A 55,912-nucleotide genomic window follows, 5' to 3' on the forward strand; every position below is an offset into this window, starting at 1 on the left:
CGCAAAGGTGGCAATAGTGTTGTTGTAGAAGTTGGGTACTTTTTATCTAAATGCTTCAATATTTTTTGAATAACGTGGACATCTATAATGCAAGCGATGATGCTTACATTGTGGTTCTCGCATTTTTCGCATTGGGTAATGTCTATGTTGAAGACCCGTTTTAGCCTTTGTGCCCAACTCATGCTTCTAGCGTGATAAGGCTTGTCAGTTTGGCTATCTTCTTTATTTGTAAGTTTAGGGCTATTCTTGCCTCGCTGGGAAGCGGTGACTTGCGCACGAAGGTTGCTGTTAGGCGCAAAAACGCCAAAAAAACGGGTGAGATTAAGCCTTGGTGGTGGAATTAGTGCCGCTAATTTACCAATGAAATCGAGAGGGTTAAAAAATACGTGGGTTGTACCGTCACGATAGGGGGTTTTCAATTCATAGCGGACTTTTTCGTGTTGTGTCATGCTTAAGCGCTGCTCGCTAATCGCTGGGCGGCTGATGTAGCGACATAGTCTTTCTAATTTCTCTGGTTCGTCGGCATTAGCGAAAACGCCTGCGTGTAAGGAAAAACCTGAGGTATTGGCTACCTGACCATACTCGCCTTCATTGCTAGCAGGCAAGGTTTGCAGTGTAAATACTTTTTGACCTTGCTGAGGGCCCATGGCAATGCGATAGCTGACGGAAGCGCCTTGTAATTGCAGTAAACTATCTTCATCATCAATAGGTAAGTTAAGAAAACTGTTTTCCACATCACGCTCTACCAAGCCGACTTTTTCTAAATAACGCGCAGTTCGTTGGCTGATCGTGTGAACTAGCTCCACCATGTCGCTATGGGACGGTGCTTTGATGCGGTTAAAAGTCGTGCCACCCCATGGATTTTCACTGATTGCGCCTTCCAGGAACAGCATGTGGAAGTGGATGTTCAGATTAAGCGCACTACCAAAGCGTTGGATTAGCGTCACCGCCCCCGTCTTAGCTTGTTTGTTAGTCAACCCTGCTTTGTTAACAATGTGTGTGAAATGGCGCGGTGAATAATTTGCATTACCTTGCTTAATTCGCGTGGATACCTTGCTAGTAACAATCGAAGCGGGATGGGTAAACTCAGCACCCATTGGCGAACTGGGTAGCCAAGTAATACATCATCCACAAGAAGCGCTGCACTTTCTGCCATTCTTCTGGCTCCGCAGCTAGGGCAAAATCCACGTCGCTTACAGCTAAAAGCGACTAACTTTTCATGTTTACAGTCATTACACACCACGCGTAAAAAACCGTGCTCTAGTCGTCCACAACGCAAGAACTCTTCAAATTCACGCTCAACATATTTGGGTAAATACTTGCCTTGGTCGGCTAAGTTTGCGGTAAAATCTGGGTAGTAACGTTCAACCAATTGATAGAGTAGCGTTGTTTCCGGTCGATGGCGTTTATATGTTTCACTTTGTTGATTTGCCAGCACAAGCATTCTTCCTTGAATTCTTTGTGTGCTAGTGTGCGTATTAACATCAGGAAGATCGCTGAATAACATTCATGGAGATCACAATCTCTCTAATCAACAGGACCTTGGTTAATTTACTTTTATTGATCTCCATGAGTCAATGGTTTTGTTACTTTTCGCATTGACTCTCCCTCCAGTTCCATTTTAATTGAGCGATGAACTAGTCGATCAAGTATGGCATCTGCATGCGTCGATTCTCCTATCATTTCATACCATTTATCGATTGGCAGCTGGCTAATTATGAGTATTGAACGATGATCGTAGCGCCCGTCAATAAGATCGAGTAAATCGCTACGTTGATTCGCGTTTAATGGCTCTAGCCCCCAATCATCGATAATGAGCAAGTCGGCTTTGATAAGTTTGCTGATCAGCTTTTGGTAACTGCCTTCTGCTTGAGCCAGATACATTTGTTCAGCCGCTCAAAATTGTGTGAGGATTTTATGTTATAAACATAAGTTTAGGTGCGCTGTAGTGACAGACTCAGAGCGTCAAAGACGCCGTTCGGTAGCCATCTTTTATTTTCTTTAATCAAGCTATATCAAGTTTGTTCTGTTTTGTTATAAACATATCTATTAAATACTAATTTATATGATGCAGAAATAGGGCCTGTTGATTTTTGTTGTTTTCATCAACAGTCTATCACCTTCAAAAACCGAATAGATTCGGTTAATTGTGCTATTAATTTTCATTCTACTTTGTGATGTTCTCAGCATTTACATGTCGAATAAAAAACATGTATTGACACCTCCTTGTTTAACGAAGGTAAAAAACCTCGTCTATAAGTAGTAGATGCTTATCTATATCAGCACAAATATTCACCTCAAACGACGACGAACTTGTTGAAAACCGTGCTTTGAGAAATTCATACAAAAGTACCATAATAAATCTTCCCGTAACGCTATACAATAACAGCAGTTGTGTTTACTAGTGAGATAATTTTTTTATGGGTTGGGATTATGAATATTAAATATTGTGGATTGGTACTTGCTTTGGCGATGTCATGTTTGTCGGGTCAGGTCCTTGCCCATGGAAATGTAATACCTCAAGGCGCAGATAGTTCTAAAATGCCAGATATAGTCGATGGCGATGAAGATGAAGATGGTTGGGCTTTTACAAATCCTTATAGGCATTTAGAAGAAGAAACAAGGTCGAAAATAGTTAAATTTGGAGAATCTGCATACGCTAATAATTGCGCAGGTTGTCATGGGTTACATGCGCAATCAGGCGGAATTAACCCTGACTTAAGATTACTTAATCCTGAGTCTTTTGAAGATGATGAATGGTATGTAGAGCGTTTGCGTTTCGGTTCTGCGAAAGGTATGCCTGCTTTAGGTGGTATTCCAGAGGGCATGTCTGAACCTATCTTAGATCAAAAAACGCTTTGGGCAATAAAAACCTATGTTGAAGTAAGACGCGTTGTGGCTATTGCCGAAGGAGAAATAGACGCCGATTAAGCCAGTCTTTGTAGCAATTGTTGTAATAAATATTTGTACCAACTATTAATTGAAAAGCATCGAATACCAGTCGGTGCTTTTTTTATTTAATCGCCTCATCCTGAAATACGTCGATATTAAAGTGGGTTTATTATGAAATTAAAATGTCATCTCTTTTAGTTCATAAACAATACTTCCGCCATAAAACAAACCAGCTTCTTTTGGTTCTTCTCGAATAATCTTTACTAACCCTACTCCTGGGGCGTACCATTCAGTCTGTTTAATTTCTATATCGATATAGCCTAATTTAGGGTCGGCGTACAATGAAAAGCTTGCACGTCCTATCACCACTATACATCCATTGAACTTTCCTGCAGGTACATTTACACTAGCGTTAAGCGAGTCTATTTCATATTCCATATCAATATAAATGTCTTCAGTATCTGGCACCGTGTCTACAGCTGAACCGCGCAACGCATAAGTACGACTTTGAGAATACCAAGTATCTCCTGAATCATAATTGTCTGGCGACGGCAATACCATTCTTTCTGGATCATCATATCTAAGATCAGAATCTATAATGTATTGTTGTGCAATTCTAAAAATGCCATCTTCTGAATCTAGAATGTAGTATTTGGTGCCGTTTGCGTCTCGTCTTACGTGCACCGGCATATCAAAGTATTTATCTGATAACGTTTTCTTTGTTTTTCCTAAATTTTCAATAAAAAAGTCATAGGGCTCTAGTGTATCGGTATCTTGCTCAGACACAATATAATGCCACTTAACACCTTCTTGAAGGGGAAAGTAATCGTCTTTATCGATACTGGGGGTGCAAGCAGTTAACACAATCATGCCAACAATTAAACTACAAATATATCTCATTTTCACTTCTCTGGTAGTGCAAGATCGGGTAAGTCAGAAAACACGATCATTGTCTTTTCTTCATTTGCGGTACTGCCGCTTAATTCAGATTGAAATTTTCGTTTATTGTTGCCTAATGCCCCTACTTGCGCTTTACCCCCTTTTAACTTACTCAATGCTTTTTGAACTTTTGCGTGCATCGTCTTGGTATATTCTAACTTATAAACTCTTGGGGTATCCGCCATCTCTTGACCTTTAATATCACTAACCCACAAAAGGATTTGCCCGTCTCTTTCACCTTCTTGATCGGGCTCAACAATAAGTGCATGATGCAATATAAATCGGTTTGGCGGCTGTTTATTAGTCGGCCAACCTTGCGCTTCAGACCAAGCGTAATAGCTAGCATAATAGAACGCCATAACCACTAACGCTAAGACTACTTTAACCTTCCAATCAAATTCGCTATAGATCATACTCAGCACCAATAGCGCAGCAATAAAAACGTAAGCAATGATAAGCACCAACAAAATTTCATTCATTTGGTCGCGTTCCTTATGAGTTTCTTTTGGAGTTTGTTTATATCAATGACTTTGCCACTTGGAGAAATAGTAAATCTCAAAGATGTCACTTCATCACCTTCTTGTTTTAGTTCAGTTGAAGTGTAATGTAACACTCGTAATTTTGGATTCACTTCTGCTAAATACACGGTAACGGGAACAGTGGTCGCAGTTTGTGTTTTAAAATAATGTAAATTTACAATAAATTCGCCTGGTGGACGCCCTCTGATAGTCAATACTTCTTGATTTAAAGGATTAATCACTTCAACTCCATTAATGACTTGGCTATCGTTAACTAGGCCTCTATCGTCTCTGTCAAGATGCATCAACCCTTGCTCAGGATTGCGATATGAAACAAGCCACGAGTTTGGTCCTTCGGCCCAAATATCCACATCATTCGGATCGCCATCAGGCCAACTCGCCGTGATAATAAATTCTGCTTTAGGGTCAATAATGCCAGTTTTTGCTGGCGGATTGAGTAACAATAATGTAATTAAAAATAAGAATGTAAAAGTAAGTAAAGCGTTAAACAACAGGTCGGTAAATGGGTCTAATTCAGTATTGTTATTCTTTTTAAACAACGCCATTGATTAGAGACCTTCACTATTTGCATCAGCTCTAGGTTCAACCAAATAAAGCTTTTGCCCTAAGCTCACTGTAATTGAGACTAAATTATCTGTGCTTCTTTCTAACATCAAACATTGTAGACTCAACAACATACTACAAATTAAACCCGTCATTGTCGTAAACATCGCTACGCCCATCCCTTGGGTCATTTGTTGCATAAGTTGTTTCACTCCCGATATATCAAGCTGGTCTAAATCAGATACCGTATTTAACATAATGACAAAACCAATAACTGTGCCTAATAAACCTAACTTGATAAGTACGCCACTAACAAACCATCCAATTTTATGGGGGCCAGAAAGTGCTTCAGCATATAATTCACCCAATTGGGCGATATCTTTATCGGGTTTATTTTTGAGTAAATAGGTTAAATAATTAAAAGTAGCCGAGTGTTTTGTAGTGGGAACTAGCAAATGGTCGCCTGTTTTACTATCGGCTTTCGTTTTTTTACGCGCATCTATTATCCAATAACTAACTTTGAACTCTTGAGCAATAATCCAATTTCTGTAGCCTATAAAAATACTGCACAATACAAATAACACTATAATTAATTGTGATATTCGTGTGCTATCTGTCGCGACTATATATGCTATTACACCTAAGTCAAAGAGCACAAAAAGAAAAAACGCCACTAAGCCGACAATTAATAGCCAATGCAAAAAATTTCGATAGAGCTGAGGGGTAGCATGAAACAATAGGCACTCCTGTGTAAGTGCTGTTTAACGAGTGAAACGATTACTAGGGCTTGATGATTTTTACTGTATGATTATGCCGCAAAGCCCAACGACAGATTGGTTTTCACAACAAAATTCACATTGTCACCCAATTAAGAAATAACGAATTGAATTACATTTGTTTTATTTTTAAATAAGGCAACCAACGTTCATCTACTTCAAGAAGCTCCAGCTCATTGGTATTAATAGGCGGTATGGACAAATTGTCAGGTGGTGACGCTAAATCATCAAGGTCTAAACTGTAAGCTACGCCTTTAAATCCGTCGCCATCTGGTACAAGTTCAAAATACACGCCTTGTCTTAGTCGCGCACCAAACTGATTAGCCCGTTTGTACATAAATAGAAGCTCATGAGATAACCAAACCGAATTGTTTTGTTCAGTGACATCATTTTGAGGATACGGGTAATGGATATGACAAAATATTTCAGCCCCTTCCAAGCATTTCATCTCTTTCATAGACAAGAAAAAATCTTTAAATTTACTATCATCCCGCTCAAAATTATATTTATCGCCCTGTTTTTCAACAAAGCCTATATTAATTGTATTACCAGATTTGTCTTCCAAGAACACTTCGTATTTCTGACCCGCATGTATGTCTGAGTTAGACTCATTTGTGCTAGAACAAGCGCTAATACCTAGCACGACACACATTAACAGACCAACTTTTAGCCTAGTCCATAAGGATATGGTACTTAACGATAAATATTGATTTGTCATATGGCCAGCCTGCTATAAGTAAAATAAATGTATCAAACAAGGGTATACGCAACACAAAAGTGGTGCAAGTAAACATCATTGGCCAAAAGAAGGGATTTACCCCTACTTTAGTACAGGTTATCAAATTCAACACGACGACTCATTTATCTTTTTACCAAGAACAGGATAATTTGATGACACTAAAAAATGACACTCCTGATACTTTAGGATGGTTTTTTATGGGAAGCTTTTGATTTAGACTTTGTAGCAATCTTGTTAAATAAAATTAAGCTAATGATCACACCCCATACACCTTTTACTCTTTCTAAAGTCGCCATAGCCATTTCCATCAATATTGGTTTAATAGCATCAACCATCGCTCAAACAAGTGATATTGAAGTCGTCAAAGTACAAGGCGCAACCGCTCTAAATCCATCAAAGGAAGCAAAGGCATTGTTCGGTACAAAGCAATTCGTAGATGCCGAAACCATTGAAAACGCCAATGCCTTATCCTTACCCGAATTACTCAAATCTCAGTTTCAAAGTATTAACATTAACGATGTACAGAACAATCCATTTCAGCCAGACCTGCAATACAGAGGCTTTACCGCATCACCCTTATTAGGTTTGCCTCAAGGTATTTCGCTTTATCTAAACGGCTCCAGAATAAACGAAGTGTTTGGTGATACCGTCAATTGGGACTTAATCCCATTAGACGCGATTGACAGTGTGGCGCTTTACTCTGGCTCTAATCCAATTTTTGGCCAAAATACACTAGGTGGTGCTTTGGCACTCACGACTAAAAATGGTTTTACTTACGAGAAAAATGAAATCGAAATAGGAACAGGTAGTGATGGTCGTCAAGAACTTGGATTTGAATCAGGCGGTAGCAATGATAGTTTCGGCTATTATATAAACTTGAGCCAATATGAAGAAGACGGCTGGCGAGATTTCTCACCTTCTGAAGTTAACCAAGTCTTCACATCCCTCTCTTATAAAGGTGACAAGTCAAACGTTAACCTTAATTACATGTTTGCTGACAATGACCTAATAGGAAACGGCGCATCTCCAATTGAGCTTTTTGAAATAGAAGGGCGAAACGCAATTTATACCAGTCCAGACCAAACACAAAATGAATTGCATAATGTCAGTGTAGATGGCGAATATGAATTGTCTAGCAGTACGTTAATAAGCTACAACTTGTTTTACAGAGAAATTGAAACTGCTTCTATAAACGGGGACGACAGTGACTATGGCGGCTGTGCGTTTGACGATGGGCGTATTACCCTGTGTGAATTAGAAGATGACGACGATGACGATGATGATGATGATGATGATGATGATGATGATGATTTGCCAGAAGTGGGTGACGAAGCTGAAGCGGTCGAATTTGTGGGGTTTACGCCTAGCACGGCTTTTTCTGACATTTCTGATGTCGATCCAGATGAAGTCGATGGTACTTATAATACAGGCAAAGCTAAAACTGAAAATATTGGTTTATCGTTACAATTAGCCAAGCAATATTCATTCGCAGGCATAAGCAACGAACTAATAGTAGGTGCGGGTTATCAGCGCGGAGATATTAACTATCAGGCAGATACAACTTTCGGTATTTTAGCTAATGATAGTGCTGCCGACCCAAGATCAGTCACGCCATTATTCGGCATACAGGATGTTGAAGCGCAGGTAAGATTAGATGTTGATACAAAAGCCGTCTATATTTTTGCTGTAAATAGCACTGAACTAACCGACAAACTCACGCTGAATATAGCAGGTCGATTTAATGATGATCATATCATTATGGAAGACCTAATTGATGACGGTGAAGGCTCATTAGATGGTAATCACCGGTTTACCCAGTTTAACCCTGCCATTAGTTTAGATATTAAATTGGATGAAGACCAATTTGTTAATGTTGGTTTTAGTCAATCTTCAAGAACGCCTAGTCCAGCAGAGTTAAGTTGTGCTGATGAAGACGACCCTTGTCGCTTACCCAATGGTTTTGTTGCTGACCCGCCTCTTGATCAAGTAGTAACAAGAACGGTTGAAGTCAATTACAGTGCTCAGTTTGATGACGTTAATGTGTTTGCAAACGTGTATTTAAGTGAGAGCAAAGACGACATAATCTTTCAGCAAGCCGGCGCAATTGCGTCTAGAGGGTACTTCATCAACATAGATAAAACCGAGCGCCAAGGACTCGAGCTAGGATTAAACCATGCAATAGGCGATTTAAGTTATCAATTTAGCTATAACTACCTTGACGCGACTTATGGGTCTAATTTTACCTCTTTTAGCCCATTAAATCCTCAAGGCCCTAATAGACAGGTTACCTCTGGTGACACGATCCCAGGGAACGCTGAGCACGTCGTAAAAGGGAGCATCGATTATCGATTTAACGATAGCTTTTCGACTGGGCTTGAGGTGGTTTTAGCTTCAGACCAGTATTACCGAGGAGATGAGGCAAACGAAAACGAGAAAATAGACGGCTATCAAGTAGTAAGTTTTTATGCCCGTTACGACATCATGGAAAATTTAAGCTTACAGTTACGTATCAATAACTTGTTAGATGAACAATACAACACGTTTGGTACATACGGCGAGGCAGATGAAGTGCTAGAAGATATATATCCAGATGTTGAAGCGCCCAACTTTGTTGGCCCTGCTGCCCCTCGTCAATTTGCCTTAAAGTTGAAATATGCATTCTAAATATTTAAGCAATAGCGTCAGTTTATTCGCTACCATAATTATACTTGCCTTTACCAACATAAGTATGGCAAACGACTTACCTACAGTGAGAGTGGGTGTGTTAAGTTACGGCACCATTAATTGGGAAATTGACACCATTAAGCATCATGAGCTTGATAAAAAATTGGGAATAAATGTTGAAGTCGTCAAATTAACTACCAAAAATGCGGCGGCTATTGCGCTTCAAGGTAAGGCTGTCGATGTGATATTGACTGATCTTTTTTGGGTGATTAAACAGGGTGGCAAATTTAAAATGCATCCTACTCATAAGTTAAGTGGCGGCCTTTATGCTAAAGCGATTAATACTCAGGTAAACGATATTAACACGCTCGGGGTTGCAGGTGGTGCTAACGACAAAAATCTTTTGGTTTACAAAGCCTATTTAAAGAAAAAAAACCAATCCTTAACGTCAGAGCTCAAATATGGCGCGCCGCCCTTACTAAACGAAATGATGCTTACTGGAAAAATCGACGGGCTTATCAACTTTTGGCATTATAATGCAAGGCTTGATGCTTCTGGCTTTCACAATGTGTTGACCACTCAATCTATGTTAACCACCCTTAATATTAAATCAGAAGTACCGTTGCTTGGCTGGGTATTTCATCGTGATTTTGTTGACGGTGCTCACGAACAATTACAGCGTTTTATAAAAGCTAGTCAACAAGCAAAAAAGCTATTGTTAAACCAACACGCTGATGATTGGGCCAGACTTAAACCCAAAATGAAAGCTAAGTCTGAAAAAGAATATTTAGCCCTAATTCAGCACTACCCAAGTACAATTATTACAGATGAAAAAACTGAAATTGAGGCGTCTGCAAAACAGTTGTTTGATGAAATAAAAGGTTTAAAAGACCAAAATTTGTTTCTGGATAATGAGTTATTCCCACAAAATCTGTTTATTGATTGATTATGTTAAATATCTCAGTATGAACGCGAATAAGCATAGAATAAACGACAAACGAAATAATAAGACTTTTTGGCTGTTAAAGCAAAACATGACAGTAGGCATATTTTAAGTGAGACGCTTTCAAAGCTTTTTTGTACAGTGTTTAGTTGTTGGTTCATTACTGATGATATGGCAAGTAGCTGTTATTATGTTTGAACCTGAATACTTCCCTCGTTTGGATGTGATTGCTTCTTCTTGGCACTATCACTGGTTTAACGGTAACTTACAAAACGATCTTATACAAACCCTCAGGCGCGTCATAATCAGCTTTATTTTGGCCATGTTTATAGGTGTTCTCACGGGAATATTGATGGGGCGCGTGAACAGAGCCAATCAAATATTTGAGCCCCTACTGTTATTTTTCTTGAACTTACCCGCATTAGTTACAATTATTTTATGCTATATCTGGCTAGGATTAGAAGAAACCGCCGCTATCCTAGCCGTGTTTATTAACAAATTACCTACTGTGATTGTTGCCATGCGAGAAGGCGCAAGGGTGATTGACAATAAACTAATGGAAGTCGCAAAAGTGTATAAGCTTCCTGCTAGTAGAACATTCTTCAACGTTTTTCTTCCACAGTTATACCCATATATTCTTGCTGCTGCCAGAAACGGACTAGCACTTATTTGGAAAATCGTTCTTGTGGTTGAGTTGTTAGGGCGCAGCGACGGCATCGGTTTTGGTTTACACACCTTTTTCGGACATTTTGATATTGCCAGTATATTGGCGTATGCGTTTAGCTTTATGATAGTAATGTTTAGTGTAGATTGGTTTGTTTTTAAGCCACTTGAAAAGAGAATACAGCGAGGACGCCAGCAATGAGGAAAGTAGAATTTCACTTGCACGGCATAAACTTAGACAACCAACTAATTGTCGACTCTTGTTCTTTTGCAGTCAGAGAAAATCGCACGTCTGCCCTAATTGGTCCATCTGGATGCGGCAAAACAACTATGTTAAATGTGATAGCAGGTCTTATAGACGTTAAACATTATAGTCCACCAGAAGAGCTCAAGTTAGCATATATATTTCAAGAGGCACGACTTATACCTTGGCTCAGTATTGAACAAAACCTTGCATTGATAGAGCCTAATTTATCTTCTTCTGATATTAAGCAACTGTTAGTAGACGTAAAGCTACATGATGTAGCAGGCGTTTATCCCGTTCAGTTATCAGGAGGCATGCAAAGAAGAGTAAGCATTGCTAGAGCATTTGTAAATAAACCCAATTTGGTATTACTAGATGAGGCATTTAGCTCATTAGATGCACCCACAGCCCGTTACCTTATAAAGCTTGTAAGAGGTCTGTTAAACAAAAACCAAGCAAGTGCACTGCTAGTGACTCACAATCTGCAGGAGGCGCTCGCATTGGCTGATGATTTGTATTTTTTAAGCAGCAAACCCACCAAGGTAATCAAACATATTACCAATCCGATACGTCAAAACGATAGAAAACAAGACCATCTAGAAATTGACGTCATTCAGGAACAAGAGAGAGCGCTTCTTTCTGACTATCCAGAAATTTTATCTGGGATAGTATAACTAACCTGAGTCTTGTATAAGAAGCAGCAGTTAATAGCCCTATTGTCTCGAATGACTTCTTATCCAAAATTGATGTTAACTATGTTTACAGTAAGCTCAAGCCACGCCATTTCTCACTTTACCAACAACACTTCGTTTCTTCTTCCTACTAAAGGACGAGGTTTACAGGTCTAATAGTTAATAGTTTGAAATTTAAATGTAATTATTATGCTACTCACTGTCAATGAAATGTTACATCAATAGCGCGAGTATATTTATCAAGCCTTTACTATTGAAAGCATGATTGAAAATTAGCATTCACAACAATCAAACGGAACACACTATGAACAATAAAAAGTTATTTAAGACTTGTATCGCTACTGCAATTCTTGCAAGTATGTCTGCAACTGCAATGGCAGACGACGAAGCAACGTGGAAAATTTCAGGCTGGATAAATGAAGGTATCACTTATTATGATGATGGCCAAGGTTCTGACATTGCACAACTAGGTGACAATGGAACCACATTAGGCAGTCGGATAGCGCTAACAGGCGGTTATAAGCCTGAAAATACAGGTTTACAGTTTGGCTTTGAAGTGATTGTTGAGCCAACTGCTGCTGTTGATGGAAATAGCTCATCTCCACTACTGTCTAACCAAGACGGTATAAGTAATGCAAATGCGTTTGGTAGCGGCGTTAGTCTCTTATCCAACAACGTATATATGAGTGGTGATTTTGGTAAAATTACCATTGGTACGCAAAGTATGCCGACAGATAATATCGCTGTACTTGCGGATCCTTCTGTCACTATTTGGTCTGGTATTTCTCCATTGTTCAGAATGTTAGGCTTTAGTATTCGTGGCGTTGATGCTACAGCGGGTAACCAAACTTGGGGGAACTTTGCACAGTGTGCTGGCCTTAATGGTTTAGGTATAGGTATCGATTGTAACGGTATTTATCGTAACGGTATTCGATATGACCTCCCAGAGTTTGGTGGTGTTAACATTGCTGTTGGATACGCAAACGATGAAGTGTATGACGTCGCGCTAAAATATGCGGGCGAAGTAGCGGGTCTAACGACTATGTTTAACGCCGGTTATGCATATAATGCAGATGGTGGTCAAAACGTCCTGGGCAGCTCTTCAGAAACGTTACAATTCCAACTTGGTTTGATGGACGCTGAAAGCGGTATGTTCGGAACATTTGCTTATCAAATGGAAGACGTAGAAGATGCAGATGTTGGATCTGGCGATGACACAGATGTTTACCATATAAAAGTAGGTGTGAAGCGCGCATTTAACAGTTATGGCGATTCTGCGTTTTATGTTGACTATGGTAGCTACAATGACCAATATGGTATGGCACATCTAGAAGGTGTAACTGGCTCTCAATTATCAGTGTTGGGTTTTGCAGCCGAGCAATATTTCGGTGGACGATTCCTCATGTATGCAAAATATGAAATCATCAGCCTTGATGTAGATGGTACAGCGAATGCTCAAGCTTTATATGATGGCGCTCAGGACTTAAATTTATTTCAGTTAGGTGCAACATTCTTCTTCTAATGGCATCTATGCCATAATTTAGAAACATCACAGTGAGAGCTGTGATGTTTCAGACTGATGATAAACCCCCTCTTTTTTGCTGGGGGTTTATTTTTTGGAGTAGCCGAAGGCTACGATCGCGATTTTTTATGGAATTAGGTCTCGAGTGGTTTATTGGATTTTTCTAATTCAGAAGAGGTATAAGCGTGTTTCTCGCTCGAATATGGCACGTTTCAGGTATTTTTTTAAGGGTATAACTCTCCCACTAACTGTTAATCTTCGCCATCGCGATTTTCTTCATATTTTGACACGCTGCAGCTAACAAACACTGCATATTGACCTTGTCCAACCCACGATAACGCGCATAACGGTGATTATGGTGTTGTTTGGCATCTGCGAAGCTTCGTTCAACCGTTTGTGAGCGCCGTTTATATCGTTTTTTGCCCCAATCACTCAGTCGCACCTCGTTTGCTCGTTCAACACTTGCTTGCCATACGTGTCTTGTAACGACTTTCGTCATGTTTTGACTGTTTGTACATCGCTCTCTTACAGGGCAGTTTTTGCATTGTTTGGGGTCGGAGTGATAGTGTCGGTAGCCTTGTCGATTAGTCGTTTTATAAGGAAGCACTTGTCCTTGTGGACAGGTATAAGTGTCATCATTGGCGTCATAGAGATATTCACGCTTGGCAAAGTAACCTTTCTTCTTTTTTGGCCTGCGATAACCCATTACGCCAATCAGTTGTCTTTCTTCTAATTCATGGCATACCGCAGCCGTAAAGTAGCCTGCGTCTAAGCCAACAGCAACCGGCTCAATATCAAAGGTATCGAGAATACGGTCAATGCGACTGATAATGGGTTGGGAATCGTGAACATTACCTAGCGTGGCATGTGTGTCCACAATGATATTGTGCTTGCCATCGACCGTGCGGTGGTCAAGGTAGAAGAAGCCTTTAGGCTTTTCATCTCTGACCATGAAGCCTGCATCAGCATCTGTGCGACTGACTTTAGTAGGTTTAGTGCTTGGCGTTTCTTCCTTACACTTCAGGGGCTTTTTTCCAGACAATTCTCTATCAATACTAACCGCTTCGTTCAGTTGCTCTATATACACACTAGGTGAGACTTCCAAATCTTTAATATCGTAACGGCGCTTGTTGGCATTTGCTTTTAGATGCGTGCTATCAGCAAACAAGCTGTGCCCTCCAATCAGTTTGAGCTTCATCGCTTGGCGCACAATATTATCGAAAATAGTTTGGTAGATATCGCTATCTTTGAACCGCTTAATGCGATTCTGACTTAGCGTTGAATGGTTAATGACATCTTCAGTTAATCCCATTTCTAGAAACCAACGATAAGCGACATTCACCTCAATCTCTTTGACTAAGCGACGCTCGCTGGAAATACCGAATAGGTAGCCTAAAAATAGGATCTTGAAGAAGCGGACTGGATCAGTCGCTGGGCGACCATTGTTACTACAATATAGATGACTGACTTCATCTCTGATAAATTCGAAATCAATGGTAGCGTCTAGGAGTCTAACGAGGTGGCCTTGTGGAACGAGCTGGTCAATGGCGACCATTTCGAGCTGATGTTGAGTTGGACCTTTTTCTTTTAGCATAGTGAGTCCCTTAAATTTCACTATACCTATTAGATCAAAGGTCCGGACTTACGTCCAGACCTTTTTCAACAATCTGAAACATCACAGTGAGAGCTGTGATGTTTTTTGCATTTTAAGCAACTGACTTTTAGAAACGAAAAAGGAATACTTGATATATGAGACTGATAACAATAACAAAACTTTTATGTATCTGTATGAGTGTTTTTATCTCTTTTTCTAGCCTATCTGATGAAATAATTTGGCAGGAAAACAAAAATGTTTTTATAAAACTACTTGAAGTAGAGTCGAGCAACTATGAGCATTCTAAAACTATTACTAGTGATGTAAGCAACGCATTTTTAAATCAAATTTCGATTGTAAAATCTACCGAAAAAGAAGACTTACCGCTTTTCACGCGTGAACAGATAAGTTTATTGTCCAAATACTTGCCTAGTGCACTTTCCCAAGCGAATCAAAATCAGGTGGTTGTGTTTTCATTAGTAAAGAAAAAATCCTCTCTAGCTGGTTTCTTAAAACGCGATGTATTTACTGCAGGAAGCATATTTGTTAAACAAAACACACTGACACTAAAAATAGGCGATGTTGATAGAGAGCGACAACATGGCTATGAATCTGTTTACGATGCAACCAATCAAGGGTTGGTGCGTTACGATTTCGATTTTGGGTTAGATAGTTCTTCTGTAGCATCGAAGAAAAACTCATTAGGATTATTGTCTCAGTTGGATGGTTTCTCTATTTTACAGCAAAATGAAGTAAACATAGCTTTGTCAAAGCTATCTGAACTTCCTCAAATAATTCAACAGCAAGCTACCTCTACAATAGAGAATAATCATACCGGCTTAACCCGCCAAGAAGTTGAACAAATACTAAATGAGCGCGAAGCGTCATCAAGCACCCAAATAAGAAAAAGTGCCAAGAAACAACATGCTAGTCAACCACTTCATCAAAAAGCCACTGATTCTCCAAAAACCTCAATAAAAACACTGGAAGAGCGTTTTAAGATATTACAAAATTTAAAGAGCAAAGGCCTAATTTCAGAACAAGAATATCAGGCTAAGCGTGCAGAGTTATTAGCTGAGATTTAAACATTGCATTAGCTAAACGTTAACAAAAGACAGTTTGTGCAGTGTGCATTCAAAGGTTATGACGGTAAGAAAGGGAATTATGTCACTATTAAAAATAAAGTTGTCATTTATTCTTTTTACCCTCATTTCATTTCAAATGAATGTTTATTTTCATCCAATAGAACCAATACTTTGGTCTATTGTGCTATCAATGTTATAATGTAAATTGTATGTTAACAAACCGATTCAGGTTGTGTAATGCCGTTTTTTCCTCAACCATCACAATGAGATTTGTAAAATGAAGACTAAGATACTTATTATTGATGATCATCCTATTTTCCGTCATGCAATGACAACGATACTTAGACGCCGATTTCAAGACACAACTATTTGTGAAGCGGGCACCCTTGCCGCCGCTCTTGAAATATTAAAAAATGATTCAAATTACGATTTGGTTATGCTTGATCTTAACATGCCAGATTCCAATGGCTTAAGTGGGTTACTAGAGCTCCGAAATAATTACCCAAATAGTGCTGTAGTGATCATATCAGCAGAGACTGAAAAACAAAGCATTTTACAAAGCATTTCATATGGTGCAGTCGGCTTTATTTCCAAATCAAGTTCAATTGAAGAAATCGCTTCATCAATAGAGTCTATTTTTGAAGGGAATGTGTGCTTGCCATCAGATATTATGCGTAACAACAATGTTAATTCGCAAAAATCCGAGCCTAAAATATCTCCTGAAAAAATTCGGTCTTTGACGCGTAAGGAACTTACCGTTCTTAAATACTTGAATCAAGGTCTAGCTAATAAGGTGATTGCCTATGAGCTGCATATCTCAGAGACTACAGTCAAGTCACATGTATCGTCTATACTCAGAAAATTAGGTGCTACCAGCCGAGTTCAAGTGGTGGCTGGTGCGGGCAATATTAATTTGGACCAATTTTTTTTCCCAGTATAAAAGCAAATATTTATAGTGCTTTACTTGCTTGTCTGGCAATTAATTGCATATTTAGCGTTAAGCGAAGCTTCAAAGGCTCTATCGGTTTGTAGATAATTGGAATGTTCATGTCTTTTGCTTGCTTTTCTAAGCCTTTGGAATGATTCGCGGTACACAGAATAATAGGAAGTTGAGGATAGGAGTGTCTCAACTTGCTTGCTATATCTAAGCCATTTACATTTTTATCTAAGTGATAATCAAGCAATAGGGTATCACATTGGTCAAGGCAACCCTCGTTTACCGTTACACATTGTTCATAGCTTTGATAACTATCAAGCTCAACCCCCCAACTTTCAAATAGTGATTGCATAGCTAGTCTCACACCTAGATCATTATCAATATGCCAAATATTTGCCGTATTTAACTGATTAACAATAACCTCTTCTTTAGTTTGAGGCTTTTCTTCACTAACCATACTGGCCGCATTAGGCGCTTTAATAATAAAGCATGAGCCTCTGCCTTTCTGTGAACGCACTTCTATGGTGTGCCTTAATAACTTAGCCATTTTATCTACAATAGATAATCCAAGACCTAAGCTATGACTATAGTTTAAGTCATTAGGTAAACGTTCGAATTCTTTAAATATTAAACATTGTTCTTCTTCAGTCATACCTAAACCCTGATCCAACACCATGAAATGTACTTCTTTACCTATTTGACGTGCAACAAAAAGCACTTTGCTATGGGCACCATATTTGAGCGCATTGGATAATATATTCCGTAGTATTCTCGCGAGTAATACCGTATCCGTTTTACTATGCGCCTGATGAAATTTAAAGTTAAAATCAACCCCATAATCTTTACTTAGTCGCGAGAACTCCTTAGCCAACTGATTAAGCATCGGATTGCAATCTGTATTTCTAATATTGGGTTGCATCAAACCTGCATCAAGCTTAGAAATATCTATCAACGTGCGGATTAATGCTTCTAGATCAGAAAGAGAATTTTCCAGAGAATCGACTATATCGGCGTCTTTCGCATTGCAGCGAATTTTGAGCGATTCATTAAATAATATCGCTGCACTTAACGGCTGAAGTAAATCGTGGCTTAATGCAGCGATAAACTTTGTTTTATTTTCTACCGCCTCACGCAATGCAATATTGATTTCGTTTAACTTTACGGTGCGCTCCTCTACTCTATTTTCAAGGCCTTGTTTCGCCAATAGGAGTTCGTTTTCAACTTTTACTTGCTCTGTAATATCCGTTGCTAATACGAAGTGCCCTACAACTTTATCATGACTGTCGATGTGTGGTATGTAGACCTTTTTTAATATACCTTTGTTTCCGTTTGCATTGACCTCTTCACTAGAGAATTCTACCACCTCACCATCGCGTACCCGTTGCAAGTATTGACTAATACGCGGAAATATATCACTCAAATGACTTTTTTCTATAGGCAGATCTTGAAACTGGTTTTTTTCTATACCATACCAGTCTCTATAGGCTTTATTTGTATATTGGAACTCACGCTCTGAACCAATATAAGCAATAAGTGCTGGAATGTTGTCAGTAATAAGTCTTATCCAACTCTCTCTTTCTCGCAGAGTCTCTGCATACTTATATTGTGATGTAATATCTTTAAATGTGTATAGCCATGAGTCGTTGATTAATGTTACTTCTCTTTCAACAATTAAATCTTTATCAAGATATTGAACGTGACTTTCATCCCGATTTAATGCTAACCCATTTAATGAAAATACTTTTGACAACTTAGTCAACGTTTTACAGCGTAATAATTGCGTATTACTTAGCCCGGAATAACTTAAAAAAGTATCATTCCAGAACTCCAACTCTCCAGTCTTTTTAACTCTTAAAATACCCACCTTAATGTTATCAATTAAGCTCTGAAGAATTTGGTTTTTTTGACGAATAACTCTTGCGTGCTTACTAGATTCTCGCAGCTTAATATCAGTAATATCATTAAACACAATAACTGTACCAGAATCTTCAGTCGTGCTTTCAGATACTTGATACCATGTATTATTTGAGAAATGGTAAATCATGATATTTTCACCGACATTCGGCATCGCTCTGGTGATTATTCCATTTACTTTTGCTGATTGAATAATTTCATAAAAATCGACACCTATCTTGGGCTTTACGTTAGTCTCTTTCCAAATTTCAGAAAACTTAGTGTTAAAAAAAGTTATATTTTTTTCTTTGTCTGTCAAAACCATTGGCTGTTGGCTACTTTCAACCGCGTCGTGCAATCTTTGTTGCGTTTTTTTCGTTAGACTATTTGCTAAGGCTAACTCATGGTTACGTGATTCTAGGTCTTGAAGTGCTTTATTGAGTTGTTCGGTTTGTTCGTTTACTTTTTCTGATAAATTTACCGCATGCTCAAAAGCATGGTAAGCAACATTAAGGCGGTTCCCCTCTTCCATTCTATAGATCAAGGCATCATTTATTTTTTCTAGCTTTTTATTTTCTCTCCTTAGCTCAGACACCTCTTTTTGAAGAGTCCCTATATCAGAACTAATTTGATAGTTTACTAGCTCTTGCAAAATAAACTCCCGTAAATGTTTGGTTCATATGAATAGAATTCATATGCTCACCGTACGCATTAAAACCTGCAATTTTAAACTCTTGTTGCATGTTCTTGATATCTTGTTCTTTTCCACTTTGAATAATATCTAAACGACGAAGAAAACAATCACATCCATAGATCATCTCTGGTTCACCAAGCTCCAGTCTCAGTTCTTCCAATTTTGATTGTAACGTTTGTGAACATTCACCTAATTGAACAGCGGTCAAAATCATACCTAGGTCAACCGCACAGTAGAATGTCAAAGAATTAGTTATAATATCAATTTTCTGAATAGAGCGGATAAAATATTTCCCTCCCATTAGTACGGCTAGTGGAAACTTCGAAAACACTTTAGGAGACAGTTCTTTTACATCTTTACCCATTAGTTTTGCATAGTATTCAGCGGCAGGCTCTCCGTTGAGCTCGAACACTGTTCTTGTTGATGGGTCAGCATTAGTTACTACGAGTCGAGAAACTGGCGTTTCTATATGGTCGACAGAGAACACTTTAAAAGGTCCCCTAGACCCTATTAACGTTATAATAGAGGCTTTCTGTACGATGCGACCGTTGTATAATAAATACGTTGCGTTAAGCTCTAAATCGTCCCCTGCACTCCCTCCAAAATGAGGGATGTTGCCAAAAACAGGACTAAATGAATGCAAAAATACTTCTTCATTCATGCTCAGTCCGTCAAGGAAAGAAATGACCATTTGTTGCTCTGATTCAAAAGAAGCTTTTTCACGTAGGTTTTGACGTAAATCTGCCGCAATTTTATAAGCGGAATCAAAACTCACTTCATCTACTTGTTCGAGTAAATGAGTTGAACAAACAAAATCTGATTTAAGCAAAGCAACAAACACGATACTTTGAGTTTGATAACCTTGCATGTTGAATTCACCTGCACTAGAACAACCAATGACTTGCGTGGCAGAAAATTCAGCATTCAAACAGGTAAGAATTTGGTCGAAATCGAAAGCAACTGAAAAGTGGACGATTAATAATTCAATTTGTTCCACTTCTGTTTTTGCGAGAATGTCACTAATCGCTTCTTGAACCGCTCTTTGGGTATTAATCATTAAGTCAGGGCTATCGTTAACTAACCGTCGACTACTAGTTAGGATTGAAGGTTTCGACACGGGCATAAATTGGCCTCTTTTTATATTTGTCAATTTTACATAAATTTGGATTATCTAGGGTCACGACACATTCTAAACATTGAATGCATTCTGAATAATCAATACTTCCATCCCGATTGATAGCGTCAATGTCACACTTGCGCTGTTTACAAAGCTGACATGGGCTGCCACATTCATCTCGACGGCGCAAAAGTTTAAAAATTGGGAAACGCCCTAACACCGCTAAACCAGCGCCTAAAGGACAAAGATAGCGACAGTATACCTTATGTATTTTCATACTGAGTAACAATAATGCTACTGCATACAACACAAAGGGCCAATACCTAACAAAGTAAAGCGTAATAGCGGTTTTAAACGGCTCAGCTTCAGATAGAATCTCACCTAAAGTATATGAATAAAAAGCACTAGCGACTATACCTAATAAAATAAAATACTTTATCTTAATGCCAATTTGATGATGTTGATCTTTTATTTTGATTTGTTTTATTTTTAATTTCTTAGCTAGAAGCCCCATCATTTCTTGTAGCGCACCAAATGGGCAAAGCCAACCGCAATATAATCCTCTGCCAAATAAAAATAAGCTGACAAAAACGAACGCCCACAAAATAAAAATAACGGGGTCTAACAAAAAGACTTCTATTGTAAAACCGTCCCATACTGAGAGTAATAGCGTGTAGATATTAACAACTGACAGCTGACCTTGTGCGTAAAAGCCTATAAAAAATAAAATAAAAAATAAACTAACAAATCGCGCACTGTGAACAAGCTTTGTATGCTTAACATACTTACTTTGAAATACAAAAAAGTAAGTGAGTAGCACTAAATATATGCTCACAATACTAATTTCTAAGATTCTTGATTTCCATAACGTCACCCAAAGTGGATCTTTTGTTTCAACGATAGAATCTGGATTTAACATGAAGAGTTCGTCGGGTAAGGTTAAGCCATAGGTAAATAAATGTTGTTCGCGTTCAAAAAAGCTAGGGCTGTATGTAAGTGCGATAGATATATCAATTTTTTGACTTAGATCCATCCCGCTTTGAGATTTTAGTTTGAGTATTTTTATCTCATTATATTCAGGCAAATTAGCCTTAAATTTAGCAGGATAAAAGCCGTAAAAATCTAAGTCTTTAGCTGGTAATGGCAGCTCACCTTGATTAAGGCGAAGATTTTCTGGATAGGTTTGCGGGATAAATTCATCGCTTAAGAATGAGTATGCTTGAGTGTTAAGGACCATCAATGCGATTTCACCAGGCATTAAGTCCTTTTCTAGTCTTGCGTATTCATCTTCTCCCAGTATATTTTTACCCACTATAGGAATGTTTAGAAACAAATAGTAGTGCTGTGAAAACACCTTATTTTCATCAATATAATCTGTTCCAGCTCTTATGATTTCTGATGGAAGTTCTGCAAAGTCTTTTTCATAAATGGTATGCTCTGTAATTAATCTTTTTTCAACTAACTGATTAAAATCAAGCGGTTCGAAATAGTCAGGATTAAGCATTTTATTGCTTAAGGGGGCAAACCCGTTAAGCTTAGAGCGCGCAACTTTAAGTGCTGAAGTAATTATCGTATCGTTTATAACTAAAACTGATACCGTTGCCTTTGTTACACCATCAAAATAATTCGCATCTACACCTGAGGCTTTATTGCCACCAATAATAAAACGTTGTTTTATATTGTGCCCTTTATATTGAGCAACAAAGTCATGCATAGATTGTTCACCTAACCCATGCAAAAATATAGGCTCAGCATGCGACAGGACCTTCACATCAATAAATTGCCCTTTATCGTCTATGCCAATTAACATATTAATTGGTTTACCTGAAAACCCTATGAAATTAGCAAAGTGGCGGGACTCAAACGCATAACCCAAGAATTCCTGCAACTGATAAACAGGTATAACGGGAATATCGGTATGGGGGGCCTCAACTCTAGTAGCCGTTGGGAAAATTTGTTTAATATTCTCGGGAATGTCGGTTGCATCTTCTTTTGCAGAAACTACCGAACTGAGGAATAAAAATATTAAAAAAATAAACGCAATGAGATTTTTCATAATAAAAAAAACGGGCATATTAAAATGCCCGCTTATTACTGTTATAGCTTAGCTTAGAAGAAACCAAGAGGGTTTGTGTCATAGCTAACTAGTAAGTTCTTAGTTTGTTGATAATGGTCCATCATCATTTTATGTGTTTCGCGACCAATACCAGATTTCTTATAACCACCGAATGCAGCATGAGCCGGATACAAGTGATAGCAGTTTGTCCATACACGTCCAGCTTCGATAGCACGACCTACGCGGAACATTCTATTGGCGTCACGCGTCCACAAGCCGGCACCTAAACCGAAAGCAGTGTCATTGGCAATGGCAATGGCTTCTTCTTCAGTTTTGAAGGTTTGAACAGATACAACAGGTCCAAAGATTTCTTCTTGGAACACGCGCATTTTATTATGGCCTTTAAGAATAGTAGGCTCAATATAAAATCCATTCTCAAGACCTTCCACGTCAGCAACGTTTCCGCCTACAACAACTTCAGCACCTTCATCACGACCAATATTAATGTACTTTTGAATTTTCTGGAATTGCTCATCAGAAGCTTGAGCACCTACCATTGTTTCAGTATCAAGCGGGTTGCCACGCTTGATGACGTTGATTTTCTTAATTACTGCTTCCATAAATTCATCATAGATACTCTCTTGAACAAGGGCTCTTGATGGACAAGTACATACTTCACCTTGGTTAAAGTAAGCTAAAACGAATCCTTCAGCACATTTTTCTATAAACTCTGGCTCATAATTCATAATGTCTTCAAAAAAGACGTTAGGAGATTTACCACCAAGTTCTACCGTTGATGGAATAAGGTTTTCAGCAGCACATCTTAGAATATGGCCACCAACAGGAGTAGAACCAGTAAACGCAATTTTAGCAATACGCGTGCTTGTTGCTAAAGCTTGACCCGCTTCTGCACCAAAACCATTTATTATATTTAACACGCCAGGTGGTATAATATCTTGTAATAATTCACATAGCACAAGAATAGACACCGGAGTTTGCTCTGCAGGTTTCATAACCACAACGTTACCCGTTACGATAGCTGGAGCAAGTTTCCACGCTGCCATTAGTAATGGGAAGTTCCAAGGGATGATTTGCCCTACTACGCCGTATGGTTCATGAAAATGATAAGCAACAGTATTTTTATCTATTTCACCCATCGTGCCTTCTTGAGCACGAATACAGCCAGCATAATATCTAAAGTGATCAATACAAAGTGGGATATCAGCATTGATTGTTTCACGAACTGCTTTACCGTTGTCCCAAGTTTCTGCAACGGCAAGTAACTCTAGGTTCGCTTCCATTATGTCAGCAATTTTAAGCAAAAGCCCAGAACGTTCAGCTACTGATGTATCAGCCCACGCTTGCTTGGCTGCATGTGCTGCATCAAGCGCTTTTTCCACATCTTCAGAAGTAGAACGTGGTATCTGAGCGATAACACTTCCATCTACTGGTGAAGTTGCGTCGAAATATTCCCCTTTAACTGGGGCTACCCACTCTCCGCCAATAAAGTTTTCATATCGTGGTTTGAAGGTAATGACAGAGCCTTCACTTCCTGGATTTGCATATATCATATAGAGTGCCTATTTTTCAATTTTCAAGGTGCTTAAGCATGAGCGTTAAGCATATTTAAGAGTTTGTAAATGATGGTCGCTTTCATCAAATTTCGCTATAATTCAATAGGTCGATTTAGCTCCTACTTTAGGAGGGGAAAGCCGTTTTAGGCTGCGCTAAAATTAAACGCTTAAATTGAACCTATATATCCGTGTTGGATGGCTAAGTCGGAAAACTCATTCACCTCAACGTTTAGTTTGCGCTTGATTGTGGTTAGCGTATTGGAGATTGTTTTTATGGATATATCTAAATTTTTCGCCGTTTCAACTCGACTTTTTTTCATGGCAAAGGCGATAAAAATTTCAAACTCTCTGGCAGTTAAGCGGCTCTGAATATCTATTTGATCTGTAAGTAATCGCTTTGCTAGCCTAACAGCCAAGTCTTTCTCAATATATTTTTGACCTTTGTTAACCACTTGGATCGCAGAAATTAATACCTCAGGATCGCTTTGCTTGCTAATGTATCCCATCGCCCCCGTTTCCATAGCACGTTGCAGTATTGCCCCGTCTTCAAACATGCTGAAAAATATTATTTTTAAACTAGGGTGGCTTTTTAAAAATTGTTGAGCCAAGACCAAACCGCTTTCATGGGCTAAGTTAATGTCTAGTATCATAAGATCTATATCGTTATCTTTTAGAGCATTTAGGCTCTCTTGACCATTTGCAGCTTCATATAACTTAGCCTCAGGGATCATCATATTGATTAAAGCTTTATACCCTTCTCTCACAACGCTGTGGTCATCTACAATTATAATATTCATGAAATAGCGTTCTCAGTTTCAATATTGACCGATAATAGAATGTTAGTACCACTATCATTATTAATCGATAATTCAGCGCCAATGCAGCGCGCTCTCGTTTTAATGGAAGACAACCCTAGCCCTAGCTCTTGTTTGTCATGTTTTATACCCACACCATCGTCCTTTATCTCTAAATAAAGGGTATGTTCAATTATTGAAGCGCTTAAAAACGCATTCTTAGCTTGTGAATGCTTGATAATATTGTTGATTGATTCTTGAATAATTCGGTACAAATGGATGTCTCGTTCTTTGTTAGCATCAAATTTTTCGCATTGAATATCTATCTGCCAATTCATGTTTGGAGTAATATCTTGTTGCTCTAGTACTAATCTTTGGGCGGCTTCCCATAGTGTAACTTTGTCTAGAATTATGGGGTGTAAATGGTCAGTTAATTGACGAATAGCCGTGCTAATTTGAGAGCAAAATGATTTTATCTTCGCACTGCTTGTTTCAATTATTTGTTGATTGTCAGTATTCGCTAACATGTGTGCGTAAGCTTTTGTACTAGTAATCAACTGTCCAACATTATCGTGAAGCTCTCTTGCTAAATAACTTCGCTCCTGCTCTTGCAGCATAGCTAGCTTTCGATCAGCATCTAGTAGCGCTAGCTCTTTTTTAACAAGTGTTTGTTTAAGCTTTGAATACTCATAAAATACAGCCTGAATCTCTTGCATATCTGAGTGAGGTAAAGCGACTTGCCTATTAATATCAATCTGGTCATCTTTGAGTGTATTTTGTAAAGCGATGGCCAATTGCTTCAAAGGTTTTAATTGGTGCTGAATACCTATTCTTATGATAATTAGCAATAATGCTAGTGTGACAATAAAGAGGCCCGCAACCAAATAAAAGAATATCATGTTTTGTGAAAATTCAGTTTGGTTGTCAGGACTGATAATAAAGTAACTGTTTTCTGATAGCGGCATGACAATCGGCTCAATATCATTAACCATATTCCTAGACAGACTAACCTCAGTTTCTGCTGGCCCATCACCACCAAGCCGCCCAAAAAAACGTTCTACTTTTAAATGGGGACTATTGCTAAGTATTTTTTGCATACTATCGATTGACACTTGAGTTTGTTGCATCGCTTTTGCTTGCATCATAGCGGCTTGTGTTTCATCACTGATATTTTTTTTGATAACAAAATAAGTCACAATACTAAAAATTAAAAACACAAATATAAAACTCACAATGATAATTCGAGATAAATGTGTATAACCTGAATTATTTGTGAACATAAAATTATCAAAACCTAGCTTCAAAGCAAAAAATACCGTTGGATATACTGTTAACAGTATTAAAAATGGAATGACTAGGTCAACTAGCCATAAGTAGCGGAAACCTCCTACTTTATAACAATAAGCCCCACATATAGCGGGGCCTAATACATTTCAAACTAATCTAAAACTAGTTTTTAGCTAGATTACTTTTTTCATAACGCTTAGGTAATTTAAATGTCCAGACTGTGCCACCTTGGTTAAGGTTTTTAACACGCTTAGCCACTTCACCGCCCCACAATGGAACAGCGCCACCCCAACCTGAAACTACAGAGATAAACTGCTCGCCATCCTGATCCCAAGTAATAGGTGTGCCTACGATTCCAGAGCCTGTGTTGAATTCATAAAGCTTCTCACCTGATTTAGCATCAAAAGCCATCAAATAACCTTCAGGGTTACCTGTCCATACAAGTCCGCCAGCAGTTGTCATTACTCCACCCCATAAAGGAGCAAAGTTATTTTGTCTCCATACTTCTTCACCTGTTTTAGGATCGATAGCACGAAGTACACCAATGTAGTCATCTTGTACTGACTTGATAGTAAAGCCTGCACCTAAGTATGCTGCACCTTGCTTATATGCAGTAGGTTCGTTCCAGATATCCATTTCCCACTCATTTGAAGGAACATAGAAATAACCTGTATCTGGTGAAAACGCCATTGGCATCCAGTTTTTACCACCTAAGAACGAAGGTCTAGCCACTACTTGCTTGCCTTGCTTACCATCAGATGCGTCTGATGGATTACCAGGGCGGTTTTCATCATTGTAAATAGGACGGCCATTCTTATCTAAGCCTGAAGCCCAGTTAACTTCATCTACAAAAGGGAAACCTCTGATGAAGTCACCATTTTCACGGTTAAGTACATAGAAAAATCCGTTTCTATCTGCTGTTGCTGCTGCTTTCACGGTTTTTCCAGCTTGGTCATACTCAAAAGAAATAAGTTCATTTACGCCATCGTAATCCCAACCGTCATGAGGAGTAGTTTGGAAATGCCATTTTATTGAGCCATCATCTGGGTCAATCGCAACACGTGAAGAAGAGAACAAGTTATCACCAGGACGCATATGCGAGTTCCAAGGTGCTGGGTTACCTGTACCGAAGAATAAAGAATCGGTATCGGCATCATAAGTACCGCCTAGCCATGTTGCTGCGCCACCTGATTTCCATAATTCTGCTGGCCATGTTTTGCCTGCTTCACCACCAGAAATACCGGTCTCAATTTTCTTACCATCAACCCATTTGTAACCCATGTGGCCTTCAACGGTTGGTCTTTGCCATACTTTGGCGCCTGTTTTAGCATCATATGCGTAAACAGAACCAACAATACCAAATTCACCACCAGATATACCGGTGATAACTTTACCTCTAACTACAATTGGAGCAGAAGTAATGGCGTAACCTGCTTTATAGTTTTCAACTTTTTTAGACCATCTGGTCTTACCTGTTTTAGCATCTAATGCGACAAGTTTCGCATCAAGTGTACCGAAAATAACTAGGTCATCATATAAAGCAACACCACGGTTGATAACGTCACAGCAAGGCATGATACCGTCTGGTAAACGCGCTTCGTACTGCCATAATTCTTCACCAGTTGTAGTATCAATAGCGTATACGCGAGAGTAAGAACCCGTCACATACATGACGCCATCTTTAACCATTGGCTGAGATTCTTGACCGCGTTGCTTTTCACCACCAAAGGAGAAAGCCCAGACAGGTCGCAAATCTTGTACAGTTTCTGCGTTTACTTTTGATAATGGACTATAGCGTTGACCACTTAGACCCATGCCATATGTAACTACGTCATTAGTAGTTGTGGCATCATTCATTATATCTTTGTCAGTTACTTGTGCATTCGCTGTAACTGCGATGCCCGAAGACACTGCTACAGACAGTGCCAAAGTGATCGCTTTTGTAATTTGCTTCATTCGCATGATTTGTTCCTAATCATTAGTTAATCAATCCGAGAAAACATAATTTGTAAAGGATCGACGACTACACAATTATGATTTCCAACCGCCGTACAGAGTACATATGAATGTTAATGGTTTGTATGCACCGCGTGTTTGAATTAAGCCCTCCTTTAGTAGGAGGAACTAGATTAAACGTTGATTTTATTGGAAAATTTATACCGAGAGGTATTAATTTATTTGTTTGAAATGACAAAATAAACGCTTTATATGTCAATAAAAGTTTATTCGCTTATGTTTTTTGTATATGAATAACGAATTTTTTTTAAGCTATTCAGTCTTATAGTAGTCAGGCATTTGATAAATAGTATTGTATTTGTCGAAAATCTTTTGCATCTCACCGCTCATAATAAGTTCAGTCACCACATCACCCGTTTCGTAAGCTAAGGCTCTATAATCATTGTGCACAGCCATACCAATGTCCCACTTTTGCTTGCCAATAAGGGGAAACGCATTGCTCGATAATTTATATTCATCTTTGGGAAGGTCCGCATGTAAATGGCTTATTTGTGAGCGTAACCCCATTACCGCATCAACTTTGCCCGCTTGCATTGCCGATATTGCTTCTTCGTTATTTGAGTAGGTGGAGGTATTATTTCTAAATATCCCTTTAAACGCAGAATTTAGATAGAAATACGGGATAGAGTCATTCTCTACACCAATTTTGTGATATTGAAACATGGACATAGTGGGTACGTCTGGCAAGCGTTCAACATTGTGCACAATTTTCCAAGTTTCAGAATGATAGGGGCCAAACATGTGCACAAGTTCATTAACAAGTAGGCCTACATCGTCTCGTTTCATGCTGTATTTTCTATCATAGGGGGCACGCATCATTAAATCAGCTTTTACCTTATGGATAATATGGCCTTTCCAAATATAATTTCTAAGATCATCATCACTTGTTTCGCCCGCTGTCATCCAAATAAAATCAATATCGACACCAAGTTTTTTTGCAATGTGCTTAGCTATGTCCACATCAATACCAGATGGCTCGTCATTTTCATTTAGATAAGAAAACGGAGGGTATTCACCATATACTGCAACGATAATTGTCCCCTGCTTTTGAATATCGTCCAAAGGGCGACTTATAGCGCTATTTATGGAATTTAAGAAAAGGAAAAGAATCGCCCCAAAAACATATTTTTTCATTGGTTGACTTACTCCGATATATTTTGTGTTAAGTAGTTTAGTCGCCACTATTAAATCTACACATTGTTTTGTTTTTACATAACAATACGTTCACTTCCAACGCGTTTTATGCCGCTATACTTGTATAAATTTGAAATTTTTACAAGCGCTTGAGTATAATCTTTTAGAATGGATAACGTTTTCATCCTTTAGTAGGTTTTTTAACTTAATAAACTGTAATTTCAAGGTAAATTCAAGTAATGTGGAAAGCATTAATAGTGCTTTCTATAATTGGAACTCTTGTGAGTTATGAGCCAAATATTTTTCTTTAAGTGTACTTGCATTAAGCAATCCAGTTCATTTTCTTGGTGGCAATTATTGATGCTTCAAGACCTTTTGGTCAATTGTTCACGCATCGCGTCAAAAAATAGAACATGCCTCGCCATTACATTACTACTGACGCTATCAGTATCACCCAGTTACGCTACTCAAAATACTAACCAGATCATTAATATTACTTATTTAAAATTACAACGTGATGAGTTTCCAGGCGTTCCAACTTATTTAGCATCGCCAGAAAATGAAGGTATTAGTGGGGCGCAAAGTGCGTTGGATGATGCTAATAAAACAGGTAAGTTTTTGGGCTACCAGCTACAACTTGACGTGATCCGAGTATCAGACTTAGCGAAATTAGACAAAACACAACAAACGACTATTCAATCTTCACATGCCGTGATTATCGATAGCGACCCCCCGTTCTTTGACAGCTTATTGCAAACTCTTATGGCAAAGCAGGTTCGTCCTCTAATTATTAATGTTCGTAATCATGACAACGCATTGAGAAGCAAATATTGTGAGGCACCGATACTTCATGTCGCTCCAAGCTATCAAATGAAAACCGATGCTTTGGGTCAATGGTTTAGAACCAAACGAATTGAAGACATTGCGATGCTGACTGGGCCTAACATGGAAGATTCGTTATTTGCCAAAGCTTTCGAAAAAACCGCAAAGCAATTTAAGTTAAGTATTGTGGAAAATAAAGCGTGGCAATTTAGTTTTGATTTGCGCCGATCTGCTTTTAATGAAATTCCTGCATTTACTCGAAGTGGTGACAAATATGAAGCAATTTTTGTTGCTGATCACGCGCAACAGTTTGCTTATTCATTGCCATATAACACCTATTATCAAGTGCCCATTTCTGGAAGCGCTGGCTTACAAGCATTAGGCTGGCATTCAACTCATGAACAATGGGGAGCAAGACAATTACAAGGCCGTTTTGCCGAAAAGTTTAAACGCGTAATGACGGAGTACGATTACTTTTCATATGTTGCTGTCACAGCAGTATCAACTGCGGTACAAGCTTCACGCACTCACTCTGACAAAAGTTTTTACCAACTACTGTTGAGTGAAAAAACTTCAATTGCCGCATACAAAGGGCGTCAGTTATCTTTTGCTAAATCTACTCGGCAATTGCGTCAACCCCTTATACTTGCTCACGCAGGAGCATTAGTGACCAGCGCGCCTTTGCCTGGATTTTTACATCAAACCAATGATTTAGATACCTTAGGTGCAAGCGTCACCGGGTGTAAGGAAAATTAATATGCGCATATCAAATTTTATTGTCCCTTGTCTTTTGTTGTTTAATGTTTATTGCAATGCTTTGCCATACGCCTATGTAACCAACGAAAAAGATGACACTTTATCTATTATAGATATGAACAGTTTCGAAGTAATAGACACAATAGATATAGGTGACCGCCCTCGTGGTTTTATTTTAAGTGCGGATCAAAAACTTGCGTATATATGTGCGTCTGATTCTAATCGCATTCAAATTCTTGATTTAGAAACCCTGACTATTGTAGGTGATTTGCCATCTGGAGAAGACCCAGAAACCATTGCTTTACACCCAAATGGTACGACTATATATACTGCCAACGAAGATGATGCATTACTGACTGTGATTGATATTCCAAGCAAATCGGTGATTTCACAAATAGATGTGGGCGTTGAACCTGAAGGGTTGGCAGTCAGCCATGATGGTAAAACCATGGTGGTAACGTCGGAAACAACCAATATGGTGCATTGGGTTGATACTAAAACGCATGCGAACATTGCTAATAGCCTAGTTGCCGCGCGTCCTAGAGATGCGCATTTTAGTCTAAATGATGATTTATTATGGGTAAGTTCTGAAATTGGTGGCACCGTGTCAGTTTTTGATACCGCCTCAAAAGAAAAAATCAAAGAAATAGAATTTAAAATAAAAGGGGTATTTAGAGATAAGATCCAGCCAGTTGGGATATTATTAATGAAAGACCAGCCCAAAGCATTTGTTGCGCTTGGCCCCGCCAACAGGGTTGCCGTTGTCAATACTGATACCTATGAAGTAGAAGATTACATATTAGTGGGTAGAAGAGTCTGGCATCTTGCGTTTAATGAAGATCAATCCTTACTACTTACCACTAATGGCGTGAGTGGCGATGTGTCAGTGGTCGATGCAAATTCATACGATGTCGTAAAAACAGTAAAAGTGGGACGATACCCATGGGGTGTTGCAGTTAAATATAAATAATGAATATTTCGGTTAATCAACTAAGTTATCAATTTGGTAAAAAAGCCGCGTTGAATGACGTTTCATTTAGTCTAGAAGCAGGTTTCAATATTCTGCTTGGGCCTAATGGCGCAGGTAAAAGCACGTTATTTTCCCTGTTAACGGGTTTAAGAAAAGTAACCAATGGCGACATAAGTTTTAATCAGCAAAAGATGGAAAAGCAGCGCCAATCGATTTTGAGTAAAATAGGGGTAGTGTTCCAAGAAAATACTCTCGATCTCGACCTCAGTATCAAACAAAATTTAGGATATTTCGCATCTTTACATGGCTTATCTGAAGCAAAAGCATTAGCGAATATAGAAGACGTACTCGCACAGCTAGGTCTGAATGATAGATTAAGCGACAAAGTGCGCAATTTAAATGGAGGCCATCGCAGACGAGTTGAAATTGCACGTAGTTTATTGCATGAACCAACTTTTCTTTTATTAGACGAACCTACCGTAGGACTGGATATTGCCTCTCGAAAGCTAATCCTAAACTTTGTGCGCAATTACGTTAAAAAACGTCAATCGATTGTACTTTGGGCAACCCACTTATTAGAAGAAGTGGAAACTGATGATGTCTTGTTATTGCTAATCAATGGCGAGGTTAAAGGTTTTGATCGTTGCCATAAATTATTAACACAACACAAAATGGATAATGTATCAGAACTATTCACCAACCTTACTCAAGCAAAGGGGCATAAATAGATGTATTGGCGTTGCTTTTTGGGTGTATTAAAGCGTGAAATGCTAAAATTTTGGCAACAACGTTCACGATTACTCAGTGCGCTTGTGCGTCCCCTTTTATGGTTATTTGTTTTTGCAGCAGGGTTTAGATCAGCGCTTGGTCTATCTATGATAGAGCCATATGAATCCTACATTTTATACGAGGAATATATCGTACCGGGCCTCGCCGCTATGATTATATTATTCAATAGCATGCAAAGCTCGCTATCCATGGTTTATGACCGTGAAATGGGTAGCATGAAGGTGTTATTGATGAGCCCATTTCCAAGAGAGTTTTTGCTGTGTAGCAAGTTGATTGGCAATACATTAATTTCTGCTATACAAGTTTATATCTTTCTATTGTTTGCATTATTAGTGGATGTTGAATTAAGCTTTTTGGGTTATGTATATGCGTTCCCAGTGATTTTTCTATTAGCACTTTTCCTTGGCTCTATTGGGTTATTATTAGCTAACAATATTAAACAACTCGAAAATTTTGCTGGCGTCATGAACTTTGTTATCTTCCCCATGTTCTTTTTGTCTAGCGCCCTATATCCACTTTGGAAAATGCGAGAAGCCAGTGAAGTCTTATATTGGATATGTCAATTCAATCCATTTACTAGTGGTGTGGAACTCTTGCGTTATAGTTTCTATGAAAAATTTGACGCGCAATATTTAGTCGTCGTTGTATGCGTCACTGTTATATGTTTTATTGCTGCGGTACGCAGTTTTGAGCCTAAGGGCAATAAAATAAAGAAAGTATCATAAAAATGAGAGTAAATTGGATTTAGAAGACACCCCGATCACGATACACCATGTAGACCAATATCCTGCGGTTGATATTGATTGTCTAATTTTTCCTGTGTTTAAACATGACCTATCACTCAATAACATACCAATTAATAATAGTGCGTTAGACCATATAAAATCTGTCATTGATTATGAAAATTTTACTGGGGAAGCAAGCGAAATAGTTATCACTCATGGGGATGCAAACGGGAAGGTAAGAAAGTTTGTTGTTATTGGTTTGGGTGAGCAAGATTCAAGTAATATTTCGAGTTTGCGCAAAGCGCTTTCAAGTATGTTTGCAACATTATCTAAACATAATCAAACTCACCTAGGTTTATGTATACCAAGTGCGTTAAATGATTATGTTTACCGTATGTTTGAAGCCAGCGTATATAGTTTTTGCGGTGCCCAATATCAATTCCATGGCTATAAAACAAAAGCTCAGCCCTTTCATCCTAAATTACTAAGCTGTTTTACAGAAAGCGAAAAAGCACTAAACGCTGCGCTACCATTCTTAATGGCTGAACAAATAGGGATAGCGACGACAAAAGACTTAGCTAACATGCCAGCTAACATATGTACGCCAGATTATTTAGCCAAGCAATGCGAATGGCTCGGCTCACAGTTTAATAAAATAACCACCACTATCATTGACGAACAGGCATTGTTCGAGCTAAATATGCATAGTTATCTTGCAGTAAACCAAGCGTCAAGCTACCGCGCCAATATGCCCGTGATGGAATATAAAGGAGCCGATGAAAACCATGCACCAATTGTTCTGATTGGTAAGGGCGTTACTTTTGATACAGGGGGGATTTCTATCAAAGGCGCTGCTGGCATGGAATCCATGATTTACGATATGGCGGGCGCTGCCAGCGTATTTGGATTAATGCATGCAATCGCTATATTAGATTTGAAAATAAACGTTGTAGTCATTCTCGCTACAGCTGAAAACTGTATTGATGGAAATGCATACCGACCCGGTGATGTGTTAGAAACTATGAGTGGACAAACGGTAGAAGTGATCAGCACGGATGCGGAGGGACGACTACTACTTTGCGATGCAATTAGCTACGCGAAATGCTTTAATCCATCGTACGTTATCGATATTGCAACTTTAACAGGTGCAGCTATTACAAGCCTAGGCCATCATGCAACAGGACTAATGGGTAATGACGAAACATTGCAAACTGCGTTAGTTTCTGCAGGGAAAGCCCGACATGATAGAGCATGGGCATTTCCTTTGTGGAATGAATATATGGCAACATTAGAATCCACTTCAGCAGATATGAAAAACACGGGGAGCAATTCGCCTGGCATGATCACCGCAGGCTGTTTTCTATCTAAATTTGCAAAGGGAGTGCGATGGGCTCACCTTGATATTGCTGGCACGAGCTTCACGTATGGTAAGCAAAATACAGCAACCGGTCGGCCACTGCCGATGTTGTTAAAGTTCATTGCAGAACAAGCTCATGCTTTAGTCGTGCAATAAGTACTGCTATAATTCCTACTTTAGTACCATTTTTAAAATGTGCTATATTGCCTATACTTTGAATCGTACATTAACAAGCGGAGCAAATAATATGTGGAAAAAACCTGAGTATCAAGAAATGAGACTAGGATTCGAAGTAACTTTATACATCAACAACAGATAATTTGATTGTAAAAGTTAAATTTTTTAAAGGTTGCTAAGGCAACCTTTTTTGTCTAAAGCGTTAGCGATTTCTTACAAAGGCTTTTAAATATGCAAATCCTAATTTTAGGTGCAGGTGCGGGGGGCGGAGTGCCTCAATGGAATTGCCATTGCGATGTGTGTGCCGGTATTCGTCATAAAAAAATCAATGCAAAAGAACGAACGCAATCAAGTATCGCAATAAGCAGTGACGGGAAAGATTGGATATTAATTAACGCCTCTCCTGATTTACGTCAACAAATTAACCACGAACCCAAACTTTGGCCTGAAGATGGCGTGAAGCGCGGCACCAGCATAACGTCAATCATTTTAACCGATAGCCAAATAGATCACACTACAGGTTTGTTAACTTTGCGCGAGGGCCTGCCTCTTCCTGTGCACTGTACTGATGTGGTTTATGAAGACCTAACTACAGGATTTCCCTTATTTAACATGTTAAAACATTGGCATGGAGGGTTGCAAAGAAGAGTGATAGAAACCGATCATACTGCGGCATTTAAACCAGAAGGATGTGGTACGTTAGAGTTTAAGCCAGTCGTACTCGAGTCAAATGCCCCTCCCTATTCCAAATATCGAGACAACATCGTGCCTGGCAATAATATCGGATTAAAAATTACCGATACTGAAACAAACAAAGTGTTGTTCTATGCACCAGGTTGTATGCAAGCTAGTCCGTTAGTGAAACAAATGCTAAGTGAAGCAGATTGTGTGCTATTTGACGGTACGTTATGGCTAGACGATGAAATGATATCAAACGGCTTTAGTGATCGCTTAGGTACCCAAATGGGACATATGCCAGTAAATGGTGAAAATGGTGCGATTGCCATGCTAAATGAATATGACATAGAGCGTAAAATACTGATACATATCAACAACACTAACCCTGTATTAAACGAAGATTCTAGTGCTTATGAAGCACTCACAAAACAGAGTATTGAACTGGCTTATGACGGTATGGAAATTACTCTGTAGTAACACTAATTAAGTTAATGGACAGGCAACAATGACCAAGCAAGCATTAAGTAAAGAAGCGTTTGAACAAGCCCTAAGAGCGAAAGAAAAGTACTACCACATTAATCATCCTTTTCACAAACGTATGAATAACGGCGAGTGTAGCAAAGAAGAAATTCAAGGTTGGGTCGCTAACCGTCTGTATTATCAAATCGCTATTCCAGTTAAAGATGCAGCCGTGTTAGCTAACTGCCCAGATATGAAGACTCGAAGAAAGTGGATACAACGTATTATTGATCATGATGGCCGCGACGGTGAAGAAGGGTTAGGCGGAATTGAAGCTTGGCTTCGCTTAGGAGAAGCAGTAGGCTTAAATAGAGAAGAGCTATTGGATGAAAGGCACTTGTTGCCCGCAGTAAAATTTGCCGTGGGTGCTTATGTTAATTTTGTTAGACGTGCAAGCTGGGAAGAAGCTGCATGCTCTTCATTAACCGAGATGTTTGCTCCTAAAATTCACCAAAGTCGTCTTGATACATGGCCTGATCATTACAAATGGATTGATCCTGAAGGTTTCAAATACTTTCAAATGCGATTAAGCCAAGCTAGACGAGACGTTGAGCATGGACTGGCTATCACATTAGATCATTTTGTCACCCGTGAGCAACAAGATAAAGCACTGAATATTCTTCAATTTAAATTAGATGTATTGTGGTGTGTGGCCGATGCGATTTGTTTAGCGTACGAGCATAAACGCGTACCTTACGATGGTATTGCCGACCAATCTATCAGTCATAAAGGTATGCTATGAGCAACTTCCCTAAGCTCAACCCGTTGTATCGTTTACAGTTTGAAAAAGCACAAAACTGCTATGTATTGCTTTATCCAGAAGGTATGGTAAAACTGAGTGATTCTGCTTCTGAAGTGTTAACGCTTGTTGATGGAAGTACAAACGACGAAGATATCGTAAAAGCCTTGCAACAGAAGTTTCCAGACGCTGCCCAGCTTATAGAGACAGATGTTAAAGAATTCCTTGTTGAGGCCTTAGAAAAAGGCTGGATAAAATATGACCGTTGAGAATAAAGATAACATCAGTGATGGTGCTGTTAGCAAAAAGCAGGACGCTGGCCCTCCCCTATGGTTACTTGCCGAGCTAACCTACGAATGTCCTTTGCATTGCCCTTATTGTTCAAATCCTATGAACATGGAAGGAAAAGAGCTAGAAATTGATACTCAAAAATGGTTGCAAGTTTTATCCGAGGCGCGTGAAATGGGAGCAGTTCAGCTTGGCTTTTCAGGTGGTGAACCTTTACTTCGAAAAGACTTAGAAATAATGGTCAAGCACGCAAAAGAGCTTGGCTTTTATACCAATTTAATTACCTCTGGCATTGGCCTAACAGAGCGTAGAATTGCCAATTTGAAAGAAGCCGGACTTGACCACATTCAGTTGAGTTTTCAAGCCGCGAATGCGGAAGCTAACGATCTCATCGGCAATAAAAGGCACTCTTTTGAGCAAAAACAAAAAGTAGCTAAGTTAGTTAAGCAGTATAACTACCCTATGGTGCTTAACTTTTGTATTACTGCGCAAAACATTGAGCAAATTGATGATGTAATGGATTTAAGCACTGAGCTAAATGCAGATTTTGTAGAACTAGCTACTGTTCAATACTATGGCTGGGCCTATGAAAATAGAGATCATTTATTACCGACTAAATCACAACTAGTGTTAGCAGAAGAATATGTCAATAAATTTCGAGACCAACAGACCGGAGAAGGTCCCAAATTTATTTTTGTGACGCCTGATTACTATGAAACACGTCCGAAGGCGTGTATGAATGGCTGGGGAAGTACGTTTTTAACGGTCACGCCTGATGGCACATGCTTACCTTGTCACAGTGCTAAAATATTACCGTTAGAATTTCCCAACGTGAAAGACAAATCTATTCACGATATTTGGCATAAAGATTTTAGTTTCAATCATTTTAGAGGCTATGACTGGATGCCATCGCCTTGTCGAGATTGTGACGAAAAAGAAAAAGATTTTGGCGGATGCAGATGCCAGGCATTTATGTTAACTGGCGATATGCATAAAACCGACCCAGTATGTGATAAATCTCCCGATCACCATTTGATTACAAATGTTATCAATAAAGCTGGAGAAGAACCAAGCAGAGCACTAAGGTATCGAGTGTTAACTAAAGATAAAATAAACATAAAAGAATTGAATGAGTAATATGTTTCAGACCACGATTACAGATGAAAATTGTATCTAAGGTAATCAATAGCACTGTTTACACCGCAGTCTTTGCGTTAAAAACGCCCGCATTTGATCACAGCGGTATTAGCCACTTGGCTGAACATATGGTGTTTCGCGGTTCTGATAAATACCCCGCTTCGCATGAATTATTTTTCATTAACACTTTATTACCTGCCTCAGTCAACGCTTCAACCCAAAATGGCATGACGTTTTATTTTCTAGAGTGCAAACACAAAGCACTATTTTTACTGTTGCTCGATTACCTGTATTCAGGTTTGGTTCAAACTGAGTATCTTGAATCAGAGTTTGAACTGGAACGAGACGGGGTTATATTTAGAGAGTTGTGCATGTACGAAAGGCACGAGGAGTATTCACTTTCTGCAGCCGCTTTGCGAGGTGACACCAGTTCTAAAAACGTAAATCACTATGGCGGTTTTAGCGATACAATCGGTGAAAACTCGATAGACGATCTTATCCGCTATAAGCGCACTTATTACCAACAAAATAAAATCACACTATTTCTGAGTGGACCAGAGCAAATAACACTGCCTCCAGAATTACTCGCCATTAGCGCATCTGAGAACGAACCTGCTAACAAAAGCAATGATAATATTACCGAACCTAAAGTGGACGACACGAAACCATTATTAAAAGAACAAAGTAACTTGGTCACCAGTGAAAGCAAGGTCACAAATGGTGATAAACCACATAGTGTAATCACATGGCGATTTCATGCTGTATATATGCAAGGTTGCAAAGCATTTCGAGAGACGTTGTTAATTACATTAAATGATTCTGAAAGCGTGATAATTGAAGATGATATAAATTGTTCAGGTCTTTTTGCATTTAGGGTCATAACCGATAGATATCAACAACTCATTCCCCTTATTCAAGACTGCTTTAAACATTTTGAGATTAAAGCGACAACATTTGACTTGGTAAATACGAAGCATCAAAACAAAGAAGTAAAAAGTTGCATACAACATTATGTCGAACAACAAGCTTGTTTACCGCTAGCTGCGCCTTTCTCATATTATTTAACGTCACATCATCATAGCTACCTGCACGCTATCGAGCCACGGCTAGCTGAAGAAACACATTTACAAGCAAAACAAACGCGATCATCTATCGCTGCGCTAGCTAGTCAGTATATTTCATTAAACCATGCCCCAGACTTGCCTAGGCTTTTTAACAAGTTCATGGAAAATCAAAATGTTGGCAAATTCAGTATTTTTGACAAAGTGAATTGGGTATTTGATGTGTCTGACATAGATAACGGCGCTTTAGAATCATTAATTATTTCACCTAAGTTATGGTCTCCTCGGCTAAACGGCGACTGTTATGCAATGGGTTTAGGGCGTAAGGATGGTCGTTTTTTTGTCTATGGTGCAGAAGATGTCAAAGCATCAACACGAGAACAGATGCTCATGGAAACACTAATACACTAATAACGTTTTCAGAAGTATTTTACCCCCAGTTAAACGTCCATTCGTTCGACAAACCTTTAATGTCTATATTCGGCGCCTCAGTTTGCTTGTTTTCCCGTAACTCATTCCAAAGTACCCATACTTTCTCAACACTAAACTCACTTTGAACGCGCTCTACAAGAGTAAATTCATTGCCAGCCTTAACTTTACCCGGTTCAAGCACGCGGTAATACCAACCACTACGATTAAAGGCAATTAATAATGCTTGCATGTGTGCATTGCCAATATGGTGATTAAGCTTCCAGCAAGGCATACGAGGTTGGCTAACTTGTAGCAAGGCAGTGCCTACTCGATAAATATCACCAATATAAACATCTTCGTCTTGCATACCTTGCGATGAAAAGTTTTCTCCAATACAAGGCTGTTTAAACTTTTCAGCTAAATGTGGCAGCGCTTCAGCTAACATCTTATAATTTTCTATTGGATATTGATAAACCGCTTTTGAGTATAAGGAGAATTAAAGCTATTTACTACCCCCTGTGACAGCTGTCTTTTTGACTAGATTGGTTTGTTGAAATATCGAATTATGGAAGTGTTGTATGGCGTGTTAGTTTCCAACTTCATGCGTAGATAGAGCCTTGGTACAGGAAATGGATAATTAAAGCGCAAATGGCCCCACCATTTACTAGCGTTTTTCTTTACTCTTGCAGCAGTAAATGGAGCCTAGGCCCCAAAATTGAAGTCACGTTGAACAGTGAAATCGTTTCCGTATTGTTCATTAGGTGGCGCACGCAAAGGTGGCAATAGTGTTGTTGTAGAAGTTGGGTACTTTTTATCTAAATGCTTCAATATTTTTTGAATAACGTGGACATCTATAATGCAAGCGATGATGCTTACATTGTGGTTCTCGCATTTTTCGCATTCGGTAATGTCTATGTTGAAGACCCGTTCTTACTAGCCGATGTATGGACTCCACCACCCTATTTAGCTACGGTGGTGTCGCCAAACAAAAAGGAGTCCATACAATGAAAAAGTCTACAGTAATTGGTATCGATTTAGCAAAAAATGTGATTCAGGTTTGCATAATAGGCAAACAAGGTACCATTCTTTCAAACAAAGCCATGACGCCCGCGAAGTTAAAAAACCTCTTGTTAAATACGCCACCTTCAATAGTGGCATTTGAGGGAGCGAGCACCTGTCATTATTGGGGGCGCTTTGCAAAGCAGTTATCCCATGATGTTAGAGTGATTGGACCAAGAAAAGTAAAAGCGTTTTTGCAAGGTCAAAAAACTGATGCCAATGATGCACTTGCTATTGCTACCGCTGTCACCCAACCAGGCATGGTATTTAGCCATGTAAAAAATGAACAACAACAATTATTACAGTCGTTGGAAAGTAGCCGCCGATTTGTGGATAAACAGCGGGTGGCACTTGAGCATCATCTTCGGGCATTTTTATATGAATGGGGCATTGCATGTGGCAAAGGTATTAAATATCTAAGAGAAAGGGTACTTGATATACTGTCCTCAATAACACCATAAACGACTGAATTGTTGAACGTTTTACCGGACTCAAAGTTTTTAAATCGATAGGTTTTATTTTTTATTTCTTTTCGCGTTAATAAACTGAGTCCTTTATCACTCGATACCCAAAGATTTGTATTTGAATCCTCGTAAATATCCAAAACTTGCCTGCCATGCAAGGCACCCTCTCTTTTGCCTTCATAAGGTAATCTCGTAACTTTACCGTCTTGCACTCTAATTAAATTTACACCACCACCCCAAGACCCTATCCATACATTCCCATCTACATCTTCTAATGAAGTGAGTACTCTATTGTCATTAATACTATTGTCATTCTCAGAGTCATGACTGAAGTTGACTATTGAAGAGGTGTTAAGATCGATACGACTTATGCCAGAGCCGAAAGTACTAACCCATAAAGATTGGTTTTTACCATGGCGTATCGATGGAATTCCCTTTGCTACAGTTCCGCTATAATTGTTAGGTAAATATTGATGTTCAGCCAAAGTTCCGTTTTCGACACCAAGGCGAAGTAGTCCTGAGTATCTTGCGCCAATCCACATAATATTGTTAGCACCTGCTAAAAGTGCTGTCTTATTATATTTTGATAAGCTTTTTTCTAGTTTGTCGTCTAGGTTTAATTTAATCACTTCCTTCGTTGTTGGATTTAGCCAATCTAATGAATTCATGCTCGCAAGCCAAATCACCCCCTGTTTATCCTCGGCAATAGCACTAATGGAATCACGGTTCAGTTTATTCGGGGTGTCTAAATCCTTGCTGTAACGCTCAAAATTAAAAGCGTTTTCTTTGATTTGAAAAATAGAAGTATGTTGACCCAACCAGAACAGTCCGCTTTTATCTTGCAACATTGGAAGTCTATAAGCGTCTTTAAAAGACGAGTCACTTTTAGGATTATTTTTTATGATTGTAAAATATTCGTCATTTTGTGGTATTAAAACAAGCCCTGCGTCAGTCGCTACCCAGAGGTTAGAGTTTCTATCCACATAAAGGTTTAATAACCATTTAGGTTTTAACGATTCAGTCAGTTCTGCTAAAAAATCATTTTTTATGAACTGTTCACTTTCAATATCTAGTCTGCATAAATCAGCAGATCGGTTACCCACCACTAAGTTATTGCCGCGTATAGCTAAGTGGGTAACGAGATTCAAACAAGACTTAGTATTAGGATAAGTCGTTGCTGCAAAAGTTTTTGCGTCTCCCGTTTTTCGATTAACTTTTATTAAGCCCATTCTTCCCATAGCGAGCCAAATATTGCCATTGGCATCCTCTGCAATTTGCCTGACATATTCTTTTGAAAAATCTAACTGACTGTCGCTAACTGTATCGAATTCCTCTACTACCATGGTAATGGTATTTATTTTACTCAGGCCAGTGAAAGCGCCGACCCAAAGGTTATCATCTGAATCCAGAAGTAATGATACAATTTGTTTGCTATTTTGAATTGACTCGGTTTTATCTATTTTTTGTGAATGTGTAAATGACGTTACGTTCTGAGTTTTTTTATCGTAAAAATATAATCCGTTATTTGTTCCGACCCATAGATTCCCAAATCTGTCAGGCGAAATAGCATTTACATAATTTAATTGATTTGAATTAATTGAATCGTGCAAAAATGCCTTCAATTGATGACCATCATATCTAAACAGGCCCTCAGTTGTTCCGATCCAGATGAAACCAGAACTATCTTGTACTATTGAGATGATTCGGCCACTTTCAATTTCAAACGGATATGTATTTGGCAGTTGGACTTGTCTTTGAAGTGTCTTAGAATAAGAGTCGAATGAGAATAAGCAACAAAAAACTATTAAAACAAACATCAATAGTCTCATATATTTTTGACTCCTGTCGTAATCATATGTAAATCTAAATCCATTAATATATCGAAGCTCATTTTAGAAAGTAAACGGTTATCCTGCGATTGTATACGACACCCCTAATAATATTTGATGCGGTTTAATACTATTAACAAAACTTGAATACTTAAGTTACTTTATTACTATTTGACATTGTGGGTAATTAAATACTCAGATTGTGAATGTCAAGGCTGCTTCAATTGCGCTAGCTGCATTTTAAGTCTTGAATAAGCAACCTTATCTTTTCATACATTTTACGGTCATATGGTTGTTCTGATTTTATGGCTTGACGGCTGACGGTCCATTTTTGGGTAAATGCTAAAGTTATAGAGGCGACAGTCAGAAATCAACGGCAGGATCATGCCCAAAGCACCAATTCAGATTAATGTTGGTGAACGTCTGCAATTAGCACTATCTTGTCAATCAATAATGCAAAAATCAACACAAGCTTACGTCAGCAATCAGGCATTTTTTGACTTTACCTTAAATCAATATTTACCGAAACCTGTCGAATAAAACGTTTAACTAACCAGCTAGTTTGATTACACACATCGTCGTTGTGCAAATTAAAAAGTTGATTAAATGTTCTAACCTTTAGTCTGAGTTATTAAATCAATGTGGTTGTAAATGTGGCGACAATTACAATATTCAATTTAGTTTTATACGTACACATTGACACCTTAAGTTGCCTAAAGTAGGTTGATTTCACCCAACGTCTTGTCATATTGGGCCATATTTTAGGTTAAACTAACCTAAAATATCAGCACAAGATTAGAAAACCAGGTGAATTCCACCCACTTTGTTTGTGCCAATCCAGTGGCCAAATCCGTGACCAACTCTTATGTAGATTAATAGTTGCTAATTGGGCAATCGCTTGCTACGTTGTAAAACGTAGCAAGCACAAGGGATACAGCGTAATGTATATTTATATCTTTTTAAAACGCTTAGAGGCTTCACTCTCCTAAGGGATAGGTCACAGGTTCGAATCCTGTCGAGGACGCCAATTTTTCACCATGCAGGATGACAACAAAACTTCAACTTTTGTATTATCAATTTAATTCCATATTGAATTTTACTGTTTTCCTTGCACAAACTAGATAATATTTGTTAACCCCATTAACCATCTCCCTTACAGAAAATAATTATATTAATCAGTGTGATTTCTTTAGAAGCTCACCTTGCTCCCCTCATTGGTCCTTACCGTAATTCGATTTTCCGCTTTCAGACCTTCCAGCTTAGTGATAGTTTAAGCTATAGGTTTTTGTCATATTGCAGATAAAAAGTTGTATGACGATGTTAGAAATATCGCTTATTTTGTAACATTTACTAAAGGCTTTCATTCATGAGAATTCATCAAAAGATTTTTTATGCAGTGGCTGGAATAGTGGTGATATTTACCACCATACTAGCTGTAACCACTGGTTTTCAAAGTGCTTCAGACACAAAATTGAGTATTGATTCTGACATTTTGCAAAAGAAATCGCATATCGTTGATATTTTAGATACCACTGATTCTATTATGGCTGATAGAGTTCAAAATAGTATGCGACTCCTTAAAAAAATGGGAGACGAATTAGGCCAAGCAAGAATAAACGGAACCGTTTCAGTAAATGATGTTGTTGCTAATAACATCTACTTTGGAAACACTCCGCAAGGCAACAATTTCGATCTTGTTGATGGGCTAACTAAAATAATGGACGGTACGGCTACAATATTTAGTAAGACTGGCCAAGATTACATTAGAATAACGACCAATGTGATCAAGAATGATAAGCGAGCCATTGGGACTAAACTTAGCTCAACAGGCAAAGCCATTAGTAAGATAGACAATGGTGAAGCCTATTTTGGTCAAGTTGATATATTAGGTAACCCCTACCTAACTGGTTACGCACCAATTTTTGATGTTAGCGGTAAGACGATCGGAATTTGGTATGTTGGTTATTCAGCTGACTTGCGGGCCATTCAGGAGACTATTAAAAATAGCCGCTTATTAAACGAAGGATTTATCGCTTTACTAGACGCAAAAGGAAACGTTCGCGCCCATTCTTCACATTTATCAGAAACTGAAATAAAAAATGCATTATCCAATGAAGAGGACTGGGAGTTAACGAAGGTAAAATATGACAAGTGGGAATACACGGTTGTATTAGCAGCAAATGATTCAGAAATCTCTAAAACTATATTCGCAAGTATCTTAGGTGCTGTATTACAACAACTGATAGCTGGTTCCTTCATTTTAGCGACAATTTACTTTCTTCTTAACAAAATTGTAGGAAAGAGAATACAAGAATATATTAATGCCATCGATGAGATTGCTTCAGGTAACAGTGATTTAAGTGTTCGTTTCGATGAGAAAGATAATGATGAATTTGGTCTAATGGCAAAAGGCTTAAACAAATTATTTAGTAAAGTAGAGACAACTATTGCAGATGTGAAATCAACTGCTGCCATTCTAATTGATAAAGCGCTCGCCTTAAACGAATTGGCAACTACCACACAGGTTTCAGTTAAAATCTTAAGTGATGAAGTATCATTAATGACTAATGCAGCAAGTATACTGGAAGAAAAAGCAGTTGCTGTTGAGGAAAATACCAACAAAGCAAACGAAGCTGCTGCTACAGCTGACCGAGAAACAAATCTAAGTGTCGAAACGTTAAATCAGACGATTAGCGACATTAAAAGCCAAGCAGAAAAAACCGAAAACTCCGTAATGGTTATTGAGGAACTTGCTCGATCCAGTGAGGAGATCAGTGGGGTAATGGAAGTAATTAGAAATATTGCAGAACAAACCAACTTACTGGCTTTAAATGCTGCAATAGAAGCCGCTAGAGCCGGCGAACAAGGCCGAGGGTTTGCGGTTGTTGCTGATGAAGTCAGAACTCTTGCGACACGAACCCACAAGTCGACTGAAGAAATCAGAAATATGATTGAAAGATTGCAGTCTGGCAGTAAAGAAGCATCCCTCGCGATGGCAACAAACAAGTCCTCTGCGCTTGAAACTGTTGAGTCGACGAAAAAGACTGGTGCTGTATTGCAACAAGCATTAATAGCCGTTGATGAAATAAAGGCTTTAAATAGCGCGACGGCTTCAATGGCAAGTCAACAAAAAGAAGTTTCAATCAACATAAAGCTCGGTATAGACAATGTGAATAGAATTAGTGAAGAAAATTCCTCTAGTGCTACAAATATAAAAGAAATGTGTGATGAGCTATCTGCCCTTGTCAGTGCAATGAGAGATAAATTGAGCGAGTACAAAACAGCTTAAAAATGCAATTACAAAAGCACGCGGTTCTATGTCGATAGATATGTCGATAGATATGTCGATAACATATTCGTTAGAAAAGGCTACGAATAATTTCTCTTCTGAACTGGACTAAGCCTTGGTTTTTGACGTATAAACCACATTATTTAATAAGGTCATTACTGAGGCTTTTATGTCACATTCAAATCCCGAAAACTTTTCTTTTCTCGCAGAGATGAGTGACGTTAAACCACTCTCACAACCCGACAAAGTCGTCTTAAGCGGCAAACCATCAGAAACGCTAGCTCAGCGGCTTAAGCGTGAAGCGCTTATTATGGAGCAAGAAAAAGACGATAATGGTCTCACGATTGAAAAAGTTGAACCGCTTGATCCATACGACTTCATTGAGTACAAGCAAGATGGGGTGCAACAGGGCGTCTATAAGAACTTAAGGCTGGGAAAATATCAAATAGAAAGTAGCTTGAATATCACAAACATGAAGTTTGATGAGGCGCGACTAACACTTTACAAGACAATCAAAGATTGCCATGAGCGTGGTGTTAGATCCTTGTTGTTGCAGCACGGTTTAGGTTTAAAAAGTAAGCCCTTCCCTGCCTTCTTAAAAAGTTACGTGAATCAGTGGTTACGCCAAATTGACATGGTCATCGCATTTCACACGGCACAAAAACAGCATGGTGGTTTAGGTGCCGTGTATGTCTTAATGAAAAAACATCCAAATCAAAAACTAATCAATCGTGAACGCAATCGACGAGTCGGTTAGTTCACGAACACCCGTGCGTTTCTGAACATACGCATCCAAGGTCCATCTTCTTTCCATTCGTCCGGACGCCATGAGTTACTAACCGCTCTAAATACACGTTCAGGGTGAGGCATCATAATAGTGCTGCGACCGTCGACAGACGTTAAGCCTGTTATCCCTTGCTCTGAACCGTTTGGATTGGCAGGATATTGCGTTGTCACGCGTCCGTAGTTGTCCACATAGCGCAAGGCAATCTGGCTTTCATTCTTTAACGCAGACAATTGAGTACCTAATTTAAATTCCGCTCGGCCTTCTCCATGAGATACGGCAATAGGCATACGTGAGCCCTGCATTCCCGCTAGCAAAACGGATGGGGATTCGGCAACTTCGACCATGGCAACGCGCGCTTCAAAGCGTTCAGATTGGTTCGTTACGAAGTGTGGCCAATGCTCTGCACCTGGAATTAGAGATTTCAGGTTCGATAACATTTGGCAACCATTACAAACGCCTAAAGAAAACGTTTCATTGCGCTCAAAGAAGTCTTTAAAGGTGCGTTTGACCTGTTCGTTGAACAAGATTGATTTAGCCCACCCTTCACCTGCACCTAGAACATCACCATAACTGAAACCGCCACAGGCAACTAAGCCTGCGAAATTTTCTAAACTGCGCCCAGCCAACATATCACTCATATGCACATCAATTGGCGTGAAGCCTGCTCTGTGGAAGGCTGCTGCCATTTCAACATGTGAGTTAACACCTTGTTCGCGTAAAATAGCGACTTCAGGTTTTACGCCCACATTAATGTAAGGCGCGGTGATGTCGTTATTGATATCGAATTTAAGTAAACTATGTAAACCGGGGTTCTCTGAGTCGCCCTTACTTTCATTTTCTTGCTTGGCGCACTCCGGATTATCTCTCAGAGCTTGCATAGCGAAAGTAGTGCTTGCCCACAATTGACGGTAATAGGTACGTGTATTCTGTTCAACACACTCACCATTCATATTGAAAGAAATAGCATCCTTGTTAGTCACAGTCCCGATTGAATGCAATATGTCACTCAGAGCATATTTTTCAGCGAGTGCTAGCACTGAATCTATCGCACTACCTGTCACCTGGATCACAGCACCTAGTTCTTCGTTAAACAAAATAGAAGCTGCGTCAACGCCTAAGCCAGTAATGTCAACTTGCGCTCCCACCTTTCCTGCGAAAGCCATTTCGACAATAGTTGTAAATAAGCCGCCGTCTGAACGGTCGTGATAGGCTGTTATTAGATCGTTTTCTACTAGTTCTTGCATAAACAAATAGAATGACTTTAATTGCTCGGCAGAATCAACATCTGGCGGGGTTTGACCTAGCTTGCCATATACTTGTGCTAAACAAGAGCCGCCCATGCGGTTTTGTTTATTGCCCAGATCTATCAGCATTAAACTGCCACCATCAATATTTCGCAATTGTGGCGTGATGGTTTTGCGTACGTCCTTCACTGCACCGAAAGCTGTAATAACCAAGGATAAAGGTGAGGTTACAGATTTATCTTCACCATTTTCTTGCCATGCAGTTTTCATCGACATGGAATCCTTGCCAACTGGGATCGTTAAGCCTAATTCTGGGCATAACTCTTCACCAATCGCTTTCACTGCTTCATACAAACCAGCATCTTCGCCAGGGTGATTCGCAGCTGACATCCAGTTTGCAGACAATTTGATGCGCTTAATATCGCCAATATTAGTACCAGCAATATTAGTTAATGACTCTGCTACAGCTAAACGTGCTGAAGCAGCGTGATTTAGCAAGGCAACAGGTGTGCGCTCACCGAGTGACATCGCTTCGCCTCGATAAGTGTCAAATGCGGTCGTTGTGACGGCGACATCCGACACAGGCACTTGCCATGGGCCAACCATCTGATCACGCGATACCATGCCCGTAACCGAGCGGTCACCGATGGTAATTAAGAATGTTTTATCAGCGACTGTCGGTAATTGTAAAACGCGCTGGACTGCATCTTGAATGTTAAGCGAGTTAGTTTCGAAAACATCACCTTTTGCAGAACTTGAGACCACATCTTTACTCATTTTAGGAGGCTTACCTAGCAATACATCCAACGGCATATCGATAGGCTTGTTACCAAATTTCTTGTCGCTAAGCGTTAAATGTTGTTCACGAGTCGCTTCACCAACAACAGCGAATGGAGCACGTTCACGTTTGCAAATCGCTTCAAACACAGCGAGATTTTCAGGTGCAACCGACATGACATAGCGCTCTTGTGATTCATTACACCAAATTTCAAGTGGTGACATGCCTGGCTCATCATTTGGTACATTACGTAGTTCAAAAACACCGCCTCGCTCAGCATCATTAACTAGCTCTGGGAAGGCATTGGATAAACCTCCTGCGCCAACATCATGTATAAATTGAATTGGGTTTTTATCACCAAGTTGCCAGCATTTATCGATAACTTCTTGGCAACGCCTTTCCATTTCTGGGTTTTCACGTTGTACAGAAGCAAAGTCTAGTTCAGCGTTACTTTCCCCTGACGCGACAGATGATGCAGCTCCACCACCAAGGCCAATGTTCATTGCCGGTCCACCCAAAGCTATTAACTTAGCGCCAACAGTGATCTCACCTTTTTGAATATGGTCTTTCTTAATGTTGCCTAAACCACCAGCTAACATAATAGGTTTGTGATAACCGCGCACTTCTTCACCGTTGAAACTATCTACTTTTTGTTCGAAAGTTCTGAAATAGCCAAGAATATTTGGACGACCAAATTCATTGTTAAACGCCGCGCCGCCTAAAGGGCCTTCAAGCATAATATCTAATGCTGTTACTATGCGCTCTGGCTTACCGTAAGCCACTTCCCATGGTTGTGGAAGGCTAGGTATATTCAAATTTGACACAGTGAAACCAACTAGCCCTGCTTTCGGCTTAGATCCACGACCCGTTGCGCCTTCATCACGAATCTCGCCACCTGACCCCGTCGCAGCACCAGCAAAGGGTGAAATGGCGGTTGGGTGATTATGTGTTTCGACTTTCATTAAGATATCGATATCTTGATAATGGTAATCGTAGGCTTGAGTTTGCGCGTCTGGGTAAAAACGCCCTGCTTTCCAGCCTTCCATCACTGCAGCATTGTCTTTATATGCGCTATGAACGAAGTCAGTTGAAACCTCAAAAGTATTCTTGATCATCTTAAACAAAGATTTAGACTGCGCCTTGCCATCAATCGTCCAATCAGCGTTGAAGATTTTATGACGGCAATGCTCACTGTTTGCTTGTGCGAACATATACAGTTCAATATCGTTTGGATTGCGACCTAATTGAGTAAAGCTATCAAATAAGTAGTCGACTTCGTCATCCGCCAAAGCTAAACCTAACTTTTGGTTTGCTTGTTCAAGTGCCGTCTTACCTTCTTCGAGAATAGGTACCGACATAAAAGGTTTTGCGTCGGTTTGTGCAAATAATTGTTGAGCACTGTCTAATTCGGCAAAAACGGCCTGTGTCATACGGTCATGAAGAGGAGCGGCAATAGCAGCGAAATCAGATGATTGATTGTCTAACTCGAGATAGAAGGCAATGCCACGTTCAATGCGATGAATCTGCGATAGGCCTGAATTCTTTGCAATATCAGTTGCTTTTGATGCCCAAGGTGAAATTGTGCCTGGACGCGGCGTTACCAGAACTAAATAGCCCGAAGTATCAATATTTTCGCTACTCGGCCCGTAGTGCAGTAACTGTGTTAATACTGACATTTCAGCATCACTCAAATCAGCCTGCGTATCAACAAAATGAACGTACTGAGCTTGAATGCTCGAGACGCCAATATTCAAGGCTGCAAATTGTGCCAATAACTTATCTTGTTTAAATGAAGAAAGAGCAGACGAACCGCGAAGAATTAACATATTTTTGGTACCAATTTGAGGCTGCAATGTGAATTATTGCAAGCAAAGACTAAGGTCAGCAATTGGCGGCAGATTATAGAGCAAAAGTGAGCAATTGATAAGCCATCATATGAGTAGTTTTTAGTTTTTTTGTAATAACTTACTGGATGCTTTGAACAAATTTAGTCACAATGGCAATTATGAAATTAAAAACGCAATCATTCATGCTAACGGGCATTCACTACAAGCCTCAGATTAAGCAAAAAATAGCCAAGCAATTCAATAAGATAATTGCGGGGTCTTTTGCCTTTATTGCAATTTTAGTATTGAGTAGTTGCACCCAACCCAAGCCTTCATCTTCTTTAACCACTATTTTCGAATCTGGTGTGCTGAAAGTAGGCTCGGTTTATGGGCGAACAACATATTATAACGGCTCTACTTCACCAGAAGGTTTCGAGTTTGAATTAGCACAAGGTTTTGCCGATTTTCTGGGCGTGAAACTAGAAGTTTACCCCTACTATTCCTATAGAGAACTGTTACCGCAGTTAGATAATAATCAGATTGATCTGATTGCAGCTAATATTACGATGACAGAGCAGCGCAAAGAAAAGTACCGCTTTGGTCCCGCCTACCAATCGGTTAATTTTGAGCTGGTTTACAAGAAAGGAGAAGTTCGTCCGCGCGATATTAAACAGTTAGACGGTGACTTAACTATTGTTGCCAATGACTTATACCGCGAACCACTTACCAATTTCGTTAATGAAGACGAAGCAAAGTTTTGGCAAGAAACCGACGAGAAGGATATTGAAGAATTATTGGAAATGGTCTCGAATGATGAACTCGATTACACTATTTCTGATTCGAATATACTATCCGTTGCACGCCGCAGATATCCAAACCTCGGCATAGGTTTTTCAGTGACTGACAATCTGCAAATTGGTTGGCTATTGAATAAAAATACTGATGACTCCTTGCGTGCTGCACTAATAGAATACTTTGGCAGTATTCAATCGAACGGGCTGCTCAACGCGCTTGAAGATAAATACTTTGGCCATGTTAAGTCATTCGATTATGTCGATACTCGCGCTTTTATTCGCGCTGTAGACAAAACATTGCCGAAGTTCAAACCCTTATTTGAAGCATACGCTGGTGACAATGATTGGCGCCTTTTAGCAGCTATGAGCTATCAAGAAAGTCATTGGAACCCCAGGGCTAAATCGCCGACAGGGGTTCGCGGGATGATGATGCTGACCTTAGGTACAGCAAAAGATATGAAAGTGACCTCAAGGATTGATGCCGAGCAAAGTATCAGTGGTGGCGCAAGATATTACAGCAGTTTGCTGCGACGAATCCCTGCTCGCATAAAGTCACCAGACAGATTGTGGATGGCACTTGCCGCCTACAATGTTGGTCTAGGTCATTTAGAAGACGCCCGCAAGATTACAGAGCTTCAAGGCTATAACCCCGATCTGTGGGTAGATGTGAAAAAGCACTTACCTTTGTTAAGGCAGAAGAAATACTATAAATTCACCCGCTATGGTTACGCACGAGGTGATGAAGCAGTTAACTATGTCGCAAATATCCGCCGTTACTATGACACCTTGGTTTGGTTAGAAGATCAAAACGAGTTGCCCATCATTGAAGAAGAAAACACCGATCCAGACGAAGCCCTTGAATCAGACGAAGATTTAGCCCCGACTGAAGCCAAAGATCCAGATTAAAACAATGATTTAACTAACATTGAACTTTAATTAATCGTCACCATCTATATACTTGCCCGAAGGATTTACCGACAAAGACTTCTGAGAACCAACACATTGAAAAATTTGATGGTCTTTTGTTAGTAGTTTGAACGTATAAAGTACATTGGGATAAAGTGCGAACGCATAGAGCGTTTACTTAGTCCGTAAGTCCGAATAAGGGTTTACGTATAAGAAACGAAGATGGCAATTTAAATTCAAGAATTGGTATTAACTATAAGTAATAAGTAATACATAGAAAAAAAGTAGAAAATTAAACAAAATAAAGGAAACTAAATGAAGAGAAACAAAAATTTTAAAACTGCTCGTCGATTAAAAACTAACAACCATCGCAGGTCGATGTTAAAAAGAATGCATCAAAAAGTAATGGCGCGTCGTAAACAGTTTGCGCTAACCGCCCTTTCAGAACAGTGGAGTGAAGCTAGTTAATTTAGCTGTGCCACTTGTTCGCCTTACCTTCCTGTTCGCCTAAACCTCCTGTTCGCTTTAGCCTCCTGTTCACCCTAATCTCCTTCACCTTCCGTTATCCTTCATTTCTTCGCTAACATTCAGTTCTAGTTATCTTCCCGTTCTCGCTTTGCATGATCGATCGCTAAGCATTATTTATCGCTAAGCATTTTTTTCTGCATCCTTCTTTTTTTAAAAAACGCTGATATTTGAGCGCTACATTCATCTTTTAAACAGCCCCCTGTAACATCCATTTTGTGATTCAATGCCTCATGCTGAGCAAGGTTCATGACCGTACCCACTGCGCCACTTTTGTAGTCATAAGCACCAAAAACAATCCGCTTAATACGTCCATGCACTAATGCACCAGCGCACATTGGGCATGGTTCTAGGGTCACATATAGAGTTGCATCAACGACTCGATAATTTTGCAGGTTTAAAGCGGCTTCTTTTAATGCGATAAGTTCTGCATGCGCAGTTGGGTCGTGTTTACTGATGGATTGGTTATATCCCTGACCAATAATAGTAGAATCGACTACCACTAAGGCTCCCACAGGCACTTCGCCAATTGCTTGAGCTTCCTCAGCCAACGACATTGCTTGACGCATAAACTTTGCATCGATATCGTCAGCACCACCGTCAGACCATTGAATAACTTCAAATGTCTTTAGCTGCGGGTTAGTTTTTCGTGTGCTTGTCATTAAAATTTCGCTAGGTAAACCATGTGAAGTAATACAAAGTGCTATGCAAAAACACTTTTTCAATTTCTGCACAAGTATAAAGAAAGGCGCCAGTATATCCAAAGCCAACGATATAATCATACAGCAATTGCGCTTGCTCTAATAAACCTGCTTTCCTTTGTGCACGCTAGTATTTGATATGTGTACGCTAGCATTTGCGGGCTAATATACCCGAAGCAAACTGTAGTGAATTAGTGGTCAAATGCGCCTATAAATAGTCTATTGTGTTAAGTTGAGTGCTTAGCTATTTCAGGAAATAAAGCTAAGTCATTGTAATTATTTAACTATATATTTTGGCAAAGGTTTTGCAAACGCCTTACTTGACGGGCCATAAATGGCATCAAATATTAAAAAACGATGAAACGACATACATCAGTAAAAAACCGATAAATTTTGATTAAGAAAAGATTATTAGTCTTTTTATCAATCTTTGGCACTTAAACCTTTATTAGTCTGTTTGAAATACCTATCATTGACGATAAATCGATTGCTAAAGGAATTTATCAACCTTACTGAAGGTTATATTGCTAATCGAAAAACATGAAAATAGGAGTATCAGGATGAACTTAACGGCGATAATCATAGTAGCAATTTGCGCGGGTTGCCTATCAAGTATTATATCAACACTGTCAAATAAGAAGCTAAAAGAGTCTAATAAATTTAATCAAAAAGAACGCGATGACATGTTGGCACAAATACAAAAAATGAATGAGCGCATTGAAACGCTCGAGCGTATAGTGACTGACGAAAAGTACAATCTGAATCAACAATTCGCGGACTTAAAATAGGAAAGCAATACATCTATGACAAATCACTATCCTGATTATGCAGTTGGCACACCGGGCAAAGCCTGGGGCGATGATGAAAAACAACAATGGCTTGCTTTACAGAGTAAACAGCGGAGCTATTTCGATGATGTTGAAAGACGTCTGCTAGCGCTGGATAAAAATGAATATGAACTACGTCAGTATGGTGTTTTAAATTATTCACACTTGGGCTTTTCTGAATACCCATTGTATTGCGTGAAAGTGGGCACATTTGATGAAAGCAAGCCAAGTATCTTGGTAACCGGTGGCGTGCATGGCTATGAAACGAGTGGTGTTCATGGTGCTATAGAGTTTATTGAAAATGTTGCTCAACAGTATTCAGACAAAGCAAACATCATCGTTTTACCGTGTATCAGTCCTTGGGCTTATGAAACAATCAATCGCTGGAACCCATTTGCGATAGATCCGAACAGATCGTTTCATAACGACGGACTCACAGATGAAGCAAATTTAGCAATGAAATGTGTCAGTGATATGGGCTTAAACCTGATCATGCACATTGATTTACATGAAACAACTGATACAGATAATTCTGAGTTTCGACCGGCCTTAGCGGCAAGAGATGCAATTGAGCAAGGTCTCTGGCAGATCCCTGATGGTTTTTATACCGTCGGTGACAGCTCTAGACCGCAAGCTGACTTTCAAACGGCGATTATCGATGCAGTGAAAAAAGTGACTCACATTGCTGAATCAGACGAGAACGGCAAAATAATTGGCGCGAAAATTCAACAACTAGGCGTTATCAACTACGACAAAAAATCACTTTATTTATGCGGTGGTTTCACAGATGCCATTTTTGTTAGTACTACGGAGGTCTATCCAGACAGCCCTAAAGCTACGCCCGAGATTTGCATAAAAGCACAAGTTGCAGCCATTACTGGCGCTATCACGTATGTATTGGATCAGCCGTTTGTATAAAACAGCGGTTTACTCCCCGTCATTACCGCCTCCCCGTCATTACCGCCTCTTCGTCATTACCGCGAAGGCGTAATGCTGATCGGTTAAGCTTCGATCACTAAGTTTTAGTCAATTCAAACTTATGTTGACTATGATATTAATGAGATCAAACTAGTGCTTTCAAATTTTCATAAAGAAAAAGATGTTAGCACAACAACTC

46 protein-coding genes and 2 pseudogenes are annotated in these 55,912 nt (G+C 39.2%); 28 read left to right on the forward strand and 20 right to left on the reverse strand.

What is annotated here, in order from left to right:
- Both ACKLNX_RS01855 and ACKLNX_RS01860 read right to left on the reverse strand, forming a co-directional pair.
- A pseudogene (locus ACKLNX_RS01855) lies at positions 1-1,444 on the reverse strand (transposase); the annotation flags it as partial.
- 113 nt (positions 1,445-1,557) lie between these two features.
- Positions 1,558-1,884, reverse strand: a complete 327-nt coding sequence (locus ACKLNX_RS01860; RefSeq protein ID WP_412971017.1) for an ATP-binding protein — start codon at positions 1,882-1,884, stop codon at positions 1,558-1,560.
- A gap of 549 nt (positions 1,885-2,433) precedes the next feature.
- Here ACKLNX_RS01860 and pedF point away from each other — a divergent pair.
- Positions 2,434-2,931: a cytochrome c-550 PedF gene (gene pedF / locus ACKLNX_RS01865; RefSeq protein ID WP_412971018.1), complete on the forward strand. Its 498-nt coding sequence runs from the start codon at positions 2,434-2,436 to the stop codon at positions 2,929-2,931.
- Positions 2,932-3,069: 138 nt separating this feature from the next.
- On the opposite strand, the gene ACKLNX_RS01870 is transcribed toward pedF, so the two are convergent.
- The 5 genes from ACKLNX_RS01870 to ACKLNX_RS01890 all read right to left on the reverse strand — a co-directional run bounded on the left by ACKLNX_RS01870 (position 3,070) and on the right by ACKLNX_RS01890 (position 6,407).
- The gene (locus ACKLNX_RS01870; RefSeq protein WP_412971019.1) at positions 3,070-3,792 is read right to left on the reverse strand and encodes a hypothetical protein; all 723 of its coding nucleotides are present in this window, start codon (positions 3,790-3,792) and stop codon (positions 3,070-3,072) included.
- Positions 3,793-3,794: 2 nt separating this feature from the next.
- Complete coding sequence (locus tag ACKLNX_RS01875; RefSeq protein WP_412971020.1) at positions 3,795-4,310, reverse strand: hypothetical protein; 516 nt, start codon at positions 4,308-4,310, stop codon at positions 3,795-3,797.
- Entirely contained in the window at positions 4,307-4,915 is a 609-nt protein-coding gene (locus ACKLNX_RS01880) for a hypothetical protein (protein ID WP_412971021.1), read from the reverse strand. Before ACKLNX_RS01880 ends, ACKLNX_RS01875 begins: the two co-directional genes overlap by 4 nt.
- A 3-nt stretch (positions 4,916-4,918) precedes the next feature.
- On the reverse strand, positions 4,919-5,650 hold the full coding sequence (locus ACKLNX_RS01885) for a MotA/TolQ/ExbB proton channel family protein (RefSeq protein ID WP_412971022.1): 732 nt from the start codon (positions 5,648-5,650) through the stop codon (positions 4,919-4,921).
- A gap of 151 nt (positions 5,651-5,801) precedes the next feature.
- Positions 5,802-6,407, reverse strand: a complete 606-nt coding sequence (locus ACKLNX_RS01890) for a hypothetical protein (protein WP_412971023.1) — start codon at positions 6,405-6,407, stop codon at positions 5,802-5,804.
- A 252-nt stretch (positions 6,408-6,659) separates the two neighbouring features.
- On the opposite strand from ACKLNX_RS01890, the gene ACKLNX_RS01895 reads away from it, so the two are divergent.
- The 5 genes from ACKLNX_RS01895 (at position 6,660) to ACKLNX_RS01915 (ending at position 13,156) form a co-directional block, all read left to right on the forward strand.
- Positions 6,660-9,092 carry a TonB-dependent receptor gene (locus tag ACKLNX_RS01895; RefSeq protein ID WP_412971024.1) on the forward strand — a complete coding sequence of 811 codons (2,433 nt, stop codon included), beginning with the start codon at positions 6,660-6,662 and terminating at the stop codon, positions 9,090-9,092.
- Positions 9,082-10,038 carry an ABC transporter substrate-binding protein gene (locus tag ACKLNX_RS01900; protein ID WP_412971025.1) on the forward strand — a complete coding sequence of 319 codons (957 nt, stop codon included), beginning with the start codon at positions 9,082-9,084 and terminating at the stop codon, positions 10,036-10,038. The genes ACKLNX_RS01895 and ACKLNX_RS01900 overlap by 11 nt, the downstream gene beginning before the upstream one ends.
- A 109-nt stretch (positions 10,039-10,147) precedes the next feature.
- A complete protein-coding gene (locus ACKLNX_RS01905) occupies positions 10,148-10,900 on the forward strand; it encodes an ABC transporter permease (RefSeq protein ID WP_412971026.1) in 753 nt (250 codons plus the stop codon).
- Positions 10,897-11,616, forward strand: coding sequence for an ABC transporter ATP-binding protein (locus tag ACKLNX_RS01910; RefSeq protein WP_412971027.1), 720 nt, complete (start codon positions 10,897-10,899; stop codon positions 11,614-11,616). The genes ACKLNX_RS01905 and ACKLNX_RS01910 overlap by 4 nt, the downstream gene beginning before the upstream one ends.
- 322 nt (positions 11,617-11,938) lie before the next feature.
- A complete protein-coding gene (locus ACKLNX_RS01915) occupies positions 11,939-13,156 on the forward strand; it encodes a porin (RefSeq protein ID WP_412971028.1) in 1,218 nt (405 codons plus the stop codon).
- Between the two features lie 244 nt (positions 13,157-13,400).
- Here the strand turns inward: ACKLNX_RS01915 and ACKLNX_RS01920 are convergent, their stop codons facing one another.
- Positions 13,401-14,750, reverse strand: coding sequence for an IS1182 family transposase (locus ACKLNX_RS01920; RefSeq protein WP_412971029.1), 1,350 nt, complete (start codon positions 14,748-14,750; stop codon positions 13,401-13,403).
- Positions 14,751-14,905: 155 nt separating this feature from the next.
- Between ACKLNX_RS01920 and ACKLNX_RS01925 the strand changes: the two genes are divergently transcribed.
- Entirely contained in the window at positions 14,906-15,835 is a 930-nt protein-coding gene (locus ACKLNX_RS01925) for an SHOCT domain-containing protein (protein ID WP_412971030.1), read from the forward strand.
- 277 nt (positions 15,836-16,112) lie between these two features.
- Complete coding sequence (locus ACKLNX_RS01930; protein WP_412971031.1) at positions 16,113-16,775, forward strand: response regulator; 663 nt, start codon at positions 16,113-16,115, stop codon at positions 16,773-16,775.
- 10 nt (positions 16,776-16,785) lie between these two features.
- Here the strand turns inward: ACKLNX_RS01930 and ACKLNX_RS01935 are convergent, their stop codons facing one another.
- The 8 genes from ACKLNX_RS01935 to ACKLNX_RS01970 form a co-directional block, all read right to left on the reverse strand.
- A complete protein-coding gene (locus ACKLNX_RS01935) occupies positions 16,786-19,317 on the reverse strand; it encodes a PAS domain S-box protein (protein ID WP_412971032.1) in 2,532 nt (843 codons plus the stop codon).
- Positions 19,289-20,482 carry an FIST N-terminal domain-containing protein gene (locus ACKLNX_RS01940; protein ID WP_412971033.1) on the reverse strand — a complete coding sequence of 398 codons (1,194 nt, stop codon included), beginning with the start codon at positions 20,480-20,482 and terminating at the stop codon, positions 19,289-19,291. Before ACKLNX_RS01940 ends, ACKLNX_RS01935 begins: the two co-directional genes overlap by 29 nt.
- On the reverse strand, positions 20,451-22,550 hold the full coding sequence (locus ACKLNX_RS01945; protein WP_412971034.1) for a 4Fe-4S binding protein: 2,100 nt from the start codon (positions 22,548-22,550) through the stop codon (positions 20,451-20,453). The genes ACKLNX_RS01940 and ACKLNX_RS01945 overlap by 32 nt, the downstream gene beginning before the upstream one ends.
- A 35-nt stretch (positions 22,551-22,585) precedes the next feature.
- Positions 22,586-24,103, reverse strand: a complete 1,518-nt coding sequence (locus ACKLNX_RS01950) for an aldehyde dehydrogenase family protein (protein ID WP_412971035.1) — start codon at positions 24,101-24,103, stop codon at positions 22,586-22,588.
- Between the two features lie 170 nt (positions 24,104-24,273).
- On the reverse strand, positions 24,274-24,903 hold the full coding sequence (locus ACKLNX_RS01955) for a response regulator (protein WP_412971036.1): 630 nt from the start codon (positions 24,901-24,903) through the stop codon (positions 24,274-24,276).
- Positions 24,900-26,180: a sensor histidine kinase gene (locus ACKLNX_RS01960; protein ID WP_412971037.1), complete on the reverse strand. Its 1,281-nt coding sequence runs from the start codon at positions 26,178-26,180 to the stop codon at positions 24,900-24,902. The genes ACKLNX_RS01955 and ACKLNX_RS01960 overlap by 4 nt, the downstream gene beginning before the upstream one ends.
- Before the next feature lie 169 nt (positions 26,181-26,349).
- Positions 26,350-28,143 (reverse strand): methanol/ethanol family PQQ-dependent dehydrogenase, encoded by a 1,794-nt coding sequence (locus ACKLNX_RS01965; protein ID WP_412971038.1) that lies wholly within the window; start codon positions 28,141-28,143, stop codon positions 26,350-26,352.
- Between the two features lie 312 nt (positions 28,144-28,455).
- Entirely contained in the window at positions 28,456-29,337 is an 882-nt protein-coding gene (locus tag ACKLNX_RS01970; protein WP_412971039.1) for a substrate-binding periplasmic protein, read from the reverse strand.
- Positions 29,338-29,625: 288 nt separating this feature from the next.
- Between ACKLNX_RS01970 and ACKLNX_RS01975 the strand changes: the two genes are divergently transcribed.
- From ACKLNX_RS01975 to ACKLNX_RS02025, 11 genes are all read left to right on the forward strand, one after another.
- Positions 29,626-30,915, forward strand: a complete 1,290-nt coding sequence (locus ACKLNX_RS01975; RefSeq protein WP_412971040.1) for a hypothetical protein — start codon at positions 29,626-29,628, stop codon at positions 30,913-30,915.
- 1 nt (position 30,916) lies between these two features.
- On the forward strand, positions 30,917-31,885 hold the full coding sequence (locus tag ACKLNX_RS01980) for a PQQ-dependent catabolism-associated beta-propeller protein (protein WP_412971041.1): 969 nt from the start codon (positions 30,917-30,919) through the stop codon (positions 31,883-31,885).
- The gene (locus ACKLNX_RS01985; protein ID WP_412971042.1) at positions 31,885-32,613 is read left to right on the forward strand and encodes an ATP-binding cassette domain-containing protein; all 729 of its coding nucleotides are present in this window, start codon (positions 31,885-31,887) and stop codon (positions 32,611-32,613) included. The genes ACKLNX_RS01980 and ACKLNX_RS01985 overlap by 1 nt, the downstream gene beginning before the upstream one ends.
- Positions 32,614-33,399, forward strand: a complete 786-nt coding sequence (locus ACKLNX_RS01990; protein WP_412971043.1) for an ABC transporter permease — start codon at positions 32,614-32,616, stop codon at positions 33,397-33,399.
- Positions 33,400-33,412: 13 nt separating this feature from the next.
- Positions 33,413-34,912, forward strand: coding sequence for a leucyl aminopeptidase (locus tag ACKLNX_RS01995; RefSeq protein WP_412971044.1), 1,500 nt, complete (start codon positions 33,413-33,415; stop codon positions 34,910-34,912).
- Between the two features lie 91 nt (positions 34,913-35,003).
- A complete protein-coding gene (pqqA, locus tag ACKLNX_RS02000; RefSeq protein WP_412971059.1) occupies positions 35,004-35,075 on the forward strand; it encodes a pyrroloquinoline quinone precursor peptide PqqA in 72 nt (23 codons plus the stop codon).
- An 89-nt stretch (positions 35,076-35,164) separates the two neighbouring features.
- Positions 35,165-36,085: a pyrroloquinoline quinone biosynthesis protein PqqB gene (gene pqqB / locus ACKLNX_RS02005; RefSeq protein ID WP_412971045.1), complete on the forward strand. Its 921-nt coding sequence runs from the start codon at positions 35,165-35,167 to the stop codon at positions 36,083-36,085.
- Positions 36,086-36,116: 31 nt separating this feature from the next.
- Positions 36,117-36,872 carry a pyrroloquinoline-quinone synthase PqqC gene (pqqC, locus tag ACKLNX_RS02010; protein WP_412971046.1) on the forward strand — a complete coding sequence of 252 codons (756 nt, stop codon included), beginning with the start codon at positions 36,117-36,119 and terminating at the stop codon, positions 36,870-36,872.
- A complete protein-coding gene (gene pqqD, locus ACKLNX_RS02015; RefSeq protein ID WP_412971047.1) occupies positions 36,869-37,138 on the forward strand; it encodes a pyrroloquinoline quinone biosynthesis peptide chaperone PqqD in 270 nt (89 codons plus the stop codon). Before pqqC ends, pqqD begins: the two co-directional genes overlap by 4 nt.
- On the forward strand, positions 37,128-38,294 hold the full coding sequence (gene pqqE / locus ACKLNX_RS02020) for a pyrroloquinoline quinone biosynthesis protein PqqE (RefSeq protein ID WP_412971048.1): 1,167 nt from the start codon (positions 37,128-37,130) through the stop codon (positions 38,292-38,294). Before pqqD ends, pqqE begins: the two co-directional genes overlap by 11 nt.
- 23 nt (positions 38,295-38,317) lie before the next feature.
- Positions 38,318-39,766: an insulinase family protein gene (locus ACKLNX_RS02025; protein WP_412971049.1), complete on the forward strand. Its 1,449-nt coding sequence runs from the start codon at positions 38,318-38,320 to the stop codon at positions 39,764-39,766.
- Between the two features lie 19 nt (positions 39,767-39,785).
- On the opposite strand, the pseudogene ACKLNX_RS02030 reads toward ACKLNX_RS02025, so the two are convergent.
- A pseudogene (locus tag ACKLNX_RS02030) lies at positions 39,786-40,235 on the reverse strand (MOSC domain-containing protein); the annotation flags it as partial.
- A gap of 350 nt (positions 40,236-40,585) precedes the next feature.
- Here ACKLNX_RS02030 and ACKLNX_RS02035 point away from each other — a divergent pair.
- Complete coding sequence (locus ACKLNX_RS02035) at positions 40,586-40,774, forward strand: hypothetical protein (RefSeq protein WP_412971050.1); 189 nt, start codon at positions 40,586-40,588, stop codon at positions 40,772-40,774.
- The gene (locus ACKLNX_RS02040; protein WP_412971051.1) at positions 40,771-41,286 is read left to right on the forward strand and encodes an IS110 family transposase; all 516 of its coding nucleotides are present in this window, start codon (positions 40,771-40,773) and stop codon (positions 41,284-41,286) included. Before ACKLNX_RS02035 ends, ACKLNX_RS02040 begins: the two co-directional genes overlap by 4 nt.
- Here the strand turns inward: ACKLNX_RS02040 and ACKLNX_RS02045 are convergent.
- On the reverse strand, positions 41,184-43,118 hold the full coding sequence (locus ACKLNX_RS02045) for a two-component regulator propeller domain-containing protein (protein ID WP_412971052.1): 1,935 nt from the start codon (positions 43,116-43,118) through the stop codon (positions 41,184-41,186). The genes ACKLNX_RS02040 and ACKLNX_RS02045 overlap by 103 nt on opposite strands.
- A 384-nt stretch (positions 43,119-43,502) precedes the next feature.
- On the opposite strand from ACKLNX_RS02045, the gene ACKLNX_RS02050 reads away from it, so the two are divergent.
- The 3 genes from ACKLNX_RS02050 to smrA all read left to right on the forward strand — a co-directional run bounded on the left by ACKLNX_RS02050 (position 43,503) and on the right by smrA (position 47,164).
- A complete protein-coding gene (locus ACKLNX_RS02050; RefSeq protein WP_412971053.1) occupies positions 43,503-43,658 on the forward strand; it encodes a hypothetical protein in 156 nt (51 codons plus the stop codon).
- 826 nt (positions 43,659-44,484) lie between these two features.
- The gene (locus ACKLNX_RS02055) at positions 44,485-46,407 is read left to right on the forward strand and encodes a methyl-accepting chemotaxis protein (protein ID WP_412971054.1); all 1,923 of its coding nucleotides are present in this window, start codon (positions 44,485-44,487) and stop codon (positions 46,405-46,407) included.
- Positions 46,408-46,576: 169 nt separating this feature from the next.
- Positions 46,577-47,164, forward strand: coding sequence for a DNA endonuclease SmrA (smrA, locus tag ACKLNX_RS02060; RefSeq protein ID WP_412971055.1), 588 nt, complete (start codon positions 46,577-46,579; stop codon positions 47,162-47,164).
- Here smrA and purL read toward each other — a convergent pair.
- A complete protein-coding gene (gene purL / locus ACKLNX_RS02065) occupies positions 47,161-51,042 on the reverse strand; it encodes a phosphoribosylformylglycinamidine synthase (RefSeq protein WP_412971056.1) in 3,882 nt (1,293 codons plus the stop codon). The two genes, smrA and purL, sit on opposite strands and share 4 nt — an antisense overlap.
- 179 nt (positions 51,043-51,221) lie before the next feature.
- On the opposite strand from purL, the gene mltF reads away from it, so the two are divergent.
- Together mltF and ACKLNX_RS02075 are read left to right on the forward strand one after the other, a co-directional pair.
- Positions 51,222-52,742, forward strand: coding sequence for a membrane-bound lytic murein transglycosylase MltF (gene mltF, locus ACKLNX_RS02070; RefSeq protein ID WP_412971057.1), 1,521 nt, complete (start codon positions 51,222-51,224; stop codon positions 52,740-52,742).
- A 315-nt stretch (positions 52,743-53,057) separates the two neighbouring features.
- Positions 53,058-53,210: a hypothetical protein gene (locus ACKLNX_RS02075; protein ID WP_411694240.1), complete on the forward strand. Its 153-nt coding sequence runs from the start codon at positions 53,058-53,060 to the stop codon at positions 53,208-53,210.
- A 170-nt stretch (positions 53,211-53,380) separates the two neighbouring features.
- On the opposite strand, the gene tadA is transcribed toward ACKLNX_RS02075, so the two are convergent.
- Positions 53,381-53,836 carry a tRNA adenosine(34) deaminase TadA gene (gene tadA, locus ACKLNX_RS02080; RefSeq protein WP_412971060.1) on the reverse strand — a complete coding sequence of 152 codons (456 nt, stop codon included), beginning with the start codon at positions 53,834-53,836 and terminating at the stop codon, positions 53,381-53,383.
- 692 nt (positions 53,837-54,528) lie between these two features.
- Between tadA and ACKLNX_RS02085 the strand changes: the two genes are divergently transcribed.
- Both ACKLNX_RS02085 and ACKLNX_RS02090 read left to right on the forward strand, forming a co-directional pair.
- Positions 54,529-54,756 carry a hypothetical protein gene (locus ACKLNX_RS02085; protein WP_411694243.1) on the forward strand — a complete coding sequence of 76 codons (228 nt, stop codon included), beginning with the start codon at positions 54,529-54,531 and terminating at the stop codon, positions 54,754-54,756.
- Between the two features lie 15 nt (positions 54,757-54,771).
- The gene (locus ACKLNX_RS02090) at positions 54,772-55,713 is read left to right on the forward strand and encodes a M14 family metallocarboxypeptidase (RefSeq protein ID WP_412971058.1); all 942 of its coding nucleotides are present in this window, start codon (positions 54,772-54,774) and stop codon (positions 55,711-55,713) included.
- The last annotated feature ends 199 nt before the right edge of the window (positions 55,714-55,912 follow it).

It is taken from the genome of Glaciecola sp. MF2-115 (assembly GCF_047250385.1).
In the GTDB taxonomy this organism is placed as follows: domain Bacteria; phylum Pseudomonadota; class Gammaproteobacteria; order Enterobacterales; family Alteromonadaceae; genus Glaciecola.

Coding starts and splice junctions, on each gene's coding strand:
- ACKLNX_RS01915 (WP_412971028.1), top strand. CDS start 11,939: ATGAACAATAAAAAGTTATTTAAGACTTGTATCGCTACTGCAATTCTT.
- ACKLNX_RS02025 (WP_412971049.1), top strand. CDS start 38,318: ATGAAAATTGTATCTAAGGTAATCAATAGCACTGTTTACACCGCAGTC.
- ACKLNX_RS01990 (WP_412971043.1), top strand. CDS start 32,614: ATGTATTGGCGTTGCTTTTTGGGTGTATTAAAGCGTGAAATGCTAAAA.
- ACKLNX_RS01930 (WP_412971031.1), top strand. CDS start 16,113: ATGAAGACTAAGATACTTATTATTGATGATCATCCTATTTTCCGTCAT.
- purL (WP_412971056.1), bottom strand. CDS start 51,042: ATGTTAATTCTTCGCGGTTCGTCTGCTCTTTCTTCATTTAAACAAGAT.
- ACKLNX_RS01940 (WP_412971033.1), bottom strand. CDS start 20,482: ATGCCCGTGTCGAAACCTTCAATCCTAACTAGTAGTCGACGGTTAGTT.
- ACKLNX_RS02045 (WP_412971052.1), bottom strand. CDS start 43,118: ATGAGACTATTGATGTTTGTTTTAATAGTTTTTTGTTGCTTATTCTCA.
- ACKLNX_RS02050 (WP_412971053.1), top strand. CDS start 43,503: ATGCCCAAAGCACCAATTCAGATTAATGTTGGTGAACGTCTGCAATTA.
- ACKLNX_RS01890 (WP_412971023.1), bottom strand. CDS start 6,407: ATGACAAATCAATATTTATCGTTAAGTACCATATCCTTATGGACTAGG.
- ACKLNX_RS02085 (WP_411694243.1), top strand. CDS start 54,529: ATGAACTTAACGGCGATAATCATAGTAGCAATTTGCGCGGGTTGCCTA.
- ACKLNX_RS01925 (WP_412971030.1), top strand. CDS start 14,906: ATGAGACTGATAACAATAACAAAACTTTTATGTATCTGTATGAGTGTT.
- smrA (WP_412971055.1), top strand. CDS start 46,577: ATGTCACATTCAAATCCCGAAAACTTTTCTTTTCTCGCAGAGATGAGT.
- ACKLNX_RS02090 (WP_412971058.1), top strand. CDS start 54,772: ATGACAAATCACTATCCTGATTATGCAGTTGGCACACCGGGCAAAGCC.
- pqqB (WP_412971045.1), top strand. CDS start 35,165: ATGCAAATCCTAATTTTAGGTGCAGGTGCGGGGGGCGGAGTGCCTCAA.
- ACKLNX_RS01920 (WP_412971029.1), bottom strand. CDS start 14,750: ATGCTAAAAGAAAAAGGTCCAACTCAACATCAGCTCGAAATGGTCGCC.
- ACKLNX_RS02040 (WP_412971051.1), top strand. CDS start 40,771: ATGAAAAAGTCTACAGTAATTGGTATCGATTTAGCAAAAAATGTGATT.
- ACKLNX_RS01910 (WP_412971027.1), top strand. CDS start 10,897: ATGAGGAAAGTAGAATTTCACTTGCACGGCATAAACTTAGACAACCAA.
- ACKLNX_RS01870 (WP_412971019.1), bottom strand. CDS start 3,792: ATGAGATATATTTGTAGTTTAATTGTTGGCATGATTGTGTTAACTGCT.
- ACKLNX_RS01965 (WP_412971038.1), bottom strand. CDS start 28,143: ATGAAGCAAATTACAAAAGCGATCACTTTGGCACTGTCTGTAGCAGTG.
- ACKLNX_RS01945 (WP_412971034.1), bottom strand. CDS start 22,550: ATGCCCGTTTTTTTTATTATGAAAAATCTCATTGCGTTTATTTTTTTA.
- mltF (WP_412971057.1), top strand. CDS start 51,222: ATGAAATTAAAAACGCAATCATTCATGCTAACGGGCATTCACTACAAG.
- pqqD (WP_412971047.1), top strand. CDS start 36,869: ATGAGCAACTTCCCTAAGCTCAACCCGTTGTATCGTTTACAGTTTGAA.
- ACKLNX_RS01955 (WP_412971036.1), bottom strand. CDS start 24,903: ATGAATATTATAATTGTAGATGACCACAGCGTTGTGAGAGAAGGGTAT.
- ACKLNX_RS01950 (WP_412971035.1), bottom strand. CDS start 24,103: ATGATATATGCAAATCCAGGAAGTGAAGGCTCTGTCATTACCTTCAAA.
- ACKLNX_RS01875 (WP_412971020.1), bottom strand. CDS start 4,310: ATGAATGAAATTTTGTTGGTGCTTATCATTGCTTACGTTTTTATTGCT.
- pqqC (WP_412971046.1), top strand. CDS start 36,117: ATGACCAAGCAAGCATTAAGTAAAGAAGCGTTTGAACAAGCCCTAAGA.
- ACKLNX_RS01980 (WP_412971041.1), top strand. CDS start 30,917: ATGCGCATATCAAATTTTATTGTCCCTTGTCTTTTGTTGTTTAATGTT.
- ACKLNX_RS02075 (WP_411694240.1), top strand. CDS start 53,058: ATGAAGAGAAACAAAAATTTTAAAACTGCTCGTCGATTAAAAACTAAC.
- ACKLNX_RS01970 (WP_412971039.1), bottom strand. CDS start 29,337: ATGAAAAAATATGTTTTTGGGGCGATTCTTTTCCTTTTCTTAAATTCC.
- pqqE (WP_412971048.1), top strand. CDS start 37,128: ATGACCGTTGAGAATAAAGATAACATCAGTGATGGTGCTGTTAGCAAA.
- ACKLNX_RS01985 (WP_412971042.1), top strand. CDS start 31,885: ATGAATATTTCGGTTAATCAACTAAGTTATCAATTTGGTAAAAAAGCC.
- tadA (WP_412971060.1), bottom strand. CDS start 53,836: ATGCGTCAAGCAATGTCGTTGGCTGAGGAAGCTCAAGCAATTGGCGAA.
- ACKLNX_RS01860 (WP_412971017.1), bottom strand. CDS start 1,884: ATGTATCTGGCTCAAGCAGAAGGCAGTTACCAAAAGCTGATCAGCAAA.
- ACKLNX_RS01900 (WP_412971025.1), top strand. CDS start 9,082: ATGCATTCTAAATATTTAAGCAATAGCGTCAGTTTATTCGCTACCATA.
- pedF (WP_412971018.1), top strand. CDS start 2,434: ATGAATATTAAATATTGTGGATTGGTACTTGCTTTGGCGATGTCATGT.
- ACKLNX_RS01975 (WP_412971040.1), top strand. CDS start 29,626: ATGAGCCAAATATTTTTCTTTAAGTGTACTTGCATTAAGCAATCCAGT.
- ACKLNX_RS01960 (WP_412971037.1), bottom strand. CDS start 26,180: ATGTTCACAAATAATTCAGGTTATACACATTTATCTCGAATTATCATT.
- ACKLNX_RS01880 (WP_412971021.1), bottom strand. CDS start 4,915: ATGGCGTTGTTTAAAAAGAATAACAATACTGAATTAGACCCATTTACC.
- ACKLNX_RS02035 (WP_412971050.1), top strand. CDS start 40,586: ATGCTTCAATATTTTTTGAATAACGTGGACATCTATAATGCAAGCGAT.
- ACKLNX_RS02055 (WP_412971054.1), top strand. CDS start 44,485: ATGAGAATTCATCAAAAGATTTTTTATGCAGTGGCTGGAATAGTGGTG.